Source organism: Vibrio gallaecicus (assembly GCF_024347495.1).
In the GTDB taxonomy this organism is placed as follows: domain Bacteria; phylum Pseudomonadota; class Gammaproteobacteria; order Enterobacterales; family Vibrionaceae; genus Vibrio; species Vibrio gallaecicus.
This window is the reverse complement of record NZ_AP025490.1, coordinates 1,441,787-1,499,457: the sequence shown is the minus strand read 5'-3', so window position 1 is coordinate 1,499,457 and position 57,671 is coordinate 1,441,787. Positions and strand designations below refer to the sequence as shown.

Genomic DNA, 57,671 nt, shown 5'->3' with positions numbered 1-57,671 from the left:
GAGACAAAGAAGCTAGAATCATGAATAAAGCTAACTTCTCTATAAAGGAAATAATAGATTTCATTTTAACTTTGTCTCTAATTAATGGTGACTTTTTCAGCACGATATTCTACAACTGACTTAAAATTGTTCAGGACATCGCCAGCATCAGCATGTAAATCTGATTTTTTATATTCGCCAATTGATTTATGCACTTCAATTTCTGAAATTCTTTTTGCAACGGTTAATGTCGCGACCTGCTTTCTGGTCAGTTCTAAAATCAAACTGACTTCTGTTGTATCAGCTTGATTACGCGTACCAATAATGGCTTTCTTATCTACTTTAAGTACTTTTACGTTCATTAATACAGGGGTAACAAACATATTACGCTTACGACTTGATGACGTTTCGGAAGCTTCCAGAGAATAAGTTGAAGGTAAAGAAAGCGATAAAATATCAATCATAGAACCATGGGTAATAACACCACCCACTACTGATTCTGGCGTTACTTTAATAGCATAAGGCACGCGGTTATCAGCTATTGTTAAGTCAACATAACCATCATCAGAGGGGTTGATAATAGACTCTTTGAAAAAGACACTTTCAGCGCTCAAGTCAGCCTGGTAAACAGCACCTTTGTCAAAGTTCAGCTCTACATCAACCAAAACCCCTAATGAGTTCGCTTCACCTTCAGGTAGTTTGCTTACTGAAAAGTGTTTACGTTCAACTATTTGGGAAGATTTTACAGGTTGATTCAAACGCCAAATAACAATTCGGGGTTCTACTGGTTTCTCTGCTTCTTTAGTTACTTGTGTTTTATCACTTGCTAAATTACCAGCTAAGCCATACAAACCGAAAAGAATAGCCAAAACTGCGATAGCCAGGGTCAGAGTTTTTTTCATTGGATTCCTAAATGGAAGCTAATATTCCTAAAGATGAGCCTAAACTAATTGCAATTCCGTAAGGCACGCCGCGATTCGTTTTTTTCCCCAGCTTTACCCATAACAGATAGATAACACTAACAACCCCGCCAATTAACAAGATTAAAATTATGGTATTAAGTAGGTGAGCACTTGGTATCGCAAATGAGTACGCTGCAAATAACTTGGTATCACCACCAGCTAATAGTTTTAACTGGCTAAGAATAATACCAATTCCTAATATCAGCACGCTATGTACAATATTAAGCCAACTTCCTGTTTCAATAACGTAGAGAAAGAAACCAGAAGATATAGCTAAGCAGGCTAAATTAGAAATAGACCTCCACATCACATCAGTCGCACTAACATAAATAAACAGAGCGGCTAAAATTATTAGCCACTCAAGATAATTTAACATGGTAATTAAGGTGGGGTAACTGCGCCACCTAAAGCTACACGAATTGTTTCGAAGACATCAGTTAATGCTTGCGCAATGCCACCATTAGTTCCAGAAAAACTAAGAGCAATTACACCTGCAACAGCAGCTGCGATCAAACCATATTCAATTGCAGTTACACCTTGCTCATCATTTTTGTAGTTTTCTAGAGCAACCTTTGTTTTAACAAATAACGTTGTAAACATACCTTCTTTCCTTATTTATTATAAATATCGCAAGCACAACTTGCTTAATAACATCAAGCGCATGTTGGTTTTTTGGCGAGTGATATTCAATAGTTTTTGTAAACCAAAGTAATAAAAGATTAAATAGTATTACAATGATCACTTTTTGTTACTTTTAGAGCACAAATAAAAATGTTAAACGAAACAAGCTAAAAAATAAAATAAAGCAATAAAATCAACAACTTGAGTTGAATAAATGGTTAGGAAGACATGCTTATGATATATATTATCTCATATCTATAATGACAAATTTAACAATATAATTAATTACTAACAGAGGGGGGCATTGGGTGGCATTTTTTTGACTATATATATTTATATATAAAATAAACAACATGATTTATTTAAACATGGAAGGTTTGTCTTTATTTTATAAATCATAAGCATAACCCTTTATGGTTAAATGTTAATTAATTGATACATTAAGGTTTCAAAGCCTATTAGAAATATAAATGGGTTATCAGGATAAATATCCAAAAACCACCTTCTCCACTTCAACTCACTGCGTCCACCTCCATCTCGCGACAATCAACACTTACTAACTAACTTACTGATTGCAATTGCTCAATTCATTCGAGCAATAAACATCACACCTCAAACCTTTCAGTTTTTTATGCAAAGAACCAAATCAAACCTAACTTATTGTATTAAAAGAAGTTAACACTATAGCAACAACCTTTCCCGGCTAATATTACAAAAATAATGATTTGAACTCTAACTAAATACCTGTCATTTTATAATTAACTGAACGTTCAATAAAAAATAAAAGGACTTTTTAATGCCCAAAGTTGGGATGCCTGACATAAGGAAACCGCAGCTTGTAAAAGCGACAATGGCAGTGATTGATCGCGTTGGGTTACACGCCGCAAGCATCGCTCTGATCAGTAAAGAGGCTGGAGTTTCCACAGGGATAATCAATCACTACTTCGGTGGTAAGCACGGTCTGCTGGAAGAAACCATGCGTGAGATCCTAAGGCAGCTATCTAATACCATCACCACTCAGCTAAAAGCTCTTCCTGTTGACGCTCATCAACAACGTATTAACGCCATCATCAATGGTAATTTCGAGGGGTATCAAGCTGAGAATCAAGTGGCTAAAACTTGGTTAGCGTTTTGGTCTTATTCGATGCATGACGAAAAATTAAAACGTTTACAAAGAGTTAATGAAAAGCGCTTGTTATCTCACCTAAAAATTGAACTGAAATCCATGTTATCTCCTGAGCAAGCTGAATTAGTCGCCCACGGAATTGCATCACTCATTGATGGCATTTGGCTGCGGGGTACGCTTAACCCTGAAGGCATTGATGCCAATAAAGCCCATGCCATCATCAACGATTATCTTGATAAGCAGCTGACTTTTTACGCCAGCAACATAACTAGCCGTAATAGCTGAGCTAGAAAGCATACTCAAATAACCGAAAGACACAGTCACAAACACTCAATAACCACTAATAATAATTACTAAGTCAGACTCTCAAATGGAAATGAACTCGTTATACATCGCCGGTAAAAATACTCAGGCAACTTCTGGAGAAACTTTCTCTAGCATTAATCCTGCAAACGGAGAAGTTATTGCAACTCTGGGGCAAGCCTCCCAACAAGATCTTGAGCTCGCTATCGAATCAGCTAAGCAAGGTTTTGCGATTTGGTCAGCAATGGCACCCATCGAACGAAGCCGAATCTTACTGAAAGCAGTAGAGATACTTAGAGCACGAAACGATGAGCTTGCAGCCCTTGAAGTTGCAGACACAGGGAAGCCTTTGCAAGAAGCCATCGAAGTGGATGTTGCATCAGGTGCAGACGTTATCGAATATTTCGCAGGCCTAGTACCTGCAATGCAAGGTGACCAGCAACCTCTAGGTGAGAGCCAATTCTTCTATACTCGACGTGAACCTCTAGGAATTTGTGCTGGCATTGGCGCATGGAACTACCCTATCCAAATTGCAATGTGGAAATCAGCACCAGCTCTGGCAGCTGGTAACGCCATGATTTTCAAACCTTCTGAAGAAACCCCTCTTTCCGCCCTCAAGCTTGCTGAAATATTCACTGAAGCAGGGCTACCTGATGGTGTATTCAATGTAGTTCAAGGTGACTATAGAGTTGGGCAAATGCTGACTGCGCATCCAGACATAGCAAAAGTATCTTTCACAGGTGAAACAGGCACTGGCAAAGCCGTAATGGCAGACAGTGCAAAAACACTTAAGTCAGTGACGATGGAACTTGGTGGAAAATCACCAATGGTCGTTTTTGATGACGCAAAGCTAGACGATGCAGTTTCAGCGGCTATGGTTGCTAACTTCTACACTCAGGGTGAAGTGTGTACCAATGGTACGCGAGTGTTTGTTCATGATTCAATTTATGACCAATTCATAAGCCAACTAAAAACTCGAACTGAAAAACTCATTGTTGGTCAGCCTATGGATATGGACACCCAGATTGGTGCGTTGATATCTAAAGAGCACCTAGGCAAAGTTCTAGAAGCGATTGAGCAAGCAAAACAGTCTGGAGCAACGCTTCTTACTGGTGGCTATCAAGTGACCGAGAGTGGTTTAGCAAGCGGCAACTTTGTTGTACCAACGGTATTCACCGATTGTGAAGACAACATGCCACACGTTCAGCAAGAAATTTTCGGCCCTGTCATGTCGGTACTCAAATTTACTGATGAAGACGAAGTGATCCGCAGAGCGAATGACACCAAATATGGGCTTGCTGCTGGCATATTCACCCAAAACCTCGCGCGCGCGCATCGCGTTATCCACCAAATGCAGGCAGGTATTTGTTGGGTAAATACTTGGGGTGACTCCCCTGCTGAAATGCCAGTAGGAGGATATAAAGATTCAGGTATTGGTCGTGAAAACGGACCAGAGACTCTTCTGCATTATACGCAAACGAAAAGTATTTTAATTGAACTTGGTGATTACGCGAGCCCTTACGCTTAATCATAGCTTCAAACGTCATTGGGTAATTCACTTTGCCCAATGATTTTTCAAAGTTCATTTCAAATTCGAATATCTAGCGTTCTAGGCTAGACATCACGGAGAATACATCATGGAACAACGCTACGATTATATTATCGTCGGTGCGGGTTCGGCTGGCTGCGTGCTAGCGGATAGGCTAACGGAAAGCGGTAAACACAGCGTCTTATTATTGGAAGCTGGCGGAACAGACAAGAGCATTTTTATTCAAATGCCAACAGCCCTTTCTTACCCAATGAATACTGAAAAGTACGCATGGCAATTTGAAACGCAGCAAGAATCTGGTCTTGATGGAAGACAGCTTCACTGCCCTCGCGGAAAAGTACTGGGTGGCAGTTCTTCAATAAATGGCATGGTTTATGTTCGAGGTCACGCCTGTGACTACGATGAATGGGAGGAAAATGGCGCGACAGGATGGAATTATCAAGCTTGCCTGCCTTACTTCCGTAAAGCCGAAACTTGGAGCAAGGGTGCAGATCAATACCGTGGTGGCAATGGTCCATTAGGGACATGTAACGGTAACGACATGGCGTTAAACCCACTTTATCAAGCATTTATCGATGCGGGTAAAGATGCGGGTTACCCAGAAACCAAAGACTACAATGGTTATCAGCAGGAAGGCTTTGGCCCTATGCATATGACGGTTGATAAAGGCGTTCGAGCTTCAACATCGAATGCGTATCTTCGCCGCGCATTAAAGCGTCCTAACCTAACCCTCATGAAAGGCATCGTAGCAAGAAAGGTTCTGCTTCAAACACAAGATTCCCAAGAGACTAAAGCCGTGGGAATTGAGTTTGAAAAATCAGGCAAAGTGCAAACCGTTCACGCAAATAAAGAAGTCATTTCAAGTGCTGGCTCTATCGGTTCTGTTCAACTTCTTCAACTATCCGGTATTGGTCCAAAAGCCGTGCTCGATGCTGCGAATGTAGAAGTCGTGCATGACCTTCCTGGTGTTGGTGAAAATTTACAAGATCACTTAGAAGTGTATTTCCAATACCACTGTAAAGAGGATATCACTCTAAACAGTAAACTTGGTTTAGTGAGTAAAGGGATAATCGGCGCAGAGTGGATTTTAACGCGCAAAGGTCTTGGGGCAACCAATCACTTTGAGTCTTGTGCGTTCATTCGTTCTCGTAAAGGGCTAAAGTGGCCAAATATCCAATACCACTTCTTGCCAGCGGCGATGCGTTATGACGGTCAAGCTGCTTTTGATGGTCATGGTTTCCAAGTGCATGTTGGACCAAACAAACCAGAAAGCCGAGGCACCGTTGCTATCACTTCTGCTGATCCTCATGCAAAACCAAAAATCGTATTCAATTACATTTCTACCGAACAAGATCGCCAAGACTGGCGTGACTGCATTCGTTTAACACGAGAGATTTTATCTCAACCTGCAATGGACAAATTCCGTGGTGAAGAAATTCAACCGGGAATCAACATCACATCTGATGAAGCGATTGATGAGTGGGTTAAACAAAACGTAGAAAGTGCTTACCACCCTTCTTGCGGCTGCAAAATGGGCGCAGACACCGACCCAATGGCTGTGCTTGATGAAGAGTGCCGTGTTCGTGGAATAAGCCAACTGCGAGTCGTAGATTCTTCTGTTTTCCCTACTATTCCAAACGGAAACCTCAACGCGCCAACCATCATGGTAGCGGAACGAGCAGCCGATATGATTTTAGGCAGTGAGTTATTAAAAACAGAAGAAGTACCAGTATGGATAGCTCCAGAATGGGAAGAAAATCAACGAATCAGTAAACCGATAAGAGAAGTCGATAGCCTGACTTAGTTTTGATAATTAGCTCAGGCTCAGGCTCAGGCTCAGGCTCAGGCTCAGGCTCAGGCTCAGGCAAGAATAATCGGCTCAGTAAAATTAGAAACACCATTTATATAAAAACAATATAGCGACACATAAAGTCAGAAATATTGCTCTTAAGAGCAACCAAAGGATTCATTACAAGGAATTATTATGTCTATAACGAAGATGACACTTACTACATTAGCAATCAGTTCATTCGCATTTAACGCTTCTGCGAGCCAAAACCTTGAGCCACAACAGTGTGAAAATGTACGCTTTGCAGATGTAGGTTGGACAGATATCACCGCAACAACAGCTGTGACTTCTGAGCTACTAAAAGGCATGGGCTACAAAACAAAAACCGACCTTCTTTCAGTTCCGGTTACTTACTCTTCAATGGCAAACGGCGACATTGATGTTTTCCTTGGCAACTGGATGCCAACTATGGAAGGCGATATCGCTAAGTACCGTGAAGCAGGCACAGTAGAAACCGTAAAAGCTAACCTTGAAGGTGCAAAATACACACTAGCAGTACCAAAGTACGTCTATGACGCTGGCGTAAAAAGCTTTGATGACCTGGTTAAGCATGCAGACAAATTTAAAGACCGCATCTACGGCATTGAACCAGGTAACGATGGCAACCGCTTAATCCAATCAATGATCGACTCTGACGCATTTGGTCTTAAAGACTTCAGCCTTGTTGAATCAAGTGAAGCAGGAATGGTATCTCAAGTTTCACGTGCTGTTCGTCGTAACCAATGGATCGTTTACCTAGGTTGGGCACCGCACCCAATGAACAGCAATGTTGAAATGGAATACCTATCTGGCGGTGATGATTTCTTCGGTCCTAACTATGGCGGCGCTAACGTTTACACAAACGTACGTGAAAACTACGTTTCAGAGTGTCACAACGTAGGTCAACTTCTTAAAAACCTAACGTTCAGCCTAGAAATGGAAAACGAGTTGATGGAAGCCATACTTAACCAAAATGTGAAGCCAGAAAAAGCGGCACAGCAATGGTTGAACAAAAACCCACAACAAGTTGAAGCTTGGTTAGAAAACGTGAAATCACTGCAAGGTGACGCAGCAACAAAAGCAGTAGCTGACTACTTAGAGCAAGTAAAAGCGTAATAACACCAGAATCAAATTAGAAAAATTTCTAACTAAACATATCAAAATCAAATAAGAAAGGTGGGCAATACCAACTAGAAAGTCGAAGGTCAGAGATTACGTAAGTAAAAAATGATAAAGGCTAATTTTAGTGGGTATGCCCAACCAATAATAAAAGGCGACATTGTGAATTTTATTACGGACAACAAGATCCCTGTAGGTCAATGGATGGAAGCTGGTGTTGACTGGTTAACAATCAACGCAGCAGGCTTCTTCGATGCCATCTCTATTTTTTTAGAAACCATTATTCTATTTTTAGTCGATGTTTTTAAGTGGATGCCACCCGCTCTACCAATAATAATCACCGCAGCTATTGCGTGGTACTTACACCGCAAGCCTTCATTGGTTATTTTCATCATTGCGGCCTTGTTGACGATTTTAAACCTCGGCTACTGGCAAGAAATGCTGGAAACCTTTGTCCTCGTATTTGCAGCGACAACGATTTCCGTATTAATTGGAGTTCCAGTTGGCATCATGGCAGCGCACCGACCATGGTTGTACACCGTGTTAAGACCCATACTTGATTTAATGCAAACTGTACCAACCTTTGTTTACCTTATTCCAACGCTGGTATTGTTTGGTTTAGGTATTGTACCGGGGCTTATTTCAACCATTATTTTCGCGATTGCCGCACCAATCCGCTTAACTTATCTAGGCGTAACCAAAGTACCAGAAGAGTTGATAGAAGCAGGAAAAGCCTTTGGTGCTAGCCGTATGAAATTACTATTGAAAGTAGAACTTCCAGCGGCTTTACCAAGCATTATGGCTGGCGTAACTCAATGTATTATGTTGTCACTTTCTATGGTTGTTATCGCGGCACTTGTCGGTGCAGACGGCCTTGGTAAACCGGTAGTGCGAGCTTTAAATACTGTAAACATTTCGCAAGGTTTTGAAGCTGGATTAGCCATTGTTCTTGTAGCAATCATTCTTGATCGCTTATGTAAAACTCCAAACCAGAAGGAAGCGTAATGATGTCTCAAGAATCTAAGGTTTCTCAAGAAGAAAATAAACCAGCAGTAGATGCCATTACTATTACCAACCTAGATGTGGTCTTTGGTGACAAACCAAACAAAGCGCTAGACCTGCTTGACCAAGGTAAAACGCGTCAAGAAATTATAGATGAAACCGGCCAAGTCGTTGGGGTAGATAATGTTTCCCTAACAGTACAAGAAGGTGAAATCTGTGTGTTGATGGGCTTATCGGGTTCTGGTAAATCGAGCTTACTGCGTGCTGTTAATGGTTTAAATGAAATAAGCCGTGGCCAATTAGAAATTAAAGATGGCGATAAGCAAGTTGACCTAGCTCAGTGTGATGAAACAACTTTGCGCCACTTGCGTACCCATCGTGTGTCTATGGTTTTCCAAAAATTCGCACTCATGCCCTGGTTGACGGTACTTGATAACGTAGCATTTGGTTTAGAAATGCAAGGGGTCGCAAAAGATGAACGACGTGCTAAAGCTCGTGAACAAATTGAAATGGTTGGCCTTGCTGAATGGGAAAAGAAGTATCCCCATGAACTGTCTGGTGGTATGCAGCAGCGTGTAGGTCTTGCACGAGCCTTTGCTATGGATACCGACATTCTATTAATGGATGAACCTTTCTCAGCCCTTGACCCTTTAATTAGAGCTCAACTCCAAGATGAACTGCTTCTACTACAAAGTAAGTTGAATAAAACCATTCTATTCGTTAGCCATGATCTGGATGAAGCCTTAAAGATTGGCAACAACATTGCCATTATGGAGTCAGGAAAACTGATTCAGCACGGTAAACCTGAAGAGATTGTTCTTACACCGAAGACAGAATACGTAAAAGATTTTGTGGCGCATACTAACCCACTCAACGTATTAAAAGGTCGTTCATTAATGCAACCTTTACAGTCTTTGAAGCAAGAAAATGACAGCTGGAAGATCTGCGATTCTAAAGATTTATGGATTAACCAAAACCAAGGTCAATTGAGTCTTAAAGGTCAACCAGAGCTTACTATGGTTGAATGGAATGAAACTGAAAACGACCTTACTGCGATTGATAATTCAACGCTTGTCATCGCGAGCCCGGAGATTGGTATGCGTGATGCTATTAAACTCAAACAGCTGAGTGATCACCCTATCCTGCTAGTAGAAAACAACCAGTTAGTCGGTATTCTGGATAACAGTGAATTCTACAATGCGTTAACGGGCAATTTTCAGCTACACACAGCAGCTTAATGAAACATAAATAGCCTCTTACTCATGCGTATTTCATCAACTAATGTTTCACATACTAATATGTAGCAACTAACAAGTATTTAGCTAATGACAAGTATTTAGCAATGACACGGCCCCGTGACTCACCATCACGTGGGCTTTTTCATTACTGGCGCTATCAAAATTTTTAGCCATTAAACTTCTGAGTAACCAATTGTGACTCTTTAATCTCGATGAGAGTCCAGCCAGCCTTTTAATTTATTGATTTTCTCCAAAGTGTCTGACATTTCCTCTTCTTCCCAACCACCAAAGCAACTCTCCATCATTGGCGAGAAACTCGCATAAGCCACACTGACTTTTTCTAACCCCGATTGATTGATCTTAATCCACTTCTTTCGACCATCATCGGCATCTTTTTCAATATCGACCAACCCCATATCAAACAATTTATTCACTACTTTTGTTAAGCCAGGCTGATTCATTTGCATCACATCGGAAAGCTGACTAACGGTTTGTGCTTGATCAGGATGACGTGAAAAATGCGTCAAAACATTAAATTGAGACTGTGTAAGGTTATGTGGTCCTAAAGCCTTGGCTAACCAAGCGTCAGTTAACTGATGAATAATTCCTAAAGAAATAAATAACTTACTTCCAAGCTGATGCTTATTTTGAGACATACGGATAAAACCTCTTGAAAATACATTCCCAGGAATATAATATTTATTCCACGGAATGTATTTTAGCAAATCAATGGGAAGAGGCAAAGTCATGAACAGAAGAAACTTTATTAAAGTCGTTGGTACAGGTTCAGTCATTCTGGCGGCAACGCCATTAATGATGACTCAATTCACTAATGGATCACCAAGCCCTTTAAGACCATCTCATCAGCAAGATGATTTAAGAAAAACGCTGATCAGTTACGCCATGCTTTGCCCAAACCCTCATAACAAACAGCCTTGGAAAGTCGCATTCATAGGCAAAGACACGATCAGATTGTTTGTCGATCAAGAACGATTACTACCACAAACCGACCCTATTCATAGGCAAATTCATATCGGGCAAGGGACCTTTATTGAAAGCCTTGTGATTGCAGCCAGCCAAATCGGGATACTAGCCACCATTGATTACTTCCCTGAAGGCGAATATGACAACCAAAGTATTGCGTCACTGCCTGTAGCCGACATAAAACTTGAAAAGAGTGATCAAATAGAGCCAGACCCTTTGTTTGCTCAATTACTGATTCGTCAATCAACAAAAACGCCTTATCGCGATGAAAGACTTAACGCTAACCAGATTAGCGCATTGCGAGCCGTTATAGAGAACAGCGATGTTTCATTACGCTTTATCGACACACCGACTGATAACGAAGCTATGGCAAACTATTTGGTTAACGCGATGGAGATAGAAGAGCAAAATAAAGAAAGAAGCTTAGAAACCATCGCAATGTTTCGCTTCAATGATCAGGAAATATCAACGTATCGGGATGGGTTTGGCTTAGAGCAGAATGGCGTAACTGGCATTAAGAAGTTAATCGCCCAAAACTTTTTTATTAGCCGAGACAAAGCAGAGTCGGATCCCGCCTCGTTTGGTAAAGAAGGCGTTAAGTCAGTTAAAAATGCCGTTGCGAGTACTCAACATTATGCTTGGCTATCGACATCTGATAACAGCCGAAAGACCCAAGTTGAACTAGGCCGTCTTTACAGCCGATTTAACCTTACCGCGACGGCTTTGGGCATTGCTCAACACCCTATGAGTCAGATTTTGCAGGAGTATCAAGATATGTTGCCTATCCAATCTGAGTTCAAACAGCATTTTGGTATCAAGCCGTCAGACACAGTTCAAATGCTATTCCGCTTAGGTAAAGCAGATCGCACGCCTTCAACGGCAAGAAGAGAAGTCTCTTCTATCTTAACCGAACCACTTAAAACGGCTTAATGCGAAGTATTAACTTTATATTCAATGTTTCTTCGCTATACAGGCTTCTAGTACACGGCTTATGGCTTATGGCTCAAAATAAATCCCGCGCTTTATGAGCTCGCATAAAAATAGCCCAACTAGTTTGGGCTATTATATTCGAGTCACCCGATATGCATTAAACAGAGTTGATTAAAGCTATGTTCGATTTCAGCTCTAACTGATGAAAGCTATAACCGACTCTGTATCAACACAGTTTAGTTACCCCAAATTGAAGTCACTAATTCAGGATGATCGATGAATGGGTTTCGGTTTCCTTGGAAATCTTGAACCGCTTGGTTTCTGTCTAGTTCTTTCTGACTAACTGGGTCAGCAGTATGCCAGCGTTTTAGCATCGCCAGTAACCAAGGTTCAAATACCGTAGTATTCGTCCCATCTAAAACAGCATCTGAACTGGTTGAGTTTCCTTCCCAGCTCGCGATTTCGTTTTCATAGCGAGTAGCCATATAGAAATACGCACGTGCGAAATCACCTTTAAATTCATCAATAGGTTCAAATACAGTACCTGCATAACCTAAAGAGGAAACCGCGCTCCCTGCTTTAGATCCATTACTTGAAGTATAGGTTGCTGTACCTACCTCACCAAATGGCCAGTTACTTCGTTTAGAGTTCACATAGCCGTCTGTTGCAAATAAGTGGTGCCCGTCAGAGTTCATTGGCTCAACTTTACCGCCAAACCAACTTTTAGGGAATGAGTGCTCACGGTTATAGCAACCACCTTCAGCTTGATATTGACCACACTGATCAGTGACTTTTGTAAATTGTACGCTGTCATTACCTGATGGTTTTTCAGAGTACATATCTAAAATTGAACCGTCATTTTCAAAATAGGTATCAATATCAGCATCTTTTAATAGCGTCCAAACTGCCCCGTATCCTTGTCCATTATGATTATTAATAATGTTGTAGAGCGCAGTTTTAAGCTCATACCCTGTCTTACCTTCAGCGGCTTTGTAGTACTCACCTAAGCCTGACGTTGGTGGAGTAACAGGTGGCGTAGTCGAACCACCAATTGAAAATGCTACAATTTCATTTGATTTAAATTCACCGCCTGAAGCAAGAGTTTTGCTAGCAGTTGCTAAGCTGTATGATCCATTGCCCGCAGTACAGCAGATTCCGTCGCCATACGAATCGGTAATTTCAAAGGTGTAATCACCATTTGGTAAACACATCTCGGCATTATTAGTGGTGTTATTGCTGTAATCTTGACCAGTGTATAGAGTGTGGTTTGCCGATGTTTTTACTGCCCAGCTTGTTTCAGACGCATAATCATCAGTCACTAAAGTAAGTGTCACACTGGTATCAGAACAGCTTCCAGGGGTAACAGGCGGCGTAATGCTTTCCGTTGGCTGGAAATTATCTACATAGACGACTTCTGAGCCATCAAAACCGGATACATCGTAAAACCTTAGACCAACTTGAATATCTTTATTTGCAGTAGCAGAGTAGCTAAAGCTAACATCTTGCCATTGATTTTTTGTTCCGTTGTTGGAGTAGCCTTGGTAACCGTCAACATACAATCTCGCTTTTACATTTCCTTCAGTATGGTAAACCCCTACTGAGAAATTATAAGTTTTACCCTGCTCGACATTCACCGTTTGTAAGAAGTCTGTATTACTTTGACTGCCGGTATTCACTGTCACTTTTGCAGCTAACTGACCATTCTTAGTTTGTTCAGAAGTTGGTGATACTGCAACTCCAGAATCAATTACCGACCATCCTGCAGGTGTGTTCCCTTCCCATGATTCAAAGTTACCATTTTGAATTTGTGCTTGTGCGCTGGCAGAGAGAAATACCGCCATACCACTTAGTGTTATTATTCTATTTATCATATAACCTTCTGTTTGATTGGATTAAAATCAACATAAGATTAGATTTAATCAAAAATTTAATACGGTCTGACCTCTCATTTATAAATGTATGAACACCTTATTTTATTGATATTTGTGACATTAAGCTTAAAAACCATACATATCGTTAATCAATCTGAATGCTTAGAATGCCGTTCTACAGGAATTATTCGAGTGACATAACATTTACATTACATTGTTTTGTTCTGTCTTGTGGAGTGAGATGGTGATTGGTGCATAGAAAAGATTGAGAATAGTCTGAACATAAGTACAATGCGGAAATTAATAAAATTATCTGAAAGTTTACAGTTCAGCACATCATCGTCTTACCGTTTTGAAAAGTTCCAACACTTCTCATTATTCACGTCTTCGAAGCGAACGTTGTAAACCCATCAATTGTGCATTTATACAAAGGTCTGTCTCTTGGAAAAACATGAAGAAATTCTGGTCGCTATCCGCCAGATAATTCGAGCTATCGATTTACATTCAAAAAAACTAAGCAAAGAATATGGATTAACAGGTCCTCAGCTTATTTTGATGCGTGCTATCCAAGAAATGCATAATGTGACAATCAAAGAATTGTCGAACCATACGAATGTGAGCCAAGCGACTACGACTACAATTATCGACCGCTTAGAACATAATGGCTATGTACAGCGCGTTCGTAGTGAATCAGATCGCCGTAAAGTACATGCGAATCTAACGGAAAAAGGTAAAGAGCTACTGAGCAATGCACCACAGCCGTTACAAGACAGCTTTGTAAACAAATTTCAGAATCTCGATGCATGGGAACAAAGCTTGCTCCTTTCTTCAATGCAGCGTGTATCTTCAATGATGAACGCCGAAGATATTGATGCGGCTCCTGTACTTCAGTTAGAAAGTATTGCAAAGCCTAGCTAAAGTTACCGACTGCAACTGATTTCGCTTTCATTGATGAAATTAAGTTTGATACAAAAAATGGCACTCATTACGAGTGCCATTTTTCTATCTTCTAGAACAGCTTATACCGATTTGATTACTCGGCATGGGTTTCCAACCGCTACGCTGTTATCAGGTATATCTCTGTTAACAACGCTACCTGCGCCAATTACACAATTATTACCAATCGTAACACCCGGTAGAATAGAAGCATTCCCGCCAACCCACACATCGTTACCTATGCATATCTTCGCGCCGTATTCTGTTTTTTGACGCTCGATTGGATCAAGAGGATGAGTGCCTGTTGAGATCATTACATGTGGGCCAAACATTACATTCTCACCGATAGATACTTCACACACATCAACAATAGTCAGATTGTGGTTGGCATAGAAATTATTGCCTATTTTGATGTTGTATCCATAGTCACAGAAAAAATTAGGCTCCATATGAGCTTGGCCGTCAAACGATACTAGCTCTTTTAATGTTGTCATTCGTTCATCTAATTTTACGGGATCAGCCAAATTGAATCGATGACACGCAGCCTTGGCATTCATTCTGTCTTTTAGTAATGTTTCATCCCAAGCATCGTAAGGAAGACCCGCGAGCATTTTTTCTTTTTCTGTCATTTCAAACTCCAAAATCGAAACAAAGCATCATGACTGCCACTTCAGTAACAGATAACTGGCGCTACTTTATCTCACTAAGGTCGAAGTCTCTGCCTACCTGCTTTCAATTTTGAGCTGTATTTAACATTCTGTGGTGCGATTTATTTAACGATTATAAATCTAATCAATACTAACCTACTCACCTATTACTCATCCTTTACTGAAGTGTTATTAAGCATTGTATTAGACAAAATATTTAATACTGGTGAGCCTATAAAAACTAGTTTCGGATACCAAATGGGAGAACAGAAAAAGCAGCCAAATTGGCTGCTTTAAATTTCCTGCGAACTGAATGCTATTAATTACTACGAAGTAAATGCTACTAATTAATAGCGTTTAACTGAAAACTGATTAATACATTATGAATTCGTTAAAGTTGACTAAAATTCATAATTTACATTAAGTTCAACTGATTGCTCAGCGCCAAACCAACAGTTAGATTGGTCATAGCAGGTATAGTATTCTTCATTGAATAAGTTTGTAACAACCAGGTTCGCTGTAGCGCCAGATAAAGAATCACTTGCTGAACCTAAATCATAACCAATCGATGCATCAACAACTGTGTAAGATGGTACCTTACCTTGTGTATTCGCAGCATCCATTTGCATTTCACCAATATAACGTGCGCCCGCGCTAACTCTTGCTCCATCTAAAACACCACCATAAACAAAGTAGTTACTCCAAAGATTTGCAGCATGCTCAGGTACATAAATTGGAGTCGTGCCCACTAAGCTCTGATTAGAGTCTTCCGTGATTTCCATATCAAGATAGGTATAACTTGCATTCATGTCCCATGATTCAGTCACCGACCAACGACCTTCAAGCTCCATTCCTTGAGACCTTACTTCACCTAATTGAATTTTTGCTCGGTATGAAGGATCAGATGGGTCAGCGGCAATAGCATCTGTTTTTGTAATATGGAAGTACGAAGCCGTTAACTCTTGTGACATATCTTGCGATAAGTACTTCACCCCTACTTCTACTTGCTCACCCAATTGCGGTTTTAAAGCGTTGCCGTTAATGTCTGACCCTGCTGCTGGCTCAAAGCTAGTGGCATAGCTAACAAATGGGGAGAAACCATTATCCAATTCGTATAATGCGCCAACTCGATATGAAAACTGGTCATGATCCGCTTCATCTTTGCCATCATAAGCTGGGAGTACACTGCTCTTATCATCACTAGCTTCAAATAGATCATAGCGACCACCAGCAAGTAAGATTAGCGAATCGTATCTCACTTGATCTTGGAAATAGAAGCCCAACTGCTGAGTTGTGATATCGTGAGTTTCTTTGTAATTTTCTTGGAGCTGGCTCGGGTCTAACAAGTCATTGTTAGGGTTGTACGCATCAAACCCATAGAATGCGGCATTAGCTGTGTATTCGTTATACAGAGAGTCACCCGACAGCTTCATGTAATCCACACCAAACAATAAGTTATGTTCAAGTCCACTCAACATAACCGCACCAGTGATTTGATTATCAATAGTAAAACTTTGAGAATCTTCTTCTGTGCTATAAACGTTTCGAATTAATTGACCAGTAGTCGAGTCAAAATTCGTTGCTCTATGGTAGGTATTCTTTTGAGTTAACGAAGCATCGGCATATCGAGCATTCTGCAGGAAGGTCCAGTTGTTGTTTATCTCATGATTGACCTTATAGCCAAGCATTATGACTTCACGATCAAATGTACTCCAATTCTTATCTCCCATTGAAACTGATGGTTCATGGAACTTAATCGCTTCTAATGGCATTGCAGAATTCGTCCCCATTGATGGGTCATTCTGATAGTAAAGATTAAAGTTAATCAGTGTCTTGTCAGATACTTGCCAATCTAAAGAAGGAGCAATCACATAGCGTTCTTCTTCAGCGTGGTCCACTTGGCTATCTTTCTTACGAGCCAAAGCGACTAAACGATATGAGAAGTCACTGCTTCCTATTTGCCCGGAAGTGTCTATCGAAACTTCCGTTAAATTGTTAGTACCTGCCGCTAAGCCAACTCTTGTCGAGCCTTCTGCCTGCGGGGATTTAGCGATCATATTGACCATACCGCCAGGGGGCATCGCTCCATAAAGTACAGATGTAGGACCTTTGAAGATCTCCACTTGTTGCAAGGCAATAGGGTCAATTTGTGGCTGTAAGTTCCAACCCGTCAGGAACGGTAAAATTAAGCCATCATAATAACTTTGGTTATTGCTAAAGCCTCGAATTGAAAATGTATCGTACATCGTCACCGATGCTCCTTTTTGCTCTGTCACAACACCCGGAGCATAACGAAGCGCTTGGTTTAAAGACTTCACACCACGTTGTTCAAGTTGTTCACTGTCAATGACCGTAATACCCTGCGGTGTTTCTTCTGGCTCTAAAGCCGATTTAGTCGCGGTATTTCGATATGCTTTCCCTAAAATTGTCACTGTATCAATGTTCTTTTCAGCCGATGAATATGCTTCTTCAGCCTGAACTTGAGTAGAAAGAGCACTGAGCAGTGCTAATGCAAGCGATGAATACTTAAAACGAGTGTTGATCTTCATGTTTCCCTCGATACCAAACTTTATGCAAATAGTAATAAATCTCATTTGCATTGTATGTATTCAGAACGAAGATAATTAACAATTTGGTGCATGTTGACGGAGAATTTATTAAACGCTCATTAAATAAGCATCATTTATCGATAATGCAGGACTGAGTAAAGACATGAATAGGTGAATAGGTGAATAGGTGAATAGGTGAATAGGTGAATAGGTGAATAGGATACGAAATAAAAACGAGTAAACGAAACAAACTAAAGAAAAACTGATAAGAAGCTATATCAATAGAAAGACACTTCCCACTGAGACAAACCAATTGCACTGAAATAAGCCAATCACACTTTTATGATTGGCACCCAGTATTCCATCTCTGAGTTAGTACCTACGATATCAAAATCTTTCGGGTATATTTCTAGCTCATACCCGTCCACGCCTCGGTAACCGGAATTTGGTAACCAATTCAAAAGAAACCAGCTCAGAGTATGAGGTAAATCGCTGATTATTCCTTTATGTTTAACAACCGCGTAAGTTTGTGCAGGCACAGTCATGATTTCTAATTGTTTCGAAATTGAGCCATCGAGCGCCATACCAAGTGCCAGTGGAATCAACGTTTGTTGTTCAACTCCAGCCAAATACCTTATGTTTGTACCATCAAAATTAGCTTGAGTCATATCGATAACTCCAACTGCACTTAAGCTGGCTTTATCTTCACTACGTAATTCAGATTCAAGTAAAGACCATAATTGAGGCACTTTTTGTGCAAAATCAGGAGACAAAGAGAACAGCCCACTAATTTCCGTTTTAAGCCCTTTAACGACGAACGCTTCCTTGGTATCAATTCGAACTTCAACAAAACGTAACGCACTAGAAGCGATAGGTTCAAAGCTCTTCGTCATACCAATTGGTTTCTTTAATCCGACTCGTTGCCCTGCTTTTCGGTACTGGCTCGGACTAGCACCAAACATGTTTTTAAAAGAGCGGCTAAAGCTGATTTCAGAGTTAAAGCCCAAATTTAAAGCAATATCAATAATTCGTTCAGACGTGTCTAGCAAGGCTTCCGCTGCTTGGCTTAACCTCAGTTCTCGAACATAGTTCGCAACTGTCATTCCTGTTTCAGCTTGAAACACTCTTTGAAGCTGCCAGCGAGACCAACAGCTTTTTTTCGCTATGTCTTCTAACGTCAACTGAGCATTTAAGTTTGAATGGATGAAACTAAGCACTCGACTGATTCGGTCAAACGATAGAGTATTTTTATGTTGGCTAATTTTGATATCCACGACTGATGACTTTCACTAATCTGATACTTTTATCATCCAAATCCATAAGCGTCACGAATTGTTTCAATTTAAAGATCATAAGTGCCAACGTAGCTCAGTGCACTTTTGGGCTTACAACATTCTCAAACGAATTGATTGTTGCTGTAAACAAAGGCATTTCAGTACGTTTTCTATACTCAACCAAATCAGAAATCAGCCCTAGCTTTAATCCGTACTTTTGCGCATAAATCTCAAGTTCAGGTCGTCTTGCCATTGTGCCATCTTCATTCATGATTTCGACAATCACACTGGCAGGTTCAAACCCTGCTAGGCGAGCTAAATCACACCCCGCTTCAGTATGCCCCTCTCTGACCAATACACCGCCGTCACGCGCTTTAAGTGGAAAAATATGCCCAGGACGCGTTAAATCTAACGGCTTGGCACCTTTACGCACGGCGGTAAGGACAGTATGTGAACGATCATGAGCGGATATTCCGGTAGTGACACCTTCTGCGGCTTCGATAGTGACAGTAAAACCTGTACCTTGAGGATCTGTGCTGTTCTCAACCATCATTGGTAACTCAAGCTGTGCGCAACGTTCAGACGTTAAAGTTAAACAAATCAACCCACATCCTTTTCGAGCCATGAAATTTATATGTTCAGGCGTCACACTCTCGGCAGCCATAACAAGATCGCCCTCATTTTCTCGACCTTCGTCATCCATCAAGATAACCATTTTTCCTAATCGAATATCTTCGATGATTGCTTCGATGTCACTTATCGCCATGTTATGTCCTCTGAACTGTATTACGTTTGTTCTATATTTAATTTAAGCAAAGGTTAGCGTTACCAAATGGGTGAATGATTCCTTGTTCATAACATCCCATATACAAACCAAATTGACCGTAGTCTTCTTCATTAATGTAACGACTCAATATTTGCCCTATTGCTGGGTAAGTTAGATCATTCCAAGGTATTTCATCTTTAGTCACAAAATTGATCTCTTCAGTTTCATCACCAAATGGATGTTGAAAGCTAACAAACCTTGCACGGAAGATAATATAAACCTGGTTCATTTGAGGTACGCTAAAAATTGAATAAGGACCGAGTACGTCCACTGTTGCGCCTGTTTCTTCTAGTACTTCTCGAACTGCAGCTTGCTCAACAGTTTCATCATTTTCCATAAACCCAGCAGGAATACTCCACTTCCCTTTCATCGGTTCAATGGCCCGCTTACCAAGTAAAAACTTACCTTCGTGCTCTATAATGCAGCCCGCTATTACAGTGGGGTTTTGATACACAACATGTGAACATTCCTGACACACAGGTCTTTGGTGCGTATCGCCGGAAGGTACCTGCATCAGGACCTTGTCACTTCCGCACTGTGAACAAAAGTTAATCGTTTTATGCAACATACCTTCCTCCTTTATACCCTATCCATGCTTACTGCGATTTCGAAGTCATTAACAAATCTTGAGAGGCTAACCTTCGTACTCGTCAATGACTTCTTTTGCGGTACGGAAAGCATCGATAGCGGCTGGTACACCACAATAAATGGCAGTTTGTAGTAAGACTTCTCGAATCTCTTCTGTCGTACAGCCATTGTTTAGTGCGCCACGAACATGCAATTTCAGTTCATGTGGACGATTCAAAGCTGTGATCATTGCAAGATTAATCATACTTCGAGTTTTAAGCGGTAAGGTGTCACGCCCCCAGACCTCTCCCCAACAATACTTCGTCACCAACTCCTGCATTGGCATGGTAAAATCCGTAGCATTCTCAATGGATGCATCCACATATTCCGCGCCTAATACCTGACGACGAATAGCTAAACCTTCTTCGAATTTATCGCTCATTACTTTTTCCTTTAAAATTCTATTTTCACGTACTTGAATTTCGATATATCAGCTTATAAGCCGCCCATCATTACGTATTTTGTTTCCAAGTAGTCATCTAGCCCTTGGCGTGCACCTTCTCGACCAAGACCCGATTCTTTTACTCCACCGAAAGGAGCCACTTCAGTTGAGATAAGCCCTTCATTGATTCCAACCATACCGGCTTCCAGCTCCTCACTAACTCGCCATGCACGCTGTAAAGAACGCGTATACGCATAAGCTGCGAGCCCTGAATCTGTATCGTTTGCACGAGAGATAACCTCATCATCAGATTTGAACCTAAACAGAGCCGCTAACGGACCAAAAGTTTCATCTCGCGCCACTAGCATGTCGTCATTAACCTCAGTTAAGATCTGTGGTGGGAAAAAGTTAGTGCCAGCAGGCTGAGCTTGACCAAAAGCGAGCTTCGCACCTTTAGCTATTGCATCATCAATATGACTTTGCACTTTTTCAACAGCGGCTTTATTGATTAATGGACCGATCATTGAGCCAGGAACAAAGCCATCATCAACTCGTAGTTCCGCAACTCGTGAAATCAGCTTCTCTGCAAATTGATCATAAACCGCATCATGGACAAATAAGCGATTGGCGCACACGCAAGTTTGACCAGCATTTCGAAACTTGGCGATCATGACGCCATCTACGGCAGCATCTAGATCAGCATCATCGAAAATGATGAATGGGGCATTGCCGCCGAGTTCTAATGACAGTTTTTTTACTGTTGAAGCAGATTGCTCCATCAATAACTTGCCTATTGCGGTAGACCCGGTGAATGAGATCTTCTTCACCTTCTTACTTTGAGTTAGTGCGCCTCCGATCTCGATGGCATTACCCGTGATCACGTTAAACAAACCTGATGGTATACCAGCCCTTTCAGCAAGCTCCGCTAATGCAAATGCCGTAAGTGGGGTTTCTGGTGCTGGCTTCAACACAACTGCGCAACCTGCGGCAAAAGCTGGACCACACTTTCGGGTAATCATTGCTGCTGGGAAATTCCACGGCGTTATCGCCCCCACAACACCAACCGGTTCCTTACTTACAACAAGGCGAGAGTTAGGCTTGTGGCTAGGGATAACTTCGCCATAACTGCGTTTTGCTTCCTCTGCAAACCACTCAATAAAGCTGGCTGCATACGCAATTTCGCCTTTGGCTTCTAAAAATGGCTTGCCTTGCTCTGAAGTGAGAATCGACGCAAGGTCATCAGTGTTATCAATAATCAGTTGATACCAACACTTCAAAACAACTGAACGCTCTTTAGCCGTTCTTTTCATCCATAATTTCTGCGCTTTCTCTGCCGCTGCAATCGCTAATAACGTGCTCTTCTGACCAAGCTCTGGAACAGTCGCAATAATGTCACCAGTAGATGGGTTGTATACAGGAACGGTGGCACCATCCTCAGCTTCTACCCATTGTCCTGCAATGTAACAAGTCTGCTTTAATAAGTTTGAATCCAATAATTTCACCGAAAACCTCACTGCCTATTTCAATTTAATCTCAATATGGATCTGCTAAATATTTTCACATCGAGCTAACTATCCAAACCGTTTAATTCATTTCGGGTAACGAACCCATCTTGCTACGGCAATAAAGCAAAGGATGCTTCTGGTCAGTATTAGCGAGTTCAGCATTCACGACTTGGCCAACCAATATAGCGTGGTCTCCTCCTGGGTAGTCATTCCACAAGGTGCACTCGAGTACAGCCAATGCACCTTCAATCACAGGCACACCATGTTTACTCTGTTTGATATCCAACCCTTCTGATTTATCTATGCCTTTTTTTGCAAATTGGTAAGCAATGCTTTGCTGGTCATCAGCCAAAATATGAATCGCAAATTTTTTGGTATCACGAATCACCGGATACGAATCAGAGGTGTAGCTTGGGCACACTAAAACTAAAGCTGGATCCATAGACAGCGCACTAAATGCACTGGCGGTAAAACCTACAACATCACCAAGGTCGTTATAAGCCGTAATTACAGTCACACCTGTTGGAAACTGACCCATGATGTTTTTATACAATTCTGGCGAAACAGCCTGATCGATTTGTTGTTGTGTTGTCATGATGATTCCTTTCTTAACGCATAGTAAATGGGTCAGCCATTGGCTCTGATGAAGTATTTATCCAAACAGCTTTCAACTGTGTGAATTCATTAATCGAGTCACTACCGCACTCTCGTCCATATCCACTTTGTCCGTAACCACCAATAGGCGCTGAAGCAGAGATAGCTCGGTACGTGTTCACCCATACAATTCCAGAGCGAATGCCTTTAATCATACGGTGAGCCTTAGCTAGGTTTTCAGTCCAAATGCCCGCTGCGAGCCCGTATTTGCTGTCGTTGGCTAGCTTTAATGCTTCTGCTTCGTCTGCAAATGGAATAACCGTAGCTACAGGACCAAATATTTCTTCTTGGACTACCGTGGCGTTGTGATCAGTGCACTCTAAGATGGTTGGAGTGTAATACCACCCCGGAGTGATGTCTGGACGCTTGCCACCAGTGCGAAGTTTGGCACCTTCAGTCAGTGCGATATCAACAAAACGCTCGACGATTTCAAGTTGAGCCTGCGTTGCCATCGGCCCCATTTCCGTTTCCACCTTTGAAGGATCACCAATAACAATTTTTTCAGCTCGTGCAGTCAACTTAGCGACAAATTCATCATAAATATCTTGCTGCACTAACAGGCGAGAGCCTGATACACAGCTTTGACCCGCGGCTGCAAAAATACCGGCAACGGCACCATTCACAGCACTATCAATATTGGCATCGTTAAAGATAATGTTTGGTGATTTTCCGCCTAACTCTAAAGACAATTTGGCGTAGTTTTCTGCTGAGTTTCTGATTACATGTTTAGAGCTTTCGCTACCGCCAGTAAATGCGATCTTACGAACAAGAGAGTGACGAGTTAATGCGGAGCCACAAGGTAAACCATATCCAGTAATGACGTTAACGGCACCAGGCGGGAAACCTGCTTCCAACACCAATCGACCTAGCTCTAGTAACGTAGCTGATGCATGTTCTGAAGGCTTTAGTACAACTGTATTTCCGGCAGCAAGCGCTGGAGCAATCTTGATTGCAGTTAAATACAAAGGAGAGTTCCAAGGAATGATTCCAGCAATAACCCCTAACGGTTCACGCACGGTATAAGCAAACATATCGGATTTATCGAGAGACAAGGTTTCGCCTTCTACTTTGTCGGCTAAGCCAGCAAAGTAATAGAAGAACTCAGGCAGGTAGCTAACTTGTCCCAACGTTTCTCGGATCAACTTTCCGTTATCTCGGCTTTCAAGCTGTGCCAGTTGCTCTTTATTCTCAGCAATTAAATCACCTAAACGGCGAAGGAGTTTGCCTCGTTGTGCTGGCGTAGTTGAAGACCAGCCTTCTGATAAAAATGTCTGATGCGCTGAACGTACCGCTTGGTCTACATCTTGTTCATCAGCATATGGGAATGTTGCCCAAGGTTGTTCATTAGCAGGATTAATACTTTCGAACGTTTTACCTGTATTTGCTGAAACCCACTCTCCGTGAATTAACATTTGAAATTGTTCAAGCGCCATTTGCAAACTCCTGTAATGTCTCTTTTGTTTGATTCTTTAGCTTCTGCTCTTCAAAAAAACGAAGAAGCATACTATTCACTATTTGTGGTGATTCAACGGGCATCATGTGACGTTGTTGTTCAAGTACGATCACTTTTGCATTGGGTAAATGTAACGCCAAGCCATGAGCCATTTCCGGCGTAGAACCTATATCAAGCTCACCAGTCGCCACTAAAGTAGGCACATCCAGCCCGCTTAATTTTGAAACGCCATGATTATCACTCTCGCCAAATAACTTATAGGTATGTAGATAACCATTTTTACTATTTGTGATAATACGCTGAGTAAATGCGTCTATTTGCGCAGGGTTAGCTCCTCGGTATTCCTGACTGAACCAGCGCTCAATTGCAGCGTTAACGTTAGCTCCAGGTCCAAATTTCTCGACATCTTTGCATCGTAAAAGTACATTTCTACGTTGCTGCTCTGTGCGATTAAAAACGCTATTTAAAATCACCAATCGAGCCACTCTATGTGGATATTTCAATGCAAAAGCACGTGCAACTAATCCCCCCATCGAGAAACCTACTACCGTTATTGGTTTATCGATTTTGAGACCTTTAATTAAGCGCTCAAGCTGCTCGGCATAAGCCTCAATTGTGTCTCTACTTTGAGGTTCTGGACTATCGCCATGCCCTAACATGTCATAACCTATAATGTGGTACTGCTTAGCTAGCCCAGCAACTTGACCGCCCCACATTGATTTATCCAAACCTACACCATGAATGAAGATGACTGTTTCGCCATCTCCACATGAAAAGTAGCTGGTTCCATCAACTAATTTCATGCTCTCCATTTCGATTCCTTATTATTGATTTTTAGCGGCTTTCTCTTGAGCAAGCTCTTCAAGATCAATATATCGATTACCAATTCGAGGGTGTACACGCCCTCCATCAGAAGCTCCCAAAACAACAACAATTTCATTTGCTGCTGGTGCGTCTTCAATTTTCATTTCAAGCGTAACGTAGTGAGAACGAAGCCCTTCATCATCTTTGTGCATCATAGGCACTTGAATTGATGTACCACCAGCGCCGCGTTTGTTCGTAAAACTCAAATAACTTTTAGCATCAACCGCTTCACGATAATGATTACCAAAACGTAATGTATGGATAACCGCCGAAGCATGCTCGATTTCACCTTCCATACCTACGACTGCAGCTTTTCCGTAAGCTTCTATGTTTTCAGCCCCGCCCATAACACCTGCTAACTTGTCCACGATAAGAGCGCCCAAATCAGAACAGTGCTCTGTCACTTCAGGGCGTAGGTTTTCAACAAAGCCTCTTCCATGCCATGGGTTCTCAATAACAACGGCTACTGCTGCCATCATTACTGGCTTATCACCTACTTTGCCGCCTTCTATGCGAGTTTCTTCAATATAAGTGCAGATCTTGCGGATATTAAAAGCCATTGATTTTTCCTTCTTACATATATGTCTTAAAGCGATAGAAAGATTGCCATCGCTCAACCTGTATTATGGTATACCAAACTTTTCACATAAAAAGAAATGACTTTAGTCTTATATGAATAGTATAAAACCATGACATAAATCCTTTTTAACCTTAAAAAACAACCATATAAGACAATAAAAACCACTTAAACACTAAATATCATTTTGTTTAAAATATCAACAACGATCACAAAACAAAACATCACTTACATTCTTTTTAATTGTAAAAACATTAACAAAATTACATATTAATATTAAATATCAAATACTTAAATAAATAACAATGTTAAAACCATGTTAATTAAAACGGTTGATGTGCGAATTTTTAATGCTATGGTATACCAATAAGTCAAATGACGAGTCAGCCAAGGAATTGGTCGACGATATAAAAAGGGTATCTAAGGGTAATGTAGTCTGAGGGCTGCTGCAGTTTATCTAAGATGCAATCATACAGCGTGTAAAGGAGCAATCCTGCTATGAATTCCAATCGCAACATGGTTAACAAACAAGGAATATTTCAAGGCGTTAACCAAACTATGACCATTGCCTCATTGGCGATGGTATCAGCATTTGTCCTCTTTTCAGTTCTACAAATTGACTTAGCGAATACAGTCTATAGTAGTGTGAAAAGCTGGATCACCACCAACCTTGGTTGGTACTACATCGGAGCCGTTGCCGTAATATTCGTGTTCTCCGTATGGGTCACATTTAGTCAATTTGGCAAAGTACGTTTGGGGAAAGATTCAGACAGGCCGGAATTCAACAACTTTACTTGGTTTGCTATGTTGTTTAGCGCCGCTGTAGGTACTGGATTAATGTTTTGGAGCATCGCTGAACCATTAACTTATATCCAAGGAAACCCGTTTGCAGAAATGGCAAATGTGGGGGCTAGTACAGCAGAAGCAGCCCAGATTGGAATGCGTATAACTATTTTTCACTGGGGTCTAAATGCTTGGAGTGTTTACGTATTAGTGGGTTTAATCTTAGCGTATTTCGCGTATAGAAAAGGGCTACCTCTTACTATTCGTTCCGCTCTTTACCCAATATTAGGTAACCGTATTTATGGACCAATTGGTCATGCGGTAGACCTACTCGCAATATTTAGCACTTTGTTTGGTACTGCCACGACACTTGGTCTTGGTGTGTCCCAAATGAATGCCGGACTTAACTACTTATTTGGAATAGAGATTAACTCAGTTAACCAATTGATCTTGATTGTAGTTGTCGGTTCAATCGCCACTTTTTCGGCAGTGTCTGGTCTTCAAAAAGGCATTAAGTTACTTAGCCAGTGGAACGTGAGAATTAGTTGCATCCTATTTGGATTCTTCCTAATCGCTGGTCCTACCGTTTATCTATTCAGCACCTTCTTTACGAATATGGGTGACTACTTAGCTAGCTTTATTGGAATGTCTCTTTGGGTCGACCCGCAACCTGAGCGTCAATGGCAAGGCTGGTGGACCGTTTTCTATTGGGCATGGTGGTTAAGCTGGGGTCCATATGTTGGTATTTTCATCGCTCGTATTTCAAAAGGAAGAACGATTCGTGAACTGATGTTAGGCGGCGTTCTAGCAAGCACACTTGGTGCCTTTACATGGATAACCATTATGGGCGGAACCGCGACTTATTTAGAATTATACACCGAGAGTGACCTAACTTCAGTTGTAAACGAAAACCTAACAATGGTCCTTTACAGCACAATCGAAGCTCTTAACGTTCAGTGGCTAACATGGCCAATGGCGGCGCTGGCAACACTAATGATTATCTCTTGGTTTGTTACCTCTGCCGACTCCGCAACCTTAGTAATATGTACTATTTTGTCGATGGGCGGTAACCACCCACCAATTAAGATGCGCATAATTTGGGGGGCTGGATTAGGGCTTGTCGCCGGCATATTGCTAATGGCTGGTGGACTAGAAGGGCTTCAAGCGGCCTCAATTGCAGCGGCACTGCCATTCTCAATAGTCTTAATCGTTATGGCTTACTGTTTCATGAAAGATCTGTACATAAGTACTGAATATCAAGAGTCACCACAGCCATTAGTAAAAAAACAAAATAAACCATTAGAGCCAGCGTCAGCGCTCACTAAATAACTAAAACCAGTAACTAGAAACTTAATCCAATAACTAGATAGAGGTCTCCTACAGGCCTCTATCAAAAAACATAACTGAAAGGATACTTCTATGAAATTTTCGCTTTTTCTGCACATGGAACGCTACGACGATAATAAAACTCATAAAGAGTCATTAGCAGAACTTACTGAACTAGTGCAAATTGCCGAACAAGGTGGTTTTGAAATGGCTTGGGTTGGTGAGCACCATGGAATGGAATTCACCATTGCCCCAAACCCTATTAACTACATTACGTATCTTGCAAATAAAACCAGTACGATCCGCCTAGGTGCAGGTACTTTCATTGCCCCATTTTGGCACCCAGTAAAATTGGCTGGTGAAGCCGCTCTGGCTGATATTATGTGTGACGGACGCTTAGAATTTGGTATTGCTCGTGGAGCTTACCAAGCGGAGTTTGATCGCTTAATGAATGGTATGCCAGCAGCTGACGGTGGTAAGTACCTAAGAGAGATGGTCCCTGTCTTACAAAAACTGTGGACCGGTGATTGCGCGCATGATGGCGAGCTATTTCAATTCCCAACAACGACAAGCGTACCAAAACCAATTCAACAGCCCCACCCACCTATGTGGGTAGCAGCAAGAGATCCTGATTCGCATAACTTTGCTATTAGTAACGGCTGTAATGTGATGGTGACACCATTGCAAAAAAATGACGAAGAAGTCCAAGATTTAATGAATAAGTTCAATGAAGCCTGCGCTAATAACCCGCAAGTTGATCAACCAGACATCATGCTACTGCGCCATACCTTCGTAGGTGAAAACGAGCAAGATTTAAGTGCCGGGACTGACGCTCTTCACCGTTGGTATTCCATGTTTATGGCATGGGCTCGCAATAACCAAACACCGAATGACGGCTTTGTACAACACTTGAGCAGCGAAGACTTAGGTGAAAGCTTTAGTAAAGCGACACTTCGTAACAACCTTGCGATTGGTACACCAGAAGAAGTGGTTACTCGTCTTAAGTACTACGAAACATTAGGCATCAGCCAATACAGTTACTGGGCTGACAACAACTTAAGCTTTGAAGATAAGAAAAAATCACTGCAGTTGTTCATCGACAAGGTCATGCCAAAGTTCAATTAGGGTTAGTACAGTCACCTAACCTTCACAACTTTTGTCTAAATCGCCTCATTAACGTGGGGCATTTTTCTCTTTCTCCTACACGTAATAATTAGGAATACACTATGAAAGGATACTGGATAGCTCATGTCACTGTTCATGATATCGAGCAATATAAAAACTATACCGATCTCGCCCCCAAAGCTTTCGCACCGTATAAAGCAAAAATATTAGCTCGCGGCGGCCGTTATCAACAGCTAGAAGGTGAAGAACGACATCGCCATGTCATCATCGAGTTTTCATCATTTGATGATGCTCTTAATTGCTATAATTCAGATATTTACCAACAAGCTGCAATGCAACGTCAGGGGGTAGCAACCGCTGAGGTTGTGATTGTAGAAGGTGCTGAATGAAAAATGAGTAGTCCTCTAACTGAATATGAGTATCAATATAAAATAAATTAACATTGCTATTAACAATCACTTATAATCAAAAATGTGAGTGCAAAACAAATATTTACCCAGCTTCATCGTAATTCCGCAATGAAATGCTCAAAAGTAGTGAGAATAAAACATGATCAGGCAAGCTTCGCAATTAACCAAGATTGACAACAATCGTACCCCTTTACGCGAACAAGTGCTTAGAACTCTTAGAAGCGCAATCATGAATTTCCAACTAATGCCTGGAGATCGATTAGTTGAAAGAGACCTTTGCGACATGCTTGGTGTTAGCCGCAGCTCAGTTCGCGAAGCATTAAGGCATTTAGAATCAGAAGGGTTGGTAGATTATCTCGAAAACAAAGGTCCAATTGTTACTCGTTTGACACTTGAAACCGCAAAAGAGATTTACGAATTACGTGTAAGTTTAGAAAGCTTGGTTGTCCAATTATATACACTTAATGCAACAGACAAGCAGTTACAGATGCTTGAAACTACACTCCATTTACTTACTCGCCGTCTTACACAAAATAATGTGGCTAATATTCTCGATAGTGTGAATGACTTTTACGAATTACTGTATGAAGGTTGCGGTAATCAAACTGCAGCTAAGCTATTGCGCCAACAGCAAGCTCGCATAAACCTGCTAAGAGCAACGTCAATTTCACAAGAAAACCGCTATATGCAGAGTATCGAAGAGATGAGCGCGATTGTTGATGCCATTCTCAAGCGAGATTGCGAAGCCGCGCACTACGCTTGTACTGAACACATTAGATTGGCTTCTGAAGTAGCACTATCCGCTATGGCGGAAAAGGAAGGTATTTCTGATGTACCTACCATCTTCATTCCTCAAAAAGCCTAGCTTTTAATAAGCTTTATCTATTCCGATAGACCCAAACATCTACATACATATCTCAGTACCAGATTAATTTAATTACTTTATTAATCTGGTACTTCGCAAGAACAAACTTTCGGTTTCATTCCACAAACGACCACTTGCTCAAGAACGTAGTATTTTAAGACGAACCAAACTTTTCGCTAACTTGAATAATAGGATTGCAGCCATTCAGCAATAAAAAAACCACAAATGAGCTCTTTCACTTGTCCATAAAGTGCGGCTTTAATTGAACAAGGAATTACATACACAAAAAAGCCCACACTAGGTGGGCTTTTCGCTTGTTCATAAAGAACGAATCTGGTGCCCGCTACTGGACTCGAACCAGTGACACCTTGCATGTCATGCAAGTACTCTAACCAACTGAGCTAAGCGGGCAATGCTTTGAAACTAAACTAGCCTTTTCATTAAGTGGCTATCGCTTCAGAACGAGATGGATAATAGCGATTGAATGGGTAGCGTGCAAGGATAAATTTGCACTAAATTGATCGTTTGCTTTTAAAACCAACAATCAGAATAAATTTTAAACACAAAGCAGATCAATGGGTTGAAGTAGATCACATTTCAACTCCACTTCAATGGTTAGCAGCAAGCCTATGCTTTGTGCCTTTTAATCATTAAATTAACCGTTTGAGTAAAGATTGATCAGTTTGACTCTTCTTCTATTTCAAAGACAACATTATAGTTTTCAGTATAAGTACAATTTGGTTGTCTGCTACAAGTGAAGAACCTACGCCCTTTAAAGTCACCTTGGCTAGCCGTTTTAATTATCATTGGACTTCCACATTTACGGCAGAACCTCACTTCCTTGGATGGTTCAATCAAATCAATATGAGCCGCTAACAGACGTTTAAGACGGCTGACTTGATAGCTGTGTTTTACTGAAGTCCCAATCAATGGCACCCCTGCTGATTTACACACATGCATCAGTAACTTTTCTCTTTCGACTTTGGTTTTATGAAGTTCTTTTCCATTATCGAATTCAATAACGACTCGTGGTTCCAGTGTTCTTGGATCACACACTACAAAATCAAAATAAGTACGTGAGATTTTACCATTGGCAATAAACCAATTCTTTTTGGTATTCGATTTCGCTGGTGCTAATACACTTGCCATGTTGACCTTAGCAAACACAGCACCATGGTCCCCCACTGCGGCTTTCAGCGCATTATAAAAAGCCGCTTGTTGCATGGTCATTAGGCTGGTTTTTTTCTGATAAGCAAAATCTTTGGTGTCATCATGCTTGAGTACATACTTTTGAATAAAGAAGAAAAATACAACCAGCACAATCACTACAATAAAAATATTAGTCATTTTTTAACACTGCTTTGAAAACAAAAACTTAAAATAGAAATGAACTCTAGCGTAAGTAGAAAGCCCGCCATAGGCAAGTAAAACCCTCTTCCCTTCTGTAAAATCGAACACTTATTCCCGAATGAAACGCTTCCCAATGAATCACTTTGTTTTTAGTGATCATTGTCTCTAACTAGAAACGGTAACAAACAACCTAACAATAAATTGATTTAGATCATCTTTCCGTAATTTGTGATCACTTAGATTGTAACTTGTTAAGCAAACGTTAATTTAGGAGCGGCAAATGGAATTGAAACAAGATCCGAGATGCTATACAGATGTTTGTGTAAATGGGAAATGGTTCCACTACGACCACTGCGGAACAACTGCTTATATGCTTAAAGGCGGTGCTTCAGCTCAGGTTGAACTCAGTAAAGAACCTGCAACAGAGAATGAGCTGGTTTCTCTCTTGAGTAACATTGCTAAGTAAAGAACGTTAGAAGTTATTCTTATCTAGTACTGCTAAACGCAGCAATGATCAGAATAACTTTTTTACTTCCTTCTTTTAATTCTTTAAAACTGAAGGTCTCAAGCACAAGAGTCTATTTATACCGATTTAGAATCACCTCAAAATGGTTCACGCCATCTTCGTTGTTCGTATCACGAATAATATCAATCGACTTTTGAAGCCGTTCTACGGTCGCAACTTCTGTATTTTTGTTAATCGCGTAATACAACTCACCTTCTTGCAATACATGCACTACTTCATAAGCTGAAGCTTTATAGCCAGCCGTAGATATCCACCACTTCGCGACATTTTCTTCATAAGCCCATAAATCAATTCGTCCTTTTTGAATCTGTTGAGCAATATTTTCAGCATGAAAATTTTCCATAATCGAGTCTCTTGGCACACCAGCTTCCAAAAGCAATTGCTCTCCAACGTCATCTCGAATTACCCCAATACGGTATTGAGCAAGGTCACTTGGAGAATTAATTATAATTTGATTCACTTTTTTAGCTAAAACTACAATTCGAGTGGTTGCAATCGGACCAACCCAATAAAACAAGTCTTCTCTTAATTCTGTTCGAGTCGTTGAAAATAGAACAGTATCAGGCTTAATAAGTGTAGAACGATATGCCCTAGCCCAAGGTTGTAGCGCAATGTCACTTCCCATTACTCTTTCGTTCGCTTCATCTGAGGCGGCAATGAGCAAGTCAACGGCAATACCTTTTACAAGACCTTCTTCACTGAAATTATAGGGAGGGTACTCTTCACTCAAATACGTTAATTCAGACAAGCTTTTAGAGAGTACAGGTGATGAACAAAAAGTAGCAAGTAATAGGTAGAGACTACTCTTACTATTCATTGGACCGCTCCTAATGATAATTACATAAATTAAACTTAGGAGTTAATGTGATATACGTCTACTTAATTAAAGGTAAATCATAAAGCTTCAGCTTAGTTTTGAATCTAGATAATCATTCCGCATCACAATCTAATTGGCTGAAGATAATAAAATAAAGCACCTGCGAACGGTGCTTTATTTAGCGTATCTTTTATTCAACATATCTAATTATGAGCGTCGCTTTGGTTTTCAGGTAAAGCTGAAATGAATGCTGGCTGGGTATTAGCATATTCATAGATAGACATGATCTTTGGATAAGCTGACATATCAACCTCAAAGCGAAGTGCATTATAAACCTGAGGAATTAGACATACATCAATAAGTGATGGTTGTTCTCCTAATGCATAAGCTGCAACGTTTCCTTCAGAGCTACTATCTGATTGTGGTTGGTCATGCTTAATACATTGACCATCTTTAATACGCTGGAGATGTTGAATACGTTGGCTATCAAGACTTCCTAGCTTTTCCTCTATTGATTGAAAACCTGTCACTATCCAATGTTGATACCATTTGTTTGCTTGATCTTCAGTACACCCCAATTCACCTTTTAGATACTGTAAAACACGTAAATTGTTGAGCGGATGAATATCCATCGAGATATCTTGCGCGATAGATTTTACTAACCAACGAAGCTCTCCCGACTTAGGTAGAAGTGGGATATCTGAACTTAGGCTTTCTAAATATTCAATGATTGCCATTGATTGATTCAGTACAAATCCATTATGCACAAGAGTTGGAACCAGCTCTGAAGGGTTCAGTTGATGGTAGCCTTCGCTATGCTGTTGACCACCACCTTTTACCAAATGCACTGGTTCATAATGGTATTCAAGCCCTTTCAAGTTCAAAGCAATTCGAACGCGGTATGCCGCTGAGGAGCGCCAATAACCGTACAACGTCAAACCCTGATCATTAGCTTGACCTTGAACGTCATTAACAACATTATCGCTCATATCTCACAACCTTTTGGCTGATCGAACCAAAAATTGACTCACCATTACTATCGTTCATCTCAAGTTTGATTGTGTCGCCAAACTTCATAAAGCTTGTTGTTGGCTTTCCGTCTCGTATGGTTTCAATCATCCGCACTTCAGCAATGCATGAGTAACCTACACCACCTTCTTCAATAGAAGTCCCAAAATCTGTTCCTTGCTTGTTTGAAACCGTTCCAGAGCCAATGACAGCACCAGCACTTAGTGGACGAGTCTTCGCAGCGTGAGCCACCAGCTCTGTGAAGCTAAACGTCATATCAACGCCGGCATTTGGCTGACCAAACAATTGACCGTTATACGTTGAAACCAAAGGCAAAGTCACTTTCCCGTCTAGCCAATTACCTGATAATTCATCTGGCGTGACTGCAACCGGAGAAAAAGCAGAGGACGGTTTAGACTGGAAAAAACCAAACCCTTTAGCTAATTCTCCTGGAATGAGCCCTCTTAATGAAACATCATTCACCAGCATCAATAAACGAATGTGCTGTAAACAGTCAGATGATTTCTCGCCCATAGGCACGTCACCGGTCACAATGGCGACTTCTCCTTCAAAATCGATTCCCCAAGATTCGTCTGCCATTTCAATATCATCAGTTGGACCAATAAAAGAATCCGAACCCCCTTGATACATAAGAGGATCATGCCAAAAGCTTTCAGGCATTTCTGCGCCACGAGCTTTACGGACCAACTCAACGTGATTCACATAAGCTGAGCCATCCGCCCACTGATATGCTCTAGGCAGTGGCGAATGACATAAGCTCTCATCAAATGGTAATGCTTGTTCAAGCTGTTGACGATTTAAGCTTTGGTATGTTGCTTCAAGTTCAACAACCACTGAATCCCAATTATCCAATGCTTGTTGCATCGTAAGGGCTATATGCTCAACTAACACATATCGAGATAAGTCTTTTGAGACGACAGCCAGACGACCATCGCGAGTGTTATTTTTTAACGTTGCTAACTTCATAATCTTTCCTTGCTCAACTGTGTATACCTTTTCAAGCCAGTTTTATTTACAGCTTTAATAGCTTTAATAGCTTTAGAAACCCTAAAGTCTATTTTTCTTGCCAGCTATACACATACGCTTCATTTTCAACTTTTGCCGCGTCTTCCGTTAGTGTCAGAGCATGGCGTGTGTCTATCATCACTGCCACTTCGTCTGTAAATTTCTTCTTATATTCTTGCCCGGCTTTAAAAGCTTTTGGGTGAGGGCCGTGAGTAAAACCAGCAGGGTGGAATGTCACCATGCCTGCTTCTATATTGTCTCGGCTGAAGAAGTCACCCGCATGATAAAAAAGCACTTCATCGTAATCATCATTGTTATGGTAAAACGGCACTTTTAACGCACCCGGGTCGCTTTCAATTGGGCGAGGTACGAAAGTACAAACAACAAAGTTGCCACCAACAAAAGTGGTATGTGCGGAAGGAGGAAGATGGTAACGATGGGACATCAGCGGGCGAATATCACGCCAATTCAATTTCACGACTGACAAGTCACCATGCCAGCCAATCGCATCAAGTGGGTTAAATGGGTAAGTAATGACGCTGACTTCATTGTGTCGCTTCACATGAACTTGAGTGGTCTTTTCCGAATACTGCGCTTTGAAGTGCTCGTTAATACTTGGGACTTCTAAAACAGCGGGATCAAAAACGGCATGGTTCCCTACTATTCCTTTTTCTGGAAGTGAGTAGGCACTGTCTGTCGTTTCTATCATCAACACAAATAGCGGCTCTTGTACTTCTACTCGCCAAGAAGTCGAGCGAGGGATCAATACATAATCTCCCTCTTCAACGGTTAAATGACCATAATCACTAAATAGCTCGGCTTTACCTTGGTGGATAAAAAGTAATTCATCGCCATCTGCGTTTCTTACTAGAAATTCCATATTGTCTGAAATTTTCCAGACCTTTACTTTACAGTCACTGTTTTCGAGCAAATTAGGAACCAGCCAAGGTGATAACTGTTGAGCACTTTCTACTAAATTACAATCAAATGCTCTTGGCTTAAGTTCACCTTCCCACTCGCTCCATCCTGTTGGAGCATGTTGATGATGGAAATGTGCAGCAGGACCAAAAAAACCACTTCGCCCCGCTTCCCGTTCAAAAATTGCCCCTTCAGGAAAGTCAGCATGTGCTTGTTTAGAGCACACACCTTCTTTATGAGGGTAAGAGATGGCTTTACGCATCGCTTAACACTCCTCGTCTTATTTGGTCTTCTTCAATCGATTCAAACAGAGCTTTGAAGTTACCTTCACCAAACCCTTCGTTACCTTTACGCTGGATAATCTCAAAGAAAACCGGGCCGATTACGGTTTGAGTAAAGATCTGCAATAAAATGCCATCTTTTGTTGGAGCGCCATCAAGAAGAATTCGTAAGTCTTGTAACTCCGACTTATTTTCTCCGTGCCCAGGAACGCGGCCATCAAGCTTTTCATAATAGGTATCTGGCGTTGGCATAAAGTCCATGCCACGTTTGCGAAGTGTCTGCACAGTTTTGTAAATGTCATTGGTCGACATCGCAATGTGCTGGATGCCTTCACCTTTGTATTCACGGATGAATTCTTCTATTTGTGATTTATCGTCTGAAGATTCATTAATTGGAATGCGGATTTTGCCACATGGCGCGGTCATTGCGCGGCTGACTAACCCTGTCAATTTGCCTTCAATATCAAAGTAACGAATCTCGCGGAAGTTACCAATGCGCTCATAGAAACCAGACCAAACGTCCATGTTTCCTTGCTTCACATTGTGCGTGAGATGATCAATTTCAAAAAGACCAACGTCTTTCTTTTCCATTCGTTGTTTTGCATCGTCATAAAGACAAAAATCAACATCGTAAATATCTTGTGAGCCATAGCGGTCTACAAAGTAAAGAAGGCTGTCACCAATGCCATAGATAGCAGGGATACTCAGCTCCATTGGTCCTACTTGAGTTTGGTATTCTCGCCCACCATTTTCTTTTGCATGATCAAGAGCGACTTTTGCATCTGTTACACGAAAAGCCATACCACATACTGAAGGTCCATGAAGAGCAGCAAAAGCCTCAGCTTGGCTGTGAGGTTCTGCGTTAACAATGAAATTCACATCCCCTTGACGATATAGCCATGCTTTTTTCGAGCGATGCTGAGCTATCTCAGCAAAACCTAGATCACCAAATAACCCTTTAAGTTGCTCTATTCCTTCTGAATTCGCAGCGGTATATTCAACAAATTCAAAGCCATCTGTACCTAGTGGGTTAAATATCGTCGACATGTTCTACTCCCTTAGACTGTTCATTTTTAGTTTTCTATTCAAAGCTTGCTCGTACTCATAACTGATGAGTTCAAGCTGATGCGTAAAACTGGATGAGTTACTAGTCAATGTTGGTTATCAATCATTTCTAGTTATCCAGCCCATTAACACTTTGAATCAGGTAGTTCTAACTTGGCTCAAAATGACAAGATTGGGAATATTAAGGAAGGAAATACAAAAACCAAATTTAACAAATATTTAACGTAAATTTAAAGTTACATTTACCTTGAGGTTTCATAGAAAGACTATAAATCAGTCACTTAACTTTACGGCAGCTTGTACTTGTTTATGTACAAGAAGATTTCCTACTGTAAAACACTCCGATTTTTAAAGAGTATTCATAAGCGATAGATGAAATGGAATAACGCTGGATAACCAGATCAATCGTCATTCATTGCTTTCTTCTATTTGACGTCTTTTTGAAGCACTTCCATATCAAATCAATATCTCTCGATAATCATTTAATTTTGCGATCAATCAATAAATAGAATGTTTCAAATTACTCTGCTTTTTTTAGCACAATCATATGCTTTTCTTGATTTAACTCAGGCAATCTACTAGTTCATTAGCGTTATATTGGATTTCCTGTTCCTACACTGCGTCTATTTCTTATAGGTGCAGATATAATGAGAGTTTTAATAATGACCAAAGTTAACGAACAACGCCTAGTTGAACACTTTTGTGATCTTGTAAAAATTGACAGCGAATCTCGCAATGAAAAAGCTATTGCCGAAACACTGGCTGAGCAACTTGGGGCACTAGGCTTTGAAGTACATAAATTGCCTGTACCAGCTGAAGTATCAAATGGTTTTAACATCTACGCGAAGCTTGAAGGCTCACTAGCAGGCAGCACTGTTTTCAGTTGCCACATGGATACCGTCACCCCTGGCATTGGTATTGAACCTATCATTGAAGATGGCATTATCCGCTCGAAAGGTAACACTATCCTTGGTGGTGATGACAAATCTGGCATTGCAGCAATCATGGAAGCCGTTCGCTGCATCAAAGCCGACGGTCTAGAGCACAACACTATTGAGATTGCTTTCACTGTATTTGAGGAAGGCGGCTTATTTGGCTCTTTAAACTTCGATATGTCATTCATTCAATCTGAACACGCTATTGTTTTAGATACTGGCGGTCCAATTGGCACGATTGTAAATGCCGCTCCTGGCCAACAAAAAATCGTTGCGACAATTAAAGGACGCCCTGCGCATGCTGGTCTTGCTCCTGAAGAAGGCATCAGTGCTATCCAAGTGGCTGCAGACGCCATCACAAAAATGAACCTACTTCGCATTGACGAAGAAACAACAGCAAACGTTGGGATTGTTGAAGGTGGACAAGCAACGAATATCGTCATGCCTGAAATCAAAGTTGTAGCGGAAGCGCGTTCTCTAAATGGAGAGAAGTTAACCAATCAAGTTAATCACATGATTGAAACTTTCGAAGCAAGTGCGAAGCAGTTTGGTGCAGAAGTCGAAATTGAATCTACTCGCGCTTATGATGCTTTCGTTATCGAAGATGACCATAAACACATTACTGCTATTAAATCTGCGTTTGAAAAATTAGGCATCACGGCGAATACAAAACGTACTGGTGGTGGTAGTGATGCGAATAACTTCAATGCAAAAGGTCTAACGACTGTAAACCTATCTACTGGTATGGCTAAAGTCCACACTACTGAAGAATACATTGCTGTGAAAGACATGGTTTCTATCACTGAATTTGTTATTTCATACGTAACTAACTAATTTAAAGTCTCGATATGAATTCGTGGCGACTTCAATAACTCGCCACGTTTCTTACAATAAAAAAGCCGAACTCAAACAGATCGGCTTTTTTATATTCACGGATAATCAGGCTAACGAATAACAAAGTAAAGGTAAAAGTAGGCTCATTAGCTAAGGCTAAAAACCTCGGCGCTTCCAAAATTGGGCTTCATCTTTTGCAATGAGATCAAAGGTCTTATCCGCAATGATCTTGCCCTGCAACTCTATGGTCATACGCCATTTCCCAGTTTTATTCGAAATCGGTTCCCAAATCGTATCACCAAGATAAAAATCCCAATCATTATTGCCAACGTACTCTTCACCATCGAACGGTTCAAGAACTTCACCATCTTCAGTAGTAATGTTGGGGTGGTAAATGCAGTAACGAATTTTCTCACCTTTCGCTTTTTTAATGTTGATAATGTAGCCAAATTCAACATCAATCTCTGCATCCACTTGAGTCGTGAATTCTTGAATTTTCGGTAACTGTTTAGAACGGGAATCCCACTTTGTGTAAACACCGTAAGAAGTCATATCAACAATGACTGAACGTTTTGCCATGTTTCTCTCTACCTTGTTCTTCTTGCCTTGCTATTCTTGCCAATCGCGCTTCATACGTTTAATGACGGCGTCCTCAACACCATGAATATTTTGATACTGTTCACGGCAGGTCTCTATAACCAATTCAGCTTTGTATTTTAACGCCAACTGCCTATAAAACTTCATTTCCCATTGCTTCACAAATGTATTTGAAACGACTACATTAATACCACTTCTAAGCCATTTCTCGGTGGTGTCTTGACACCACCTGTGAGCATGCTGTAGCTGACTGGCATCAAAACGATAGTGCCCATCGTCTCCTACAAAAAACATATCGGCTTCAATATGTTTAGTTAGATTGGGTTGCTCAGCAACATAGTATTTAGCTTTCGTTGACTTTCCAGAACCAGGAAGCCCCCTAATAAGTATCAGTTTCACCATGAAAACTCTATTTACGTTATAACCACAGCAATATTAACGCAGCTCGCCTTATTTTTCTTACTTTGATTACCTACATTTAGTCCACCTAGCAAATACTTAGATGACAAACTCAACCGAATACCTAGCTTCAATTTACTTACTAACAGCGGTCTAGCTATGAAAGAAATGTGATCTCAATGTAATTCTATATCGACATAGAGATCAATATGCGATAAGTTCAGAAGTATAGACGTCTAAAAATCTAGCTTAGGGAGAAAGCTGTGCCTATTCGTATTCCAGATCAACTACCGGCATCCGATGTTCTTCGCGAAGAGAACATCTTCGTAATGCCTGTTTCAAGAGCATCAACTCAGGAAATCCGTCCACTGAGAGTGTTGATCCTAAATTTAATGCCTAAGAAAATTGAAGCTGAAACTCAATTCTTACGCCTTTTATCTAACAGCCCACTGCAAGTTGATATTGAACTGCTTCGAATTGATGATCGCGCAAGCAAAAACACGCCAACGGAGCACTTAGATAACTTTTACCGCCAGTTTGAAATGGTAAAAGGACGAAACTTTGATGGCTTGATCATTACAGGCGCCCCACTTGGTTTGGTTCAATTTGAAGATGTTATTTATTGGGAACATCTACAAACCATCATGAATTGGGCAAACAAGCACGTTACCTCTACCCTTTATGTTTGCTGGGCTGCGCAAGCTGGCTTGAAATTACTTTACGACTTACCAAAACGTACGCGCAAAGAAAAGTTGTCGGGTGTTTATCATCATAAAATCCACCAGCCATACCACCCAGTTCTACGCGGTTTTGATGACACCTTCTTAGCGCCTCATTCTCGTTACGCTGACTTCTCATCTGAATTTCTTGCTGAGCATACGGACTTAGATATTCTGGCTACATCTGATGATGCGGGAGTGTATTTAGCGGCTACGAAAGATAAACGTAATGTGTTTGTCACTGGTCACCCAGAGTATGACGCTCACACCCTTCACAACGAATACATTCGAGATCTTGGGGAAGGTATGGAACCTATCATCCCTATTAACTATTACCCGAATAACAACCCCGACAATAAGCCAGTCGCAAGTTGGCGTAGCCACGGTCACCTGCTGTTCTCAAACTGGCTAAATTACTGTGTATACCAACAAACACCTTATGACCTTGATAAGTTTAGCGAAGAGAACTTCACAAAAGATGACTAGCTAACAATTCAAACATAGTATTAGTGTAAACATCGTATTAATGGCGACATAGTTTTTATCTCATTGCCATCTACTCAGCCGTGTTATTCAAAGCCAAGTGAATCATAAGTTGGTGATTTGAAGACACGGCTTTTTTGTGGCGTATGAGTCGCATTATGCACCTGACTTAACCCACTACCACATTCGATTTCATATGATGGACACATGTTCATAAGGAGTCGAAACATGCCTGTAAAAACATCATTATCTCACCTAGTGTTATTGTCATCATTAACTATGGTTGGCTGTGTTTCTGTTACAGATGGTCCCGTTCAAGTTGAAGCCGAACCTAAAGCGATGTCTGAATCTCGCATTGCACTGGGTCTTGGTTATATGGAGCAAGGGAATATGGTTCGAGCTAGGGAAAACCTCGAATTAGCTATCAAACATGATCCCACTTATTACCGAGCACACCTTTCAATGGCGCATTACTATGAAAAGGTCGGAGAACCTAAACAAGCAGAAGCGACCTATAAGAAAGCATTAAGATATGACTCTCGAAACGGTAACGTATTGAATAATTACGGTACTTTTTTATGTAAACAAGGTGACTACAAAAAAGCAGACCAATACTTCAACCAAGCGATCAAGCAACCGTATTACTATTTGATTTCAGCCAGTTATGAGAATGCGGCTTTATGTGCGGTAAAAGCTGGAAATATCGACCAAGCGCAAAATTACTTTGCTCGAGCACTTGATCATGACCCAAATCGCGTTAGATCAATTCTTCAACTCTCGAAGATAGAAGTTACCAACAACAAGTTTTTAGATGCAAGAATTCGACTTTTAAAATTCCATCAAAGTTACGGGTATCAAATTCCATCTCTGAAAATTTTAGTTGAGCTAGAGTCTAAAGCCGGCAATTCAGCTTTACAGAAAAAATATCAAGCTAAGTTAGAAGAGTTAGAGGCTAGCTAGCTAGTGCTTCATTTTTCGTTAAGATCATTTTGATAAGAGGTAGGTTTACGCTTAGATACGGGTTTATGCTTAGAAGTGGACTTAGATATGGAAGCATGCTTTCTGGCTGAAGTTGAAGATCGTTTGGCTTTTCCATAAATCCGCTGGTGCTCTTTCCATACGATCCTAATGAAAAATAAAACGCCAACAAAGAAAAGAACGGCGAAGAGTACTTCTAACGTTTCACAAAACCAGACAGGATTACAAGGCATGTAGATTTCAATATCCATATCATTCCCCCTGTAATCCAGTCAGTTCTTAACCTTTATTTCAGTTTAATCCACTCTTGACGTTGTTGCTTATCCATAAATGTCCACGCAACAAAGCGGCTCACTTTCTGTCCTTGGGACATTTCAACCACCTTCACTTGCTTTACCTGCTGTCTATCCAGTTCTTTACGTAAGATCTCTACGTTGTCCTTTTTTGACAGCAGAGTGGTAAACCAAAGCACTTGTGTCGAGAATTTTCGACTCTCACGAGCCATTTTAGATACAAATTCGGCTTCTCCACCTTCACACCATAGCTCAGATTTCTGACCACCAAAATTCAGCACTGGTTTACCAGAAATTGGTTGCTCTTTATTCGTCATTGGAGTAGCGTTTTTACCAAGCTTGTTACTATCAAGCTTATTTCTATCAAAATTAGCCGTAGCTTGACCTGATTTCTTCGCTCGGTTGGCTGCCAAGTTGTCTATTTTACGTTGGCTGCCTTTTTCGGCTTCTTCTAAAGAACTATGGAATGGCGGGTTACAAATTATGACATCGTAACGTTCATTGTGAGCAATTATTCCTTTAAAGACAAAATCTTCACTATGTTGAAGCTTACAGCGAATCTTACCTTTCAAAGTTGGGTTACTTTCTGCAATAAAGTTAGCCGCTTTAATTGAAAGCGGATCAACGTCACTACCAGTAAACTTCCAATTGTATTCAGTTGCACCAATGATTGGGTAAATACAGTTAGCCCCTACTCCAACATCGAACGCTTTCACTGATTTATGTGGATACAACCCATCTTCGCATTCAGAGTTTAGAAGGTCAGCGACTCGATGTATGTAATCGGCTCTTCCCGGAATCGGTGGGCAAAGGTAACCAACTGGAATATCCCAATGTTTCACGCCGTAGTGGTGAGCAAGCAAAGCTTTGTTGAGCAACTTGACTGCTACAGGATCTGAAAAGTTGACGGTATCTTCACCTGATGGGTTCTTTATCAAATGTTCCGCTAGTTCCGGCAAAGCTTTCACTAGTAAGCTGAAATCATAACGCCCCGTATGCTGATTACGAGGATGCAGACCGCTTGGCTTACTTTGTTTCTTCGAATCTTTGAAGCCTTTTTGACCGTTCTTGCCTTTAAAGCCGCTCTTATTTTTATTTTGTTTATAAGAACCCGCATTCGCAGGCTTATTGGCTGTCTTCTTAGCGTTTGGTTTGCTTGTTGATTTGAACTTACTGGAACTCTCTTCATTTTTATTTGAAGTACTTCCTTTTTTAACAGGCTTTGATTTACTAGTAGCTTTAGGCGTTTTGTCAGCATTAGAGTGGCTAGCAGGCTTACGCTTAGGTAGGCTCAATGTTTTTTTATTTTCAGATTGGCTCATGAGGTTACTTCTTCAAATCTAGATAAATCATAAATAAACGAGCATCCAGCTCAAGCTGATGGTAGTCCGGCTCCATATGGCAACATAATTGATAAAACGCTTTGTCGTGTTTTTTTTCTTTTATATGTGCGAGCTCGTGAACAACTAACATCCTTAACAAAGATTCAGGTGCATCTTTAAATACACTAGCAATACGAATTTCATTCTTGGATTTTATTTTCCCACCATGATTCTTCGCTACATAGCTATGTAGACCTAATGCGTTGTTAATAATATGAATTTTACTATCGTAAATCACTTTACTGATAGGCGGTGTCTTTTTCATATAGCGATTTTTAATGTCTATTGCGTAGTCAAATAAGGCTTTTTCACTTTTTATTGTGTGATTTTCAGGGTACCGAGCCTCAAACCAAGCTACCAGACGATCTGACTCAATCAACTGGCTAACTGGAGTTACAATATGCTCGGGATAACCTTGGATAAAACGTAAAGAGGGATGCATTATTTAATGTCACCAATAGTTTAAAGCCGCTAACAGACAAAATAGCTGTATTTAAGGGCGCACAGTGTAACTGATCACACTTTTCTAATCACCTAAGATTCGCTACACTTCTCTGCAATATCGGTTGCTTCCTGTATTGCCGCGCTTCATTGAATATTGTATTCCACCGAGCACGGTAAATAAGTAACTACAGTTAAGTATTGAAAAGAGCAATAAACATGAAACGTGTTGTTTTATATATCGCAGACAAATGCCCGCATTGTAAAGATGCACAGCGTTATTTAGATTCTAAAAAAATCACTTACAGACTGACAAACGCAAAAATGCAGCGTGGTCGTAAGGAATTACAAGCAATGGGCGCTCGCTCTATTCCTGTACTGAAGATCGGCGACCAAGTTATGGTTGGCTGGAATCAGAAAAACTTCGATAAGATGTATAATTCGTAAAATACATTTAACCCGTTACTGAAAATTAATCTGTAAACAAACATGCTTAATTAAACGTAGCGTTTAACAAACTCAATGAAGGTTTTATCTGCTCGTGATAGGTAGCCTTCTTTGCGCCAGGCCAAGGCTAGATTAAGTTTTACTGGTGTAGAAAAAGGCACGCCCACCACATCTTTTTCATGTTCTGTCACCAAGCCCAATAATGCAGTAACTGCAAATTCCTGTTTTACGATCGAAAGAATCATCGCTAATAAGTTAGTTTCAAAGGCAATCGTCATGTCTAAGCCTGTTTTTTCACAAACAGAATCGATAAAGTCACGGTGAAAATAGCCAGGTTTAAACATCACAAGATCTTGGCTAAAAAACTCTTCAAACGACAGCTCCGATAAACTCGCGAATGGGTGTTCTTTACCTACAACTGCAAGCATTTCAGAAGACAGCAGATGATCAATTTCAAGATCATCTGGCACATTATCATTATTAATTACGCCAATATCGAGTTCGCCATTTAAGAGCATTTCTCTAATTGATTCCGTTCCGGCATCTATGATAGACAACTTTAAATTTGGATATTGGCTTTTAAAAGCCATTACAATTTGTGGAAAGAAATAGCTGCCCATCATACTTGGAGCACCTAACCTCACTTCCCCTTTCTCTAACCCCTTGAGCTCATTCATAGCTAATTGAGCATCTTCAAATTGTTGAGATATTCGTTTAGCATGATCGAACAACACCTTACCTTCTTCGGTCAATAACACTTGTTTGTCACCTCGACGAAATAAGGTGGTATCTAATGTTTCTTCCAACTTTTTGATTGAAATACTTAACGCAGGCTGAGCGATGTGAAGTGTTTTAGCGGCTGCTGTGAAATTGCCAGATTGAGCAACAGCTAAGAAGTGTCTTAAGGGTTTCGATTCAAGCATGGCTATTAAAATAATATATCGAAGTGATAATTTTAATATATTTCTTTAATTACAATAGCACTGTTACTTTGTTCACAAATCCTTACGTTGACTATGTGAAATCAAAGCATGATTGAAACTGGTACGCCTCAATACAAAAAAATCACTCGCTCACTCGCGATTGGGTCATTCATTATTTTCTGCAACCTGTACCTGTTCCAACCCTTACTGCCACATATGTCGGAACATTTTCAAGTAAGTGAGACGCAGATAAACTGGTTATTTGCAGCATCAACGTTAGGCTTATCTATTAGCTTAGTACCTTGGGCAATTGCCTCCGAAAGCTTCGGACGTAAGCCTGTAATTCTGTTCGGGTTATTTTCTATTCCTCTTGTTGGGCTGATGATGTTTTTTACAACATCTCTACTTGAGCTTGTTATTACCCGTGCCTTTATGGGTGTTGCCATTGCTGCATTTGCTGGTGTTGCCGTCGCTTACATGGTGGAAGAGCTTTCACCAAAAGCCTTTTCCATTGCGATTGGCGGGTACATTGCAGCCAACTCACTTGGAGGCATTGTAGGGAGAATTCTTGGGGGCTTATTTACTGATTTGTTTGATTGGAGGATCGCGGTTCTTATTTTCGTTGTCTTTTCATTTATAGGTGCACTCTTCATCTACTTTCAATTACCTAAACAACGTAAGTTCTCTCCTCAACGCGGTCTGTTCTTCCACCATAACAGAGCGGTGATTAAGCACCTCAACAACCGCACCATTTGGTTTGCTATGTTAATTGGCGGAGCAAACTTCGCACTTTTCGTAAACCTTTACTCAGTCATGGGCTTTCGATTAGTCGCGGAACCACACTCGATACCAGTGGGATTAGCCTCACTGATATTCCTTTGTTACCTAGCCGGGACCATCAGTTCCAAACTATCAGGACGATGGGCAAGTTCTTTTAGCCCTTTAACTGGGATGTTTTTCGGCACTTGCGTCAGCTTAATAGGAATGTTGACCTCGGCGATTGATCAACTCCCTTTCATGTTGATTGGTCTATTAATGATTAGCTTTGGGGCATTCTTCACTCACACGCTGGCATACTCTTGGGTCAGTCAAAAAGCCACTACCGCCAAGGCTACCGCAACTGCGCTCTACTTAGTTCATTACTATATAGGGGGGAGTCTAGGAGGGTTTGTCTTACTTTACTGCTGGCAAAAGTTTGAATGGCAAGGCGTTATTGCTGGGGGGTTAGTATTCTTTGCTGGTATTTTTATTGGTTTATATCAGTTATCTAAAAACCAAAAAAATCAGAGTGTGAAAGTTACTCAACCAGTTAAAGCCTAAGGAGCAGCGAATTATTCCTTTTGATTAGCACATGTTCTGATATCCTACGCAAAAATTACAATGGAAGCGGTCATGTCTCTAACCAATACAACACCTGATATTCAAATCATCCACGACCAAGTCAAGCAATGGCTAGACGATGTTGTTATTGGGTTAAACCTATGCCCATTTGCTGCGAAACCACAGCGTAATAAACAGATTAAGATCTTTGTAAGCCAAGCCGAAACGGAAGAGTCACTTCTTGAGGATATTATGACTCATTTTGTTGAACTCGATAAAACACCTGTAGCCGAACTAGAAACGACACTCGTTGTTGTACCTAACATGCTGCAAGATTTCTTCGACTACAACATGTTTATTGATTGGATTGAAGCTCTGATTAAGCAACAAGATTGGGAAGGTATTTATCAAGTTGCTACTTTCCACCCTGACTACTGCTTTGGCGGCGCAGACCCAGAAGATGATGAGAACCTAACGAACCGCTCACCATACCCTGTTTATCATCTAATTAGGGAAGCAAGCATGGAAAAGGTTTTGAAGCACTACCCTAACCCTGAAGCAATCCCTGACACTAACATTGCGCGTGTTGAATCATTAAACAACGAAGAACGCCGTAAATTATTTCCTTATTTATTCAGATAGATTGAACTGACATACCTATCACGACTCACCACATATTGGTGAGTCATAATGTCAGTAAGAAATAAAAAAGGGCTTGTAGTGATTTGTCACTACAAGCCCTTACTTTATGTAATTATGAACCTAATCTACTTGCTCTAAAAATTGATAGGTGCAAGTCATATATTGATCTCGACCATTATCTTTTGCTTCATAAAGACTTTCATCCGCTAAGCTGATAAGCGTATCAAGAGTTGTCTTTCTATTATCATCTACATTGTCAGAAGTAAGTTGGAAATGACAAGCACCAATGGATACCGTAATCGGCTTACGATCTAGAGTGATAGATTTAACTGCATTTAATAATTCTGCAAGTTTATTTTCAACAACTGTTGGTGAAAGACTAGGGAACCATAGTAAGAACTCCTCTCCACCAAACCGTGCAACAAACTCTTCTTCCACTGCATTAACTGATAATATCTGTGCCACTTTTTTCAGCACGTCATCACCGATTTGATGACCGTAGTTATCGTTTACTAACTTGAATAAATCGATATCTACCATAGCTAATGTGCCAAAACCTTTATGTCCTTTCAGCTTGTCCACTTCCGTATTCAATGTTCTAAATAAACAACGTCGATTCGGCAATTTAGTGAGTGGATCATAAAGTGCTTGATACTCTAGCTTTTCGTTCAGCTCAACCAGCTTTCGCTCTTGTATTCTTCGAACAATTTCAACTTCAATCCAAGAAGCCATAAGCTTCATTACATCAATATCGAACTCTTTAAATGTTCTTGGATAAGGGGTTGCACTAGAGAAGTTTAATGTGCCGTAAATTTCATTATCAACGTAAATTGGGATACCAATATAAGACTCAAGACCAAATGCTTGATAAGCAGGATGAGTCGCATACGCATCATCTTTACCACAATGTTCAATAGAAACTGGTCCTGTAGCTTCACAGGTAATTTGGCAATAAGTAGCAAAGTATTCAAACGTATCACCTACCTCAAGAGCCACACCTTCAGGAGTAACACAGTGAAGAACGGTGTATACATCACCATCAATCCGAGAAAGTATCCCTATATCTAAATTGAAACGTTCTAACCCCATGATAAGCAGTTCACTTATCTGGATATTAAAACCTTTCTGATAATCATTTGTGATTTGATACAAACGACGTATCACAACTTCACTTTCACTCGCTTCATGCATAAATGCTATCTCAACATTGTGTATTTAGAGCTCTTCGATAAAAGCCCAATCAACATTACCCTTTGAGTAAAGTGCAATTTCCATCTTAAATCAATTACTTTGGTCAGTTATTAGTATGTCTGCCAAGAAAATAGCTCGATTATTATTGGTATTAACTGATAACCGTTAGCACCAAGATATCAGCTTTGATAAAATGTCAGTTACCAAAATAAAATGGATAGGATTATGACCCTTTCTCAACTGAGCCAAGAAATCTACAGCCACCTTTATAGCGATATAGAAGAGTTTCGTAGCACTTTTGATTTACCTGTTGCCGCGCCTCAAACCTTAGATGATAAAGCCGACACTCTACACACTTCCCTTGCTATTGAAGAACTGACAGAGCTTGCTGAAGCCGATTGTAAAATGGAACAGGCTGACGCTATTGTAGATAGTGTTTATGTGTTAATGGGCCGTCTTGTTCATCTGGGTCAGAAAAACATTGAAGACAATATTGCCATTAGCTACCTCATTGATCTTCTATTGAACGTGGCTAAAAACCGCAATATTGATTTCATTCCTTGCTGGGATGAAGTGCACTCAAGCAACATGAGTAAAGTCTGCCGTAACGAAGAAGAGTTTGCCGATACTGAAGCTTTTTACGCGAAGCAGAACATTAAGCTGATGGCTGTTCAAAAAGGCGATTACATTATTGCTAAATGTGCAGAAGACTTCGTGTCTGAAGGAAAAACTATCCGCCAAGGTAAAGTATTAAAGTCAGTTTACTACCGCCCTGCGGACCTAAAGGCTTTAACTGTTTAACTGTTTAACTGTTTAACTGTTTAACTGCGGAATAGTTCAAAGTTAAGCCGCCGACACAAAGTTGGAAAACACAAACAGCAAATACAAAAATGCCACGCCACTAACCAATAGGTTAAATAGCGTGGCATTTTTATTTCCGGGACACCTAACTAAGCGTGTATTGGGGATAAGTTTTGTTCAACAAAATATCAAAAAAAAAGCTTACCCAAATAGTAGGTAATCTTGCTTATCTACTGTGACACTTTTCACTTCCGTCTTAAACACTGAAGCGAGTTGCTTTGGAGTCATGACTTCTTTAGCACTACCCAGCGCTTGTAAGACCCCATTATCAAGCAGCAATACCTGATCTGCATGTCTTAATGTCCGGTTCAGATCATGATTCGCCATAATGACTGCAATGCCCTGCTCTGCCACTCTTTGAATTAATTTATAGAGCAATGCTTCTTGAGCTATATCTAATGGAGCGGCAGGCTCATCCAAAATCAGCAGATTTGAATATGGGTTTAAGGTCGGCCAAATTTGCAAGCACATGCCTGCCAGCCTGACTCTTTGCCACTCACCACCAGACAATGCTTGAATTGAACGGTGTAATTTGTCGCTAATTTCAAGCATATGACAAATTTCATCAATCGCTTGTGTCACGGCTTTCACTTGTACTTCATTATTTGTATCAGAAGAAGTGCTCGGTAATGACAGCGCTAAAAACTGGAAGACTTCAAGATTAAAAGCAGGTCTGGCACTTTGGCTAAGATAAGAGCGGTATAACGCTAAGTCATTTAGTGACACATCGGCTAATAGACGTTCGCCAAGCCAAACTTCACCTTTATAACTGTCACTGATCCCCGATAAAGCCGTAAGTAACGTACTTTTTCCACTGCCATTAGGACCAATAACATGCGTAACCTGCCCTTTCTTAAGCTCAAATGACAAAGGCAGTAAACGAGAATCGACCTGTAAACTCTTAATTCGAATCATGGTTTTTTATCAACATCCAAATAAAGATTGGGGCGCCAATACTGGTCGTCATCACACCTAAAGGTAACTCAGCAGAATCTAACAGTGTACGGGCACAAATATCGGCAAACACCAGCAGCGCAGCACCAGCTACAGCTGAAAGTGGCAGTAAAAACCGGTTATCGGTGCCAATGGCTAACCGCAATAAATGAGGTACCACTAAGCCTACAAAGCTAATCACACCACCTAGAGCCACAGCACAACCGACTAAAATCGAGACAGCGACAATTAAACGCCAACGTAGCGAATCTACATTTATACCAAGCTGAGCAGCGTGAGTTTCACCTATCATCAATTTATCGAGCTTACTGCCCTGTAAGCATAACCAAATGATAACTGGAACCATAACAAGAGTTAATGAGTGCTGATACCAAGTGACGCCACCTAAACTACCCATTAACCAATACATTAATAAACGTAAGCTCAGATCATCACTAAAATAGAATGCCCACGTCACCATTGCCCCGGACAATATACCCAGAGCCACACCTACCAGCAGGAGTTTAGTCGTGGTTAAACGCATCATTTTGACCATACTGACCAAAATAATAGTAAAACAGAGTGAACCTACAATGGCCGCAATCATGAATAATTCAGGTGTGGGAGCAAACGGGAGAAAAAATAAAACAACGACCATCGCTAGGCTGGCACCACCTGATATACCCAGCACACCAGGCTCAGCCAATACATTACCTAACAGTACCTGGAGGCTTGCGCCTGAAACAGCCAGCGCCGAACCAATCGCTATCGCAGCGAGTAAGCGAGGAAGTCTTAGATCGACAAGTAATTTTTCTTGAAGTGGAGATAGGGACTCTAGGGGAGATATGAACAAGTCGCCTACCATTAAATATATACTACTCAGTATGACGAGCAATGCGACCATGGCGTAAATGGCACGTTTCCATCTGGTCTGTTTTTGAAGAATGAGTTGTTGGAAATCCATATCACGCTACTTTATCAATGTTCGCGTAACCTTACCTTTATCCCCAAACAAACTCAAGGTTCACAGCAAGCCATGAACCTTGATATTTCAAACGGTTGAGCGGTATTTATACCCTTCCGTATGTATAACCTTCGCTGTGATAATTAGATTAATTGTAAACTAAAAATCTTTTAACCCATTAATCGTACACTAATTGGTCATGCTCAAAACGAGTTTCAACTTCACACACCATTAAAGCAGCACGTTGACCAATCGCAACCTTACGATTTGGGAAAACTACTGCTTCGTTTTCGTTTTTTGCCATTAAGGGCTTATCACCATCATGACCGAAAACTTCGCCGTGCTTAAAGCTCGTAAAGTTTTCGACATCATCAGTGAACATGAAATCAAAGTCATCGTGTAAACGAACAATCGTGCGACTTACACGGTAAGTAATCGTACGTTTAGGTAAATGCTCTGGTTCAATTTCAGAAACAAGGTTTCTCATTGCTAAATCAAACGCAGTTAACTTATCTAACTGGTTTTCACCAATACGAGCCACTTGCCCTAGTTCCATCGTTAGTGCCTGAGCTGCAAAGTTTTCAGCACTGTACCAACTAAAAGTACTTGATGGCGAGTTAGAAAGTAAAATCGCTTCTACGTGCGCACTGTTGATAAATTCAACTAATGCTTTGCTACGAACGGCATGCCTAACTTTCGGACTGACAGCAAACGAATAATGTTTAGACAAACGAATGGCACAATGTAGATCTAAATGCCAACGAGTCTCTATTTGTGTTCCTTCGTAGAAGTCCGTTACAGATTTTTTAAGCCACTTGGCGATCTCAACTTCACGGTTAGACTCTCGCTCTTTTTCATCGAATAAACGATTTAGGTTTACGTCTAAAAAGCGAGTATGTGCATTCGTTGCTTCTGGGTGAGCAATGATAAATAGACAACGAGCTTCTACTGTTTGAAAACCCGTTTCAATATCTTCGATCAACTTGTCAACCAGTTCCATTGGCGAAGTCTCATCACCATGTACACCGCAAGAGAAGATTATATTTTTACTTTGATCGCTATAATCAGCAGGGATCACTTCAAGTACACCGCGTTGGTGGAGCTTAAGTTCTACACCATTTGATAAAACGGTGCGTCCTGCCGGCATTTCCTGTTCAAGATCTAGGCTGTCAAAAAGAAATGATTGGCGAAAGAGAGATTTCGTCATGCGCTACTCCTTAATTGCACGGCCGTATGTTAATAAATTGTGCATACAAATATTGTTGCTAGGATCGCACTTATCAACAGAAATTAAATTATCACTCACAAAAACCCATCCTTTGAACGAATATTGAGCAGATAGATATTGCAGTAACTCATTCTGTTAACTCGTTGAGTTTTCATATAAATAAGAGCTACGTAACCTAACATAGCTCCCGGTATAGATGAACCGACTGAGATCAATTAATCGGGCTGGTTGAGCAGGCTTTCGAATTCATCGATTTGATTTTTAACCATATCGATACTCTGTTGCCAAAAATCACCTTGAGTAAGGTCCATTCCTAAGTGCTTTTCTACGACTTCCTCTGCCATCATGCTGCCAGTATCACGAAGTAATGACACATAATCCCCATAGAACTGCTCTCCTTTCGCTTCTCTTTGCGCATATACCCCTTTACTAAATAAGTAGCCAAATAAGTATGGGTAGTTATAAAAACTCACGCCTGAGATACTGAAGTGAAGTTTGCTTGCCCAGAAGTATGTATCAGCTTCTGTCATTGCTTCGCCGTACCAATCTTTCCACGTTGTTTCCATCAAAGAGCAAAGCTGTTCTGCGGTAAGCTCACCCTTTTCACGCTGTTCGTAGAAGGCTTTTTCAAATTCAAATCGTACCGGAATATTCACCATTAATGCTAATGAAGAAGAAAGCTCTTCCCACAACATTTCTAATTTTTCATTTTTTGTTTTCGCCTGCTTTAGCAAGTAATCACGCACAATATTTTCCGCAAATATTGACGCTGTTTCCGCAAGTGTCATTGGGTATCGTGTTTGGCAAAGTGGCATATCACGCATAACCCAGTTATGGAAAGCATGACCCAATTCATGAGCTAATGTCATCAAATCAGAGCGGCTACCACTCCAGGTCATGAAGACTAGAGGTGTGCGGGTCGCGGCAAATTTAGTGCAATAAGCGCCTAAGCGTTTGTTCGAAGCTGGTGCAGCTTCAACCCAACCGTTATCTACCATGAGCTGTACGAATTGCGCCATTTCTTCATCGACTTCCGCAAAAGCTGTTTTGATTAGCTCAATGGCTTCCTCAAATGGGTAAACTTTGGCTTCTGCATCCCCTAATGGCGGCATTGCAGCTAAGTGATTCCACGGTTTCATTTCATCTAGACCGTGTACTTGTGCCATTAGCTTTCCGGCTTTTTGCCCCACACCTCGGTTTGCCTTGGCAACTGTCATCATGCTATCTAGCGTTTCAGGGACGATACGGCTGCCGTGCAAGCTTGGTGCTAGAAAGTGAACGTCTTTTAAATTTGAACGTTTTTTATTTTCCGTTAGTCTCCAACCAGCTAAAGCATTCAAGATTGAGGCAAAAGATTCTTGATGCGTTTGCATCGCACCTTGTATTGCTCGCCATGCACTTTCTTGTTTATCAAATTCACTGCCATATAGAAGGCTGGCAGCTTGTGAAAAGCCAAGAACTTCGTCTTCTCCATCCAATTTCAACGACAGCTTTAGCGAACCAGTTAAGTTATTGTATAAACGTCCCCAAGCATCACGACCATCTACTTCCATAGCGGACAATAGCTGTTCTTCAACCACACTTAAGCGGCTATCCGCTAATTTACGGCTGCTTTCAATTAAGAATGACTGCCCCGCTACATCTGGGCTTTCGTGGTCCAATACATCGCTAATAAATTCTGGCTGAGCGTGAATTAACGTGTCCTCGTATGGACTGAAAGCTTGAGACATTTCTGAATTCAATTTAGCAACACGACCGAGCAAAGCTTTAGCTTCAGTATGAGTCGCGTCTACCGATGCGTAACAATTAGCAAATGTGTTAATGGTGCTTAGCAATGTGCCTGCCGCTTCTGAAGTTTGAATGGCATTTTGCATTGCGATAACCGTATCTCGCTTGTCGACATGCAGGTACATAAGCTCTATGCATTGCTGAATCAGTTCAATATCTTGTTCAATTTTTGCATCGTCTAAATCACGATAAGCGATCGTTAAGTCCCAACTAGGAGCTGTCATTTGATAATTCCTTTTTACCGTTGTAGTTATATTAACAACGTTTAATCTGTGCTAATAACGTTCAACCGAGACTATGTTTTAATCAAAATGAGATTCAATCAAAAACACACCCCATCGCAATGAAAGTATGCGAAACGAGCTAAACGCCTAAAGAAGCGCTAAACCAATAGATTTCACGCTAATAAAATCTTGGTCTGCGTGAGTAATTTTAATATGAGTTATCGATGCATTAGCAATCGATAAATTTGAATACCAACTGGGGTTTGTCCAATCAATATTCAGAGCATGAGCCAATAGAGCTCGAATGACGCCACCATGCGTAACGAGTAATATATTGTCACCTGAGCTTTCTAAAACGTGCGACCAACCACTAAGAACCCGTTCTCTGAATGAGTGTAAACTTTCCGCACCAGATAGCGCATGGTTTGCCGGATCTTGCCAAAACTGTTCTAGTTCATTCCATTGCTGAGTTAAATCATCAAAAGGAACACCATCAACATCACCAAAGTTCATTTCTTGAAATCTAGGGTCGCTGGACATGCCAACATTTAAGTCTTTCGAATACAGAGTCGCGACATCGTAGCAACGCTTTAGTGGCGAAGTAATAACTTGATCAAACTCGACAGGATAAGCCTGTAATGCCTGTTTGATTTGTTGTTGCGTTTCAGTAGTAACAAGCACGTCGGTGGAACCATTCAATGCAGGTTTCCCTTCCACCTTACCGTGCCTTACTAAATAAATATTCTTCGTCTTCAACATTCTGTCTTATTTTTTGACCTTGCTCAGCTGTATTTTTCCATCACGACTACTGCCTAACTGATGGTTTCTCTTTAGTAATTTAAAGACAATAACGCCAAGTTAATTAATTTCAAGACTTTAACTTCATCGGTAAACCAGCGGCAATAAAAGTGACATTAGCGACGACTCTTGCAAGTGCTTGGTTCATTCTACCTGCATTATCAACAAACAAACGTGAGACCTTTCCCATTGGAACAATGCCTAGACCGACTTCATTTGAAACCATTATAAATTGAGCATTGGATTGGTTCACGCTTGAAACAAGGCGTTCAATTTCTAATTCAACTTGTTCATTCGTTGCTTCTTCACCTAAGTTATATATGACATTGTTCAACCACAGTGTTAAGCAGTCCACCAGCACAATATCATTATGGTCAAATCCACTGAACAAGGTATCTAAAGCACTCGATTCTTCATGCTCAATCCAACGTTCATTTCGTCGTTGTTGATGGTGTGCTATTCGCTCCTTCATTTCTTCATCAAAGCAAATAGCCGTCGCAACATAGTTCAGCCTCAGGTCATTTGAACTGTTCGCAAGTTCAATCGCTTTTTGCTCCGCAAAGCCTGACTTTCCAGAACGGGCTCCACCAAGAATAAGATGATGGTTGTTCATTTTTTAATCCATTTAGTTAAACATCGCAATGAAAAAGAGATAGATCAATAACTCCATCAACTGCTGCCCAGCGCCTAAACAATCACCAGTAAAGCCACCTAAACGTGCTAACAACCATTTTTTGAAGAAGAATCGAAAGATAAAAGCTAAAACTAGGAGAGCTAAAGCAATCTCAAGACCAAACCAAAGTGCAGGCAAAAATCCAATAACCATTAGAAACACTAATTCGCCCAGCGTCTGTTTACTTGCCAATGGCTTACTCTTACTTGCATCTAAATCACTTACATAAGGCATATCATAAATTAAAGATGCAGCAACTGCTCTGCTAAGACCGTAGCTGACAACCAAAATGCCGAAAAGAGATGTAACGGAGGATAACTCATTGAGAAGCAGCCACTTACCTAGCAACGCCATAACAAGAGCAGATGCGCCATATGTACCAATTCGGCTATCTTTCATTATGGTTAAACGGCGCTCTAGCGTCATGCCGCCACCAACACCATCAGCCATATCGGTTAGACCATCTTCATGAAATGCGCCTGTGAGCATCAAACTAAAAGCCATAGTGAGAAAAATACTGACAGTTGCAGGGAATACCAGTTCAAGCAATACATAACTTATCCCGCATAATGCACCAAGTAATAAGCCAACCAGAGAAAAATATCGACCCGCACGGTTCATTCTTTCTTCTGAATATGGTGTGCTCGCTGGGATAGGAATTCGTGAAAAGAAGCTTAGCGCCAGAGCAAACAACTCCCATTGGTATTTAATGCGCTGCGTTAATGTAAGCGTATTCTCTTCGGCCATTAAACAGTCACTCCAGCACTTTCAAAACTCGCCATATGATTATAAAACTGAGCGGAAGCTTTAATGATTGGTAGTGCCAATGCCGCGCCAGTCCCTTCACCAAGGCGTAGCCCAAGATCCAGTAGTGGTTCAGCATTCAATTTATGTAAAACAATTTTATGACCAGACTCTTCTGAACGATGTGCAAATATCATGTATTCACGTGCATTAGGCTCAATAAGTGTTGCGACATAAGCTGCGACAGAAACAATGAAGCCATCAACTAAGACTGGTGTTTTATGTTGATATGCTGAAAGAAAAGCTCCCACCATTTGTACAATTTCGAAGCCACCAACCTCAGCTAACACCTTATGTGGGCACAAGTTTTGTGGCGATAAGTTATGCGAAGTCAGCACCCTTTTATGAGATAAGTCACTTTGCTCAGACAATTCCGCGCAGCGTGCAACACCTTTTGAGACTAATTGAGTTTTAAGTGCTAGTTGTTCGGAACTGATACCCGTACCTAACCCAACACAATTTTCAACGTTACTGCCTGTTAAAGCCGCTAGAATTGCCGAAGCACTAC

At 40.9% G+C, this 57,671-nt stretch carries 57 protein-coding genes, 1 tRNA gene and 1 pseudogene (2 of these 59 running past the window's edge); 20 read left to right on the top strand and 39 right to left on the bottom strand.

From position 1 onward, the window contains the following. The 4 genes in view from OCU78_RS06650 to OCU78_RS06635 are tightly spaced (at most 13 nt apart) and all read right to left on the bottom strand, a layout consistent with a single transcriptional unit that may run on beyond the window. On the bottom strand, positions 1-64 hold the 5' portion of the coding sequence (locus tag OCU78_RS06650; protein ID WP_137372756.1) for a type II and III secretion system protein family protein. The gene continues 1,274 nt to the left of window position 1, outside the view; the window shows 64 of its 1,338 coding nt (coding positions 1-64); its start codon is at positions 62-64; its stop codon lies beyond the left edge, outside the window. A 13-nt stretch (positions 65-77) separates the two neighbouring features. Further along, on the bottom strand, positions 78-881 hold the full coding sequence (cpaB, locus tag OCU78_RS06645) for a Flp pilus assembly protein CpaB (RefSeq protein ID WP_137372755.1): 804 nt from the start codon (positions 879-881) through the stop codon (positions 78-80). Between the two features lie 7 nt (positions 882-888). After that, positions 889-1,317: a prepilin peptidase gene (locus tag OCU78_RS06640; RefSeq protein WP_137372754.1), complete on the bottom strand. Its 429-nt coding sequence runs from the start codon at positions 1,315-1,317 to the stop codon at positions 889-891. A 5-nt stretch (positions 1,318-1,322) separates the two neighbouring features. Then, a complete protein-coding gene (locus tag OCU78_RS06635) occupies positions 1,323-1,541 on the bottom strand; it encodes a Flp family type IVb pilin (protein WP_137372753.1) in 219 nt (72 codons plus the stop codon). Between the two features lie 817 nt (positions 1,542-2,358). On the opposite strand from OCU78_RS06635, the gene betI reads away from it, so the two are divergent. The 6 genes from betI (at position 2,359) to choV (ending at position 9,727) form a co-directional block, all read left to right on the top strand. Beyond that, positions 2,359-2,973, top strand: coding sequence for a transcriptional regulator BetI (gene betI, locus OCU78_RS06630; RefSeq protein WP_137372752.1), 615 nt, complete (start codon positions 2,359-2,361; stop codon positions 2,971-2,973). Between the two features lie 85 nt (positions 2,974-3,058). Beyond that, complete coding sequence (gene betB, locus OCU78_RS06625; protein WP_137372751.1) at positions 3,059-4,519, top strand: betaine-aldehyde dehydrogenase; 1,461 nt, start codon at positions 3,059-3,061, stop codon at positions 4,517-4,519. 109 nt (positions 4,520-4,628) lie between these two features. Next, the gene (gene betA / locus OCU78_RS06620) at positions 4,629-6,344 is read left to right on the top strand and encodes a choline dehydrogenase (RefSeq protein ID WP_137372750.1); all 1,716 of its coding nucleotides are present in this window, start codon (positions 4,629-4,631) and stop codon (positions 6,342-6,344) included. Positions 6,345-6,524: 180 nt separating this feature from the next. Next, positions 6,525-7,484, top strand: a complete 960-nt coding sequence (locus tag OCU78_RS06615) for a choline ABC transporter substrate-binding protein (protein ID WP_137372749.1) — start codon at positions 6,525-6,527, stop codon at positions 7,482-7,484. Between the two features lie 165 nt (positions 7,485-7,649). Continuing rightward, positions 7,650-8,492, top strand: coding sequence for a choline ABC transporter permease subunit (choW, locus tag OCU78_RS06610; protein WP_137372748.1), 843 nt, complete (start codon positions 7,650-7,652; stop codon positions 8,490-8,492). After that, a complete protein-coding gene (gene choV, locus OCU78_RS06605; RefSeq protein ID WP_373367620.1) occupies positions 8,492-9,727 on the top strand; it encodes a choline ABC transporter ATP-binding protein in 1,236 nt (411 codons plus the stop codon). The genes choW and choV overlap by 1 nt, the downstream gene beginning before the upstream one ends. A gap of 203 nt (positions 9,728-9,930) precedes the next feature. Here choV and OCU78_RS06600 read toward each other — a convergent pair whose 3' ends face one another. Next, positions 9,931-10,476, bottom strand: a complete 546-nt coding sequence (locus OCU78_RS06600; RefSeq protein ID WP_240701710.1) for a MarR family winged helix-turn-helix transcriptional regulator — start codon at positions 10,474-10,476, stop codon at positions 9,931-9,933. Here OCU78_RS06600 and OCU78_RS06595 point away from each other — a divergent pair. Next, the gene (locus OCU78_RS06595; RefSeq protein ID WP_180033677.1) at positions 10,475-11,641 is read left to right on the top strand and encodes an Acg family FMN-binding oxidoreductase; all 1,167 of its coding nucleotides are present in this window, start codon (positions 10,475-10,477) and stop codon (positions 11,639-11,641) included. The genes OCU78_RS06600 and OCU78_RS06595 overlap by 2 nt on opposite strands. Before the next feature lie 236 nt (positions 11,642-11,877). Here OCU78_RS06595 and OCU78_RS06590 read toward each other — a convergent pair whose 3' ends face one another. Next, entirely contained in the window at positions 11,878-13,512 is a 1,635-nt protein-coding gene (locus tag OCU78_RS06590) for an endonuclease (RefSeq protein WP_137372747.1), read from the bottom strand. 441 nt (positions 13,513-13,953) lie between these two features. Here OCU78_RS06590 and OCU78_RS06585 point away from each other — a divergent pair, with 441 nt between their 5' ends. Continuing rightward, positions 13,954-14,430, top strand: a complete 477-nt coding sequence (locus OCU78_RS06585; RefSeq protein ID WP_137372746.1) for a MarR family winged helix-turn-helix transcriptional regulator — start codon at positions 13,954-13,956, stop codon at positions 14,428-14,430. Positions 14,431-14,531: 101 nt separating this feature from the next. Here the strand turns inward: OCU78_RS06585 and OCU78_RS06580 are convergent, their stop codons facing one another. From OCU78_RS06580 to OCU78_RS06530, 11 genes and pseudogenes are all read right to left on the bottom strand, one after another. Beyond that, positions 14,532-15,077 carry a sugar O-acetyltransferase gene (locus tag OCU78_RS06580; protein WP_137372745.1) on the bottom strand — a complete coding sequence of 182 codons (546 nt, stop codon included), beginning with the start codon at positions 15,075-15,077 and terminating at the stop codon, positions 14,532-14,534. 419 nt (positions 15,078-15,496) lie between these two features. Continuing rightward, positions 15,497-17,644: a TonB-dependent siderophore receptor gene (locus OCU78_RS06575; RefSeq protein ID WP_137372744.1), complete on the bottom strand. Its 2,148-nt coding sequence runs from the start codon at positions 17,642-17,644 to the stop codon at positions 15,497-15,499. A gap of 332 nt (positions 17,645-17,976) precedes the next feature. Continuing rightward, positions 17,977-18,918 carry an AraC family transcriptional regulator gene (locus OCU78_RS06570; protein ID WP_137372743.1) on the bottom strand — a complete coding sequence of 314 codons (942 nt, stop codon included), beginning with the start codon at positions 18,916-18,918 and terminating at the stop codon, positions 17,977-17,979. A gap of 157 nt (positions 18,919-19,075) precedes the next feature. Continuing rightward, positions 19,076-19,684: pseudogene (gene ribB / locus OCU78_RS06565) on the bottom strand (3,4-dihydroxy-2-butanone-4-phosphate synthase); the annotation flags it as partial. Positions 19,685-19,721: 37 nt separating this feature from the next. Further along, a complete protein-coding gene (locus OCU78_RS06560; RefSeq protein WP_137372741.1) occupies positions 19,722-20,312 on the bottom strand; it encodes an NUDIX hydrolase in 591 nt (196 codons plus the stop codon). A gap of 66 nt (positions 20,313-20,378) precedes the next feature. Continuing rightward, entirely contained in the window at positions 20,379-20,753 is a 375-nt protein-coding gene (gene pcaC, locus OCU78_RS06555) for a 4-carboxymuconolactone decarboxylase (protein WP_137372740.1), read from the bottom strand. Between the two features lie 53 nt (positions 20,754-20,806). Continuing rightward, on the bottom strand, positions 20,807-22,255 hold the full coding sequence (locus OCU78_RS06550; RefSeq protein WP_137372739.1) for an NAD-dependent succinate-semialdehyde dehydrogenase: 1,449 nt from the start codon (positions 22,253-22,255) through the stop codon (positions 20,807-20,809). A gap of 82 nt (positions 22,256-22,337) precedes the next feature. Further along, entirely contained in the window at positions 22,338-22,853 is a 516-nt protein-coding gene (locus tag OCU78_RS06545; protein WP_137372738.1) for a flavin reductase family protein, read from the bottom strand. A gap of 13 nt (positions 22,854-22,866) precedes the next feature. Next, positions 22,867-24,345: an aldehyde dehydrogenase gene (locus OCU78_RS06540; RefSeq protein WP_137372737.1), complete on the bottom strand. Its 1,479-nt coding sequence runs from the start codon at positions 24,343-24,345 to the stop codon at positions 22,867-22,869. Continuing rightward, positions 24,335-25,177 carry an alpha/beta fold hydrolase gene (locus tag OCU78_RS06535; RefSeq protein ID WP_240701709.1) on the bottom strand — a complete coding sequence of 281 codons (843 nt, stop codon included), beginning with the start codon at positions 25,175-25,177 and terminating at the stop codon, positions 24,335-24,337. The genes OCU78_RS06540 and OCU78_RS06535 overlap by 11 nt, the downstream gene beginning before the upstream one ends. A gap of 12 nt (positions 25,178-25,189) precedes the next feature. Continuing rightward, positions 25,190-25,789 (bottom strand): amino acid synthesis family protein, encoded by a 600-nt coding sequence (locus tag OCU78_RS06530; protein ID WP_137372736.1) that lies wholly within the window; start codon positions 25,787-25,789, stop codon positions 25,190-25,192. Between the two features lie 515 nt (positions 25,790-26,304). Here OCU78_RS06530 and OCU78_RS06525 point away from each other — a divergent pair. The 4 genes from OCU78_RS06525 to OCU78_RS06510 all read left to right on the top strand — a co-directional run bounded on the left by OCU78_RS06525 (position 26,305) and on the right by OCU78_RS06510 (position 30,315). Beyond that, positions 26,305-27,918 (top strand): BCCT family transporter, encoded by a 1,614-nt coding sequence (locus tag OCU78_RS06525; protein ID WP_137372735.1) that lies wholly within the window; start codon positions 26,305-26,307, stop codon positions 27,916-27,918. Between the two features lie 90 nt (positions 27,919-28,008). Next, positions 28,009-29,040, top strand: coding sequence for an LLM class flavin-dependent oxidoreductase (locus tag OCU78_RS06520; protein ID WP_137372734.1), 1,032 nt, complete (start codon positions 28,009-28,011; stop codon positions 29,038-29,040). 101 nt (positions 29,041-29,141) lie between these two features. Continuing rightward, positions 29,142-29,429 carry a DUF1330 domain-containing protein gene (locus OCU78_RS06515; RefSeq protein WP_137372733.1) on the top strand — a complete coding sequence of 96 codons (288 nt, stop codon included), beginning with the start codon at positions 29,142-29,144 and terminating at the stop codon, positions 29,427-29,429. 160 nt (positions 29,430-29,589) lie between these two features. After that, positions 29,590-30,315 carry a GntR family transcriptional regulator gene (locus tag OCU78_RS06510; protein WP_137372732.1) on the top strand — a complete coding sequence of 242 codons (726 nt, stop codon included), beginning with the start codon at positions 29,590-29,592 and terminating at the stop codon, positions 30,313-30,315. A 334-nt stretch (positions 30,316-30,649) separates the two neighbouring features. Here the strand turns inward: OCU78_RS06510 and OCU78_RS06505 are convergent. Both OCU78_RS06505 and OCU78_RS06500 read right to left on the bottom strand, forming a co-directional pair. Then, positions 30,650-30,726: transfer RNA gene (locus OCU78_RS06505), tRNA-Val, on the bottom strand. A gap of 267 nt (positions 30,727-30,993) precedes the next feature. After that, a complete protein-coding gene (locus OCU78_RS06500) occupies positions 30,994-31,662 on the bottom strand; it encodes a DUF2726 domain-containing protein (RefSeq protein WP_137372731.1) in 669 nt (222 codons plus the stop codon). Positions 31,663-31,945: 283 nt separating this feature from the next. Between OCU78_RS06500 and OCU78_RS06495 the strand changes: the two genes are divergently transcribed. Beyond that, the gene (locus tag OCU78_RS06495) at positions 31,946-32,131 is read left to right on the top strand and encodes a hypothetical protein (RefSeq protein WP_137372730.1); all 186 of its coding nucleotides are present in this window, start codon (positions 31,946-31,948) and stop codon (positions 32,129-32,131) included. A 112-nt stretch (positions 32,132-32,243) separates the two neighbouring features. Here OCU78_RS06495 and OCU78_RS06490 read toward each other — a convergent pair whose 3' ends face one another. The 5 genes from OCU78_RS06490 to hppD all read right to left on the bottom strand — a co-directional run bounded on the left by OCU78_RS06490 (position 32,244) and on the right by hppD (position 37,288). Further along, positions 32,244-33,008 (bottom strand): substrate-binding periplasmic protein, encoded by a 765-nt coding sequence (locus OCU78_RS06490; protein ID WP_137372729.1) that lies wholly within the window; start codon positions 33,006-33,008, stop codon positions 32,244-32,246. Between the two features lie 203 nt (positions 33,009-33,211). Beyond that, positions 33,212-33,997 (bottom strand): maleylacetoacetate isomerase, encoded by a 786-nt coding sequence (gene maiA / locus OCU78_RS06485; protein ID WP_137372728.1) that lies wholly within the window; start codon positions 33,995-33,997, stop codon positions 33,212-33,214. Then, positions 33,987-35,003 carry a fumarylacetoacetate hydrolase family protein gene (locus OCU78_RS06480; protein WP_137372727.1) on the bottom strand — a complete coding sequence of 339 codons (1,017 nt, stop codon included), beginning with the start codon at positions 35,001-35,003 and terminating at the stop codon, positions 33,987-33,989. Before OCU78_RS06480 ends, maiA begins: the two co-directional genes overlap by 11 nt. Positions 35,004-35,091: 88 nt before the next feature. Beyond that, a complete protein-coding gene (locus tag OCU78_RS06475; protein WP_137372726.1) occupies positions 35,092-36,222 on the bottom strand; it encodes a homogentisate 1,2-dioxygenase in 1,131 nt (376 codons plus the stop codon). Further along, a complete protein-coding gene (gene hppD, locus OCU78_RS06470; protein ID WP_137372725.1) occupies positions 36,215-37,288 on the bottom strand; it encodes a 4-hydroxyphenylpyruvate dioxygenase in 1,074 nt (357 codons plus the stop codon). Before hppD ends, OCU78_RS06475 begins: the two co-directional genes overlap by 8 nt. 680 nt (positions 37,289-37,968) lie before the next feature. Here hppD and OCU78_RS06465 point away from each other — a divergent pair. Then, entirely contained in the window at positions 37,969-39,075 is a 1,107-nt protein-coding gene (locus OCU78_RS06465) for a M20/M25/M40 family metallo-hydrolase (RefSeq protein ID WP_137372724.1), read from the top strand. Positions 39,076-39,231: 156 nt separating this feature from the next. On the opposite strand, the gene OCU78_RS06460 is transcribed toward OCU78_RS06465, so the two are convergent. Together OCU78_RS06460 and OCU78_RS06455 are read right to left on the bottom strand one after the other, a co-directional pair. Continuing rightward, positions 39,232-39,654, bottom strand: coding sequence for a DUF3859 domain-containing protein (locus OCU78_RS06460; RefSeq protein WP_137372723.1), 423 nt, complete (start codon positions 39,652-39,654; stop codon positions 39,232-39,234). 30 nt (positions 39,655-39,684) lie between these two features. Further along, entirely contained in the window at positions 39,685-40,071 is a 387-nt protein-coding gene (locus OCU78_RS06455; protein ID WP_137372807.1) for an ATP-binding protein, read from the bottom strand. Positions 40,072-40,334: 263 nt separating this feature from the next. Between OCU78_RS06455 and metA the strand changes: the two genes are divergently transcribed. Both metA and pilW read left to right on the top strand, forming a co-directional pair. Then, entirely contained in the window at positions 40,335-41,276 is a 942-nt protein-coding gene (metA, locus tag OCU78_RS06450) for a homoserine O-acetyltransferase MetA (RefSeq protein WP_137372722.1), read from the top strand. Positions 41,277-41,501: 225 nt separating this feature from the next. Beyond that, a complete protein-coding gene (gene pilW / locus OCU78_RS06445; protein WP_137372721.1) occupies positions 41,502-42,233 on the top strand; it encodes a type IV pilus biogenesis/stability protein PilW in 732 nt (243 codons plus the stop codon). Between the two features lie 8 nt (positions 42,234-42,241). Here the strand turns inward: pilW and OCU78_RS06440 are convergent, their stop codons facing one another. From OCU78_RS06440 to OCU78_RS06430, 3 genes are read right to left on the bottom strand one after another with little or no spacing between them, the layout of a single operon-like run. Further along, positions 42,242-42,502 (bottom strand): hypothetical protein, encoded by a 261-nt coding sequence (locus OCU78_RS06440; protein WP_137372720.1) that lies wholly within the window; start codon positions 42,500-42,502, stop codon positions 42,242-42,244. 35 nt (positions 42,503-42,537) lie between these two features. After that, positions 42,538-43,866 (bottom strand): 23S rRNA (adenine(1618)-N(6))-methyltransferase RlmF, encoded by a 1,329-nt coding sequence (gene rlmF, locus OCU78_RS06435; protein WP_137372719.1) that lies wholly within the window; start codon positions 43,864-43,866, stop codon positions 42,538-42,540. Between the two features lie 4 nt (positions 43,867-43,870). Beyond that, positions 43,871-44,368: a M48 metallopeptidase family protein gene (locus OCU78_RS06430; protein ID WP_137372718.1), complete on the bottom strand. Its 498-nt coding sequence runs from the start codon at positions 44,366-44,368 to the stop codon at positions 43,871-43,873. 218 nt (positions 44,369-44,586) lie between these two features. On the opposite strand from OCU78_RS06430, the gene OCU78_RS06425 reads away from it, so the two are divergent. Next, complete coding sequence (locus tag OCU78_RS06425; RefSeq protein WP_137372717.1) at positions 44,587-44,814, top strand: glutaredoxin family protein; 228 nt, start codon at positions 44,587-44,589, stop codon at positions 44,812-44,814. A 50-nt stretch (positions 44,815-44,864) separates the two neighbouring features. Here OCU78_RS06425 and OCU78_RS06420 read toward each other — a convergent pair whose 3' ends face one another. Then, positions 44,865-45,737, bottom strand: coding sequence for a LysR family transcriptional regulator (locus OCU78_RS06420; protein ID WP_137372716.1), 873 nt, complete (start codon positions 45,735-45,737; stop codon positions 44,865-44,867). Positions 45,738-45,845: 108 nt separating this feature from the next. On the opposite strand from OCU78_RS06420, the gene OCU78_RS06415 reads away from it, so the two are divergent. Next, positions 45,846-47,057: an MFS transporter gene (locus tag OCU78_RS06415; protein WP_137372715.1), complete on the top strand. Its 1,212-nt coding sequence runs from the start codon at positions 45,846-45,848 to the stop codon at positions 47,055-47,057. Positions 47,058-47,129: 72 nt separating this feature from the next. Continuing rightward, on the top strand, positions 47,130-47,699 hold the full coding sequence (locus OCU78_RS06410; RefSeq protein WP_137372714.1) for a DUF1415 domain-containing protein: 570 nt from the start codon (positions 47,130-47,132) through the stop codon (positions 47,697-47,699). 120 nt (positions 47,700-47,819) lie between these two features. On the opposite strand, the gene OCU78_RS06405 is transcribed toward OCU78_RS06410, so the two are convergent. After that, the gene (locus OCU78_RS06405; protein ID WP_137372713.1) at positions 47,820-48,890 is read right to left on the bottom strand and encodes a sensor domain-containing diguanylate cyclase; all 1,071 of its coding nucleotides are present in this window, start codon (positions 48,888-48,890) and stop codon (positions 47,820-47,822) included. Positions 48,891-49,115: 225 nt separating this feature from the next. Between OCU78_RS06405 and OCU78_RS06400 the strand changes: the two genes are divergently transcribed. Then, complete coding sequence (locus OCU78_RS06400) at positions 49,116-49,691, top strand: nucleoside triphosphate pyrophosphohydrolase family protein (RefSeq protein WP_137372712.1); 576 nt, start codon at positions 49,116-49,118, stop codon at positions 49,689-49,691. 201 nt (positions 49,692-49,892) lie between these two features. On the opposite strand, the gene btuD is transcribed toward OCU78_RS06400, so the two are convergent. From btuD to cobT, 8 genes are all read right to left on the bottom strand, one after another. Further along, positions 49,893-50,666: a vitamin B12 ABC transporter ATP-binding protein BtuD gene (gene btuD / locus OCU78_RS06395; protein WP_137372711.1), complete on the bottom strand. Its 774-nt coding sequence runs from the start codon at positions 50,664-50,666 to the stop codon at positions 49,893-49,895. Further along, positions 50,653-51,648: a vitamin B12 ABC transporter permease BtuC gene (gene btuC, locus OCU78_RS06390; protein ID WP_137372710.1), complete on the bottom strand. Its 996-nt coding sequence runs from the start codon at positions 51,646-51,648 to the stop codon at positions 50,653-50,655. The genes btuD and btuC overlap by 14 nt, the downstream gene beginning before the upstream one ends. A gap of 178 nt (positions 51,649-51,826) precedes the next feature. Beyond that, positions 51,827-52,855, bottom strand: coding sequence for a succinylglutamate desuccinylase (locus OCU78_RS06385; RefSeq protein WP_137372709.1), 1,029 nt, complete (start codon positions 52,853-52,855; stop codon positions 51,827-51,829). Positions 52,856-53,091: 236 nt separating this feature from the next. Continuing rightward, the gene (locus tag OCU78_RS06380; RefSeq protein WP_137372708.1) at positions 53,092-54,888 is read right to left on the bottom strand and encodes a M3 family oligoendopeptidase; all 1,797 of its coding nucleotides are present in this window, start codon (positions 54,886-54,888) and stop codon (positions 53,092-53,094) included. 147 nt (positions 54,889-55,035) lie between these two features. Then, entirely contained in the window at positions 55,036-55,647 is a 612-nt protein-coding gene (gene cobC / locus OCU78_RS06375; protein ID WP_137372707.1) for an alpha-ribazole phosphatase family protein, read from the bottom strand. Between the two features lie 109 nt (positions 55,648-55,756). Then, the gene (gene cobU / locus OCU78_RS06370) at positions 55,757-56,299 is read right to left on the bottom strand and encodes a bifunctional adenosylcobinamide kinase/adenosylcobinamide-phosphate guanylyltransferase (RefSeq protein ID WP_137372706.1); all 543 of its coding nucleotides are present in this window, start codon (positions 56,297-56,299) and stop codon (positions 55,757-55,759) included. Positions 56,300-56,311: 12 nt separating this feature from the next. Beyond that, the gene (locus OCU78_RS06365) at positions 56,312-57,106 is read right to left on the bottom strand and encodes an adenosylcobinamide-GDP ribazoletransferase (RefSeq protein ID WP_137372705.1); all 795 of its coding nucleotides are present in this window, start codon (positions 57,104-57,106) and stop codon (positions 56,312-56,314) included. After that, positions 57,106-57,671: the 3' portion of a nicotinate-nucleotide--dimethylbenzimidazole phosphoribosyltransferase gene (cobT, locus tag OCU78_RS06360; RefSeq protein ID WP_137372704.1), read on the bottom strand. It continues 559 nt past the right edge of the window; only the last 566 of its 1,125 coding nucleotides appear in the window; its start codon lies beyond the right edge, outside the window; it ends in the stop codon at positions 57,106-57,108. The genes OCU78_RS06365 and cobT overlap by 1 nt, the downstream gene beginning before the upstream one ends.

What these genes read in the sequence shown, in the direction of transcription:
- cpaB (WP_137372755.1), bottom strand. Translation starts at nt 881, where the DNA reads ATGAAAAAAACTCTGACCCTGGCTATCGCAGTTTTGGCTATTCTTTTC.
- OCU78_RS06640 (WP_137372754.1), bottom strand. Translation starts at nt 1,317, where the DNA reads ATGTTAAATTATCTTGAGTGGCTAATAATTTTAGCCGCTCTGTTTATT.
- OCU78_RS06635 (WP_137372753.1), bottom strand. Translation starts at nt 1,541, where the DNA reads ATGTTTACAACGTTATTTGTTAAAACAAAGGTTGCTCTAGAAAACTAC.
- betI (WP_137372752.1), top strand. Translation starts at nt 2,359, where the DNA reads ATGCCCAAAGTTGGGATGCCTGACATAAGGAAACCGCAGCTTGTAAAA.
- betB (WP_137372751.1), top strand. Translation starts at nt 3,059, where the DNA reads ATGGAAATGAACTCGTTATACATCGCCGGTAAAAATACTCAGGCAACT.
- betA (WP_137372750.1), top strand. Translation starts at nt 4,629, where the DNA reads ATGGAACAACGCTACGATTATATTATCGTCGGTGCGGGTTCGGCTGGC.
- OCU78_RS06615 (WP_137372749.1), top strand. Translation starts at nt 6,525, where the DNA reads ATGTCTATAACGAAGATGACACTTACTACATTAGCAATCAGTTCATTC.
- choV (WP_373367620.1), top strand. Translation starts at nt 8,492, where the DNA reads ATGATGTCTCAAGAATCTAAGGTTTCTCAAGAAGAAAATAAACCAGCA.
- OCU78_RS06595 (WP_180033677.1), top strand. Translation starts at nt 10,475, where the DNA reads ATGAACAGAAGAAACTTTATTAAAGTCGTTGGTACAGGTTCAGTCATT.
- OCU78_RS06600 (WP_240701710.1), bottom strand. Translation starts at nt 10,476, where the DNA reads ATGACTTTGCCTCTTCCCATTGATTTGCTAAAATACATTCCGTGGAAT.
- OCU78_RS06590 (WP_137372747.1), bottom strand. Translation starts at nt 13,512, where the DNA reads ATGATAAATAGAATAATAACACTAAGTGGTATGGCGGTATTTCTCTCT.
- OCU78_RS06580 (WP_137372745.1), bottom strand. Translation starts at nt 15,077, where the DNA reads ATGACAGAAAAAGAAAAAATGCTCGCGGGTCTTCCTTACGATGCTTGG.
- OCU78_RS06575 (WP_137372744.1), bottom strand. Translation starts at nt 17,644, where the DNA reads ATGAAGATCAACACTCGTTTTAAGTATTCATCGCTTGCATTAGCACTG.
- OCU78_RS06560 (WP_137372741.1), bottom strand. Translation starts at nt 20,312, where the DNA reads ATGTTGCATAAAACGATTAACTTTTGTTCACAGTGCGGAAGTGACAAG.
- pcaC (WP_137372740.1), bottom strand. Translation starts at nt 20,753, where the DNA reads ATGAGCGATAAATTCGAAGAAGGTTTAGCTATTCGTCGTCAGGTATTA.
- OCU78_RS06545 (WP_137372738.1), bottom strand. Translation starts at nt 22,853, where the DNA reads ATGACAACACAACAACAAATCGATCAGGCTGTTTCGCCAGAATTGTAT.
- OCU78_RS06540 (WP_137372737.1), bottom strand. Translation starts at nt 24,345, where the DNA reads ATGGCGCTTGAACAATTTCAAATGTTAATTCACGGAGAGTGGGTTTCA.
- OCU78_RS06535 (WP_240701709.1), bottom strand. Translation starts at nt 25,177, where the DNA reads ATGGAGAGCATGAAATTAGTTGATGGAACCAGCTACTTTTCATGTGGA.
- OCU78_RS06530 (WP_137372736.1), bottom strand. Translation starts at nt 25,789, where the DNA reads ATGGCTTTTAATATCCGCAAGATCTGCACTTATATTGAAGAAACTCGC.
- OCU78_RS06525 (WP_137372735.1), top strand. Translation starts at nt 26,305, where the DNA reads ATGAATTCCAATCGCAACATGGTTAACAAACAAGGAATATTTCAAGGC.
- OCU78_RS06520 (WP_137372734.1), top strand. Translation starts at nt 28,009, where the DNA reads ATGAAATTTTCGCTTTTTCTGCACATGGAACGCTACGACGATAATAAA.
- OCU78_RS06515 (WP_137372733.1), top strand. Translation starts at nt 29,142, where the DNA reads ATGAAAGGATACTGGATAGCTCATGTCACTGTTCATGATATCGAGCAA.
- OCU78_RS06510 (WP_137372732.1), top strand. Translation starts at nt 29,590, where the DNA reads ATGATCAGGCAAGCTTCGCAATTAACCAAGATTGACAACAATCGTACC.
- OCU78_RS06500 (WP_137372731.1), bottom strand. Translation starts at nt 31,662, where the DNA reads ATGACTAATATTTTTATTGTAGTGATTGTGCTGGTTGTATTTTTCTTC.
- OCU78_RS06495 (WP_137372730.1), top strand. Translation starts at nt 31,946, where the DNA reads ATGGAATTGAAACAAGATCCGAGATGCTATACAGATGTTTGTGTAAAT.
- OCU78_RS06490 (WP_137372729.1), bottom strand. Translation starts at nt 33,008, where the DNA reads ATGAATAGTAAGAGTAGTCTCTACCTATTACTTGCTACTTTTTGTTCA.
- maiA (WP_137372728.1), bottom strand. Translation starts at nt 33,997, where the DNA reads ATGAGCGATAATGTTGTTAATGACGTTCAAGGTCAAGCTAATGATCAG.
- OCU78_RS06480 (WP_137372727.1), bottom strand. Translation starts at nt 35,003, where the DNA reads ATGAAGTTAGCAACGTTAAAAAATAACACTCGCGATGGTCGTCTGGCT.
- OCU78_RS06475 (WP_137372726.1), bottom strand. Translation starts at nt 36,222, where the DNA reads ATGCGTAAAGCCATCTCTTACCCTCATAAAGAAGGTGTGTGCTCTAAA.
- hppD (WP_137372725.1), bottom strand. Translation starts at nt 37,288, where the DNA reads ATGTCGACGATATTTAACCCACTAGGTACAGATGGCTTTGAATTTGTT.
- OCU78_RS06465 (WP_137372724.1), top strand. Translation starts at nt 37,969, where the DNA reads ATGACCAAAGTTAACGAACAACGCCTAGTTGAACACTTTTGTGATCTT.
- OCU78_RS06460 (WP_137372723.1), bottom strand. Translation starts at nt 39,654, where the DNA reads ATGGCAAAACGTTCAGTCATTGTTGATATGACTTCTTACGGTGTTTAC.
- pilW (WP_137372721.1), top strand. Translation starts at nt 41,502, where the DNA reads ATGCCTGTAAAAACATCATTATCTCACCTAGTGTTATTGTCATCATTA.
- OCU78_RS06440 (WP_137372720.1), bottom strand. Translation starts at nt 42,502, where the DNA reads ATGGATATTGAAATCTACATGCCTTGTAATCCTGTCTGGTTTTGTGAA.
- rlmF (WP_137372719.1), bottom strand. Translation starts at nt 43,866, where the DNA reads ATGAGCCAATCTGAAAATAAAAAAACATTGAGCCTACCTAAGCGTAAG.
- OCU78_RS06430 (WP_137372718.1), bottom strand. Translation starts at nt 44,368, where the DNA reads ATGCATCCCTCTTTACGTTTTATCCAAGGTTATCCCGAGCATATTGTA.
- OCU78_RS06425 (WP_137372717.1), top strand. Translation starts at nt 44,587, where the DNA reads ATGAAACGTGTTGTTTTATATATCGCAGACAAATGCCCGCATTGTAAA.
- OCU78_RS06420 (WP_137372716.1), bottom strand. Translation starts at nt 45,737, where the DNA reads ATGCTTGAATCGAAACCCTTAAGACACTTCTTAGCTGTTGCTCAATCT.
- OCU78_RS06415 (WP_137372715.1), top strand. Translation starts at nt 45,846, where the DNA reads ATGATTGAAACTGGTACGCCTCAATACAAAAAAATCACTCGCTCACTC.
- OCU78_RS06410 (WP_137372714.1), top strand. Translation starts at nt 47,130, where the DNA reads ATGTCTCTAACCAATACAACACCTGATATTCAAATCATCCACGACCAA.
- OCU78_RS06405 (WP_137372713.1), bottom strand. Translation starts at nt 48,890, where the DNA reads ATGCATGAAGCGAGTGAAAGTGAAGTTGTGATACGTCGTTTGTATCAA.
- OCU78_RS06400 (WP_137372712.1), top strand. Translation starts at nt 49,116, where the DNA reads ATGACCCTTTCTCAACTGAGCCAAGAAATCTACAGCCACCTTTATAGC.
- btuD (WP_137372711.1), bottom strand. Translation starts at nt 50,666, where the DNA reads ATGATTCGAATTAAGAGTTTACAGGTCGATTCTCGTTTACTGCCTTTG.
- btuC (WP_137372710.1), bottom strand. Translation starts at nt 51,648, where the DNA reads ATGGATTTCCAACAACTCATTCTTCAAAAACAGACCAGATGGAAACGT.
- OCU78_RS06385 (WP_137372709.1), bottom strand. Translation starts at nt 52,855, where the DNA reads ATGACGAAATCTCTCTTTCGCCAATCATTTCTTTTTGACAGCCTAGAT.
- OCU78_RS06380 (WP_137372708.1), bottom strand. Translation starts at nt 54,888, where the DNA reads ATGACAGCTCCTAGTTGGGACTTAACGATCGCTTATCGTGATTTAGAC.
- cobC (WP_137372707.1), bottom strand. Translation starts at nt 55,647, where the DNA reads ATGTTGAAGACGAAGAATATTTATTTAGTAAGGCACGGTAAGGTGGAA.
- cobU (WP_137372706.1), bottom strand. Translation starts at nt 56,299, where the DNA reads ATGAACAACCATCATCTTATTCTTGGTGGAGCCCGTTCTGGAAAGTCA.
- OCU78_RS06365 (WP_137372705.1), bottom strand. Translation starts at nt 57,106, where the DNA reads ATGGCCGAAGAGAATACGCTTACATTAACGCAGCGCATTAAATACCAA.